The organism is Thalassovita litoralis, assembly GCF_900182725.1.
In the GTDB taxonomy this organism is placed as follows: Bacteria; Pseudomonadota; Alphaproteobacteria; order Rhodobacterales; family Rhodobacteraceae; genus Thalassobius; species Thalassobius litoralis.
This window is the reverse complement of sequence record NZ_FXTO01000017.1, coordinates 1-56,119: the sequence shown is the minus strand read 5'-3', so window position 1 is coordinate 56,119 and position 56,119 is coordinate 1. Positions and strand designations below refer to the sequence as shown.

The following is a 56,119-nucleotide window of genomic DNA, read 5'->3' as shown; positions in this document are numbered from 1 at the left end:
CTGCGGCAGGTCTATTTCCCGCTGATCCGTGGCTCTGTCGGGTCTGCTTTGCTGTTGGTTTTTGTGGATTGCGTCAAGGAGTTACCGGCCACGCTGCTGCTGCGTCCGTTCAATTTCAACACACTGGCCACGCGGGTTCACGATCAGGCCAGCCTTGAAAATCTGGGCGATGCCGCACCGGCGGCGGTGCTGGTGATTATGGTCGGACTGGCCGCCGTCGGCCTTTTGGCACGCGCCAGTCGCTAAACCCCCTTGCAGTGGCGGTCAGCATACCGTATCCACCGCCCGAGTGCCCCTATAGCTCAGCTGGTAGAGCAACTGATTTGTAATCAGTAGGTCCGCGGTTCGAGTCCGTGTGGGGGCACCATAACTACATGAAAATAAAAGATAAAATCTGGCTTCAGTTAGTGGGTCGTCCGAGCGTCCGAGCGCGTCCGATTCGGACGCTGTTTTCTACAGTTTTGGCCGCTTTTGACTGGCCGCCGTTGTTGCCGTTTCTTGTCGCAATTTGGCGGTGTCGGGTTGGGCTGTGGGGTATCGGGGTTTGCGGAAGTGGAGTGCGTCAGTTAGGGGGCAAGACTGCCATCGCGGTTCTTTCCTGCGCTGAAACCTTGGCATAATCCAGTTTTGACCGATTGTGTGCGCTTCACCAATCGTCTAAACCAGCCGCACGCCGCAGACCCCTTAGCTCAACTGGATAGAGCAGCTGACTTCTAATCAGCAGGTTGAGGGTTCGAGTCCTTCAGGGGTCGCGGCGTCAGTCAACGGATGTCATGCAGGACAGTTGCACATCCAGCAGGCGGGTGCCTTCGGTCACAAGGTCAAAGGTGCGGACGCCAAGGCTCCAGCGGATCGCCAATCCCTGAATAAGCGAGGTTAGAAAGACAGCCGCATCTTCGGGAGGCATATTCTCGGCTATTTCCCCGGCTTGCGCCATGTCTTTCAGCGTGTCGATCAGATGGGTTTGAAAACGCATCAACAGCCCCTGAACCGCGTTGCGCAGGGCAGGGTTATCCACATTCAGTTCCCGTGAATGCAGGATAGACGGCAGCGCCGGGCAGGCCGCGATTTGGCTGAACTGCGCGATGACCAGGGCGCGCAGACGTTCGCGCGGGGGCAGGGTGTCACCAAGGACCGCATCCCAGCTTTGGGTCAGCCGGTCTGTCAGCGTGTCGCCAACCGCGGCCCACAGATCGGCCTTGGTTGGGAAATGGCGAAAGATGGCGGCCTGTGTCAGCCCCACCTGTTGCGCGACATCATTGGTGGTCAGCCGATCCGGGCCGATCCGGTCGGCCAGAACCAACACGGCGGCAACAATTTCGGATTTCCGGTCAGCGGCGGGTTTGCGGGCTTTCATAATTCTCTCTTGTAAGTAAGTACTCACTAACATAATTTCCGACATCATCCAAGTCGAATCGTCATAGGCTTGGATTTTACCGCTTGAAGGAGAATGCGATGGCGCGCTGGTCTGTTTTGCTTGCAATCCCTCCGGTCTTGGCAGGGGCGGCCACGGCGGCGTGGCTGATTTCAACCGCCCCCGGCCCGGCACAGGAAGATCGCGCCGCTGATGGTCTGGCGGTCAGGGTGGCAGCGGTGGTGCCTCAGGATATTGCCCCGGTGGTGCGGGGCTGGGGCAGCGTGCGGGCGGCAACCACATGGGCCGCGATTGCCGAAGTGCGGGGGCAGGTGATTTGGCGGCATCCCGATCTGGAGGCGGGTAAGTTGATCGCCGCCGGGACAGAAGTGCTAAAGATCGACCCCACGGATTATGAACTGGCGATTGCCCAAGGGCAGGCGGACCTGAGTGCATTATCCGCCGAGGAAACCCAGCTTCGGGCGGAACAGGACAACACCCGCCGCATTCTGACGCTGGAAAGCGAACGCTTGCAGATTGCGCAGGCAGACCTGACGCGCACCCGGAATCTGGTAGCACAAGGCGTTGCCCCGCAAACCCGTGCGGACGAGGCGGAAAAGGCGGAGCTGCAAATTCGCCGCGTGGTGACGGAATTGCAAAACAGTCTGGACCTGATCCCGGCGCGGCTGGAACGCTTGGCGGCGCAACAGGCCCGCACCAAAGCCGCGATTGGCCGCGCCCGGCGCGATTTGGACCACAGCGTTTTAAAAGCGCCGTTCGATGTGCGGATCGGCGCCGTTGGGGCGGAACTGTATCAATCTGTATCTGTCGGGCAAATGCTGGTGCAGGCAAATGGCGTTGCCCGCGCCGAGGTGGTGGTGCAGGTGCCGCTGACCGCGTTCCGGCGGCTGTTGGTGCCGATGGACGGGGCAGGGGATGCGTTGACGGCAATCGGGGCGGGACCGTCCGGGCGGATGGCGGCGCAGTTGCATCCGTTGATTGATCCGGCCCAGTTCTGGCAGGCCACGGTCAGCCGTGTCGAAGGCGCATTGGACCCCAAGGCCCGGACCGTGCCGGTCGTGGTGACGGTGGATAACCCCTATGCCGATGCCGCGCCGCCGGTGCGGTTGCCCTTGGTGCCGAATATGCAGGTCGAAGTGGCGCTGACAGGCGCACCGCTGCACGATGTGATCACCATCCCCGAAGGCGCCTTGCATGGGGGCACTGTGTATGTGGTGTCGCCGGGGGATCAGTTGGAGCTACGGCCTGTGTCGGTGGCATTCCGGCAGGATGGCGTGGTGGTGTTGCGCGATGGGCTGGCCACGGGCGAACGCATTGTTCTGGATGATATTGCTCCGGCCTTGCCGGGCATGGCGCTGCATCCGGTTTCGGCGGCAGATACGCAAGAGGCCACAAAATGATCCGCTGGTTTACGGGCCATCCGACTGCGGCCAACCTGTTGCTGCTGGTGTTTATCGCGGCGGGGACGTTTGCCGCGCCCACATTGTTGCGTGAAACCTTTCCCGATTTTCGCCCGGTCGAGGCGGAAATCACCGTTCCCTATCGCGGGGCTGCGGCGGGGGATGTGGAAACCGCCATTTGCGCCCCGTTGTGGGATGCGGTGCAGGGGGTGGAAAACCTTGAGACGCTGAACTGTGTTGCGCGGGATAATATGGTGCGGGCGGTGGCGACGATGGAACCGGCGGGCGATGCACTGCGTTTTGTCAACAGCCTGCGCACCGAGGTATCCGCGATTGACACCTTTCCAGCCCGTGCCGATCCCGCAATCGTGCGCGAATTGCACCGGACGGATTTGGTGACATCGGTTGCCATTCATGGCGATGTGCCGCTGGAACAGTTGGACCTGTACGCGGATGGATTGGCGGATCGGCTGTCTGCCCTGCCGGATGTGGCCAAGGTGCTGCCATCGGGCGTGGGCGTGCGGACGCTTTCGGTGCTGCCGGATCGTGCGGTTTTGGCGCAGCATGGGCTGACGGCCGAAGGGCTGGCGCAGATCATCGGGGCGCAAAGCCTTGATTTGCCTGCGGGACGGATCGAAACCCCGGCCAGCGATCTGACCCTGCGCTTTACCGCCGAAGCCCGTGCAATCGAAACCTTGGGGGCTTTGCCGGTCCTGACGCTGGCGGATGGCGCGGTTTTGCGTCTAGCAGAAATGGCGCGGATCACTGAAACCTTTGAACCGGCCGAGGACCGGGCCTTGATCAATGGCCGCCCCGCGATCCTGTTGGATATTCATAAACCGCTGGAGGCCGACGCCCTGCGGGCCTTGGACAGTGTGCAGGGCCTAGTCACGACTGAAAATACTCGCTTACCCGATACCCTGCGGGTCGAGGTGGTGCAGGATGTGACCTCGATCATTCGGGACCGGCTGGCGATGCTGGTGAAAAACGGCGTCATGGGGCTGGTGCTGGTTGTCATCGTGATGAGCCTGTTTTTCCGCCCCGGTTATGCGATCTGGGCGGCGATGGGGCTGCCGGTGGCGTTTCTGGGGGCGTTCGTGTGGATGTCCTTAACGGGGCTGAGCCTGAACATGATCACGCTGGTGGCGTTGCTGATGGCGATCGGGATCGTGATGGACGATTCCATCGTGCTGTCAGATTCAATCGCCGTTCACGCGGGAAATGGGATCAGTCTGGAAAGCGTCACAGCCGGGGTTATGGCGGTTGCGCCCGGCGTGTTGTCGTCGTTTCTGACCACGGTTTCGGTGTTTTTGCCGCTGTCTTTCCTGTCCGGGGATCTGGGTGCGGTGCTGGAGGTACTGCCGCTGGTATTGCTGGCTGCGTTGGCTGCCAGTCTGGTCGAGGCCTTTTTGATCCTGCCGCACCACCTGAAAGACGGGTTGCATAAAATGACGGGCGCGCCGTCGCGGTTTCGGGTGGCATTTGATGCGGCGTTCGACGCTATGCGCGAACGTGGGATCGGGCGTCTGGCCGATACCGCAATCCGCCTGCGCTGGCTGGTGCTGGGGCTGGCCATTGGGGCGCTGATTGCCACCGTGGGCGCATTGCGCGGCGGGGTGGTGAAACGCGATGCCATGCCCGAAATTGATGGCGATGTGCTAGAGGCCCGCTTGATGCTGCCCGCTGGAACGCCGCTGGCGCGAACCGAAGCCGCCGTGGCGCAGGTCGAAGCGGCCTTGGCGCGGGTGAACGCGGCGCTGACCCCGGATCAGCCGGACGGGCAACCTTTGGTGCAGCGGACCATCACTAAAATGGGGCGCAACCTGTCGGCGGGGGAAACCGGGCCGCATGTGGCAACCGTGTCCACCGATCTGTTGTCGGCGGAAATCAGGGGGACAACGCTGGATGAACTGATCAGCGCGTGGCGTCAGGAAATCGGGCCGTTGCCCGGCGTGTCGTCGCTGATCCTGACGGAACCGGGGATGGGGCCGCAGGGGATCGCGGTGGAATTGCGCCTGTCGCATCCCGATCTGTCGGTTCTGGAAACCGCTGGCCGCTCCACGTTGGCCGAGGTGCAGCGCTATGTCGGTGTGCGCAACGCCATGCTGGACCTGCGACCGGGCAAGCCCGAACTGCAATTGCAACTGGCACCGGGGGCGCGGACCTTGGGGTTGACGGCGGCCACTGTCGCGGGGCAGTTGCGTGCGGCCTATCTGGGAACGCAACTGGCTGATGTGCGGCAGGGGGATTTGCCGTTTGAAATTCTGGTACAGCTTGCCGCCTCGGACCGGGATGCCCGCGCCGATCTGGCGGATTTCACGATCACCTTGCCCGATGGCACAGCCGTGCCGCTGGATACGGTCGTTGAAATCCACGAGGCCCGTGGCTGGGCCACCATCACCCGCCGCAACGGGCTGCGGACGTTGACGGTGCAGGCGGATGTGGACGGGCGGTTTGGCAATGCCGATGCCATCACCGCGCGGATGCGCGACGGGTTCCTGCCATTGCTTGTGGCGCAAACGCCGGGGCTGAGTTTTGAAATTGCCGGGCAGGCGGCCAATTCGGCGGAAACGGTCGGGTCTATTCTGCGTGGGTTCCTGATCGGGATCGTCGGGGTGTATTTGATCCTGTCGTTCCAATTCCGCAGCTATGTTCAGCCTGTGATCGTCATGATCACGATCCCGCTGGCATTTTTGGGGGTGATCTGGGGCCATGTGCTGATGGGCTATAACATTTCCATGCCGTCACTGGTGGGGGCGGCGTCACTGGCCGGGATCGTGGTGAATAACGCCATCCTGCTGGTCGAGGTGATCCGCCGCCAGCTCGGCGAGGGGGCGCAGGTTGCCCGCGCCGCCGGGGCCGCCGTGCGGGCGCGGTTCCGCCCGATTTTCGTATCCGTCTCGACCACGATTTTGGGCATGGCCCCGCTGTTGGCGGAAACGTCCACCCAATCGCAGACGTTGAAACCGCTGGTGATTTCGGTGGTGTTCGGGTTGCTGACCTCGACCGTTTTGGTGCTGCTGGTGCTGCCTGCGCTATATGTGATCCTGTCCGATCTGGGATTGGCGGGCAAAGAAAAGACCGCCAAGTGATCTTGGCGGCCTATTTCGTGGGGGCGCCTGGGATTTAGCCCTGTGGCGGGACGGATTTCACCAGCCAGTTGCGCAGCGTCAGCGCCGCCGCCGGGGCGTGTTTGCGGGTGGAAATATAAAACGCATGTGGTGCGTCAATCTTTTCGGGCAGCATTTGCACAAGCCTGCCGTCCTGAATTAGATGCTGGGTCAGGGTTTCCCACCCCAGCACCGCGCCCATACCATCCTGTGCGGCCTGAAGCGCGATCATGTAGTTGTTGACGTAATGCCCAAAGCCGACGCTGCCATCGTGTCCCAGTTCCTCGCAAAAGCTTTGCCAGCCGGTCCAGCGTTTGTCTGATGCGGTTTGGTGAATGACGGGGCATCGGTGCAGATCATCCAGCGTTGTAACGCCGTGACGGTCCGCGAAACCGGGGGCGGCCAAAACGGTGATCCGATCCCGAAACAGGATTTGGCAATCCCCTTGGGCGATGTCTGGGTCGCCGTAAAAGATATGCAAATCGCTGGGGGCCGATGTGCCGGGCTGATCCGTGACGTTCTGGGCAACCGGGATATCGACATGTTTCGCCCAAAATTTACTCAACCTTGGTGTCAGCCAGAAAGAGGACATGGCGGTGGTTGCTTCGATCGTTACCGCTTCTTGGTCGCTGCGCAGGCGAAGCTGTGACACCGCTTCGGCGATGTGATCAAAGCCGCGTTGAATGGCGACAAACAGCAACGCGCCCGGCTCTGTCAGTTCGACCCCCCGGTGATGGCGCGTGAATAGCGCGATATTCATCTCTGATTCCAAGGATTTGACCTGATGGCTGATGGCTGCGGGGGTAACATTCAGGTCATGCGCGGCCAATTTGAAGCTTTGATGCCGCGCCGCAGATTCAAAACTGGCCAAAGATGTCAAAGACGGCAGATTGCGTTTGTGAAGCGACATGGGGGCGATGTTCCAGCAATTTGACATTAATTCAGTTAATGCAAAGACATTTTTTTTGCGATTGCGCCAGAATGTCAATCTTTCTTAATCGAAGGCAATCGCGCCGGGGTGGTTCCCGGTCATGTTCATTTCCCTTTCTGTTACAGGATAAGCCCCATGACAGTTTCAGATCCGTTGTCGATCCTGCAATCCCGCCGCCCGTGGCATTCGCTGCCGCAGCAGTGCTACACCGATCCCGGCCTTTATCAGCAAGAGATCGAGGCGCTTTGGTCACGCGAATGGATCTTTGCCGCAGCGGGGCCGGAGCTGCCCAAGACCGGCAATTATGTGACCGTCACGATTGGGGCCGCGTCGGTGATCGTCGTGCGCGGGGCCGACGGCATTGCGCGGGCGTTCCACAATTCCTGTCGCCACCGGGGCAGCCGAATCTGTGCGGCGCGCAAGGGGGCTTCGGCCAAATTGGTTTGTCCCTACCACCAGTGGACCTATGATCTGGACGGTCGGCTGTTGTGGGCGCGGGAAATGGGGGCCGATTTCAATCCGGCGGATCACGGGCTGGGTGCGGTGCATTGCCGGGAAATTTCCGGCATGATCTTTATCTGCCTTGCTGAAACCGCGCCGGATACGGCTGCATTGGAACAGGCGGCGGCACGCTATCTGGCCCCGCATGACCTGCCCAATCTGAAGGTCGCGCATCAATCCACGATCGTCGAGCAGGCGAATTGGAAGCTGGTGCTGGAAAACAATCGCGAATGTTACCACTGCGGGTCCAACCACCCGTCGCTGTGCGTGACGTTCCCGGACGATCCGAACCTTGTGGGGGCGGATGATTCCACCACCTCGAACGCGGGTCTGGCCCATGTCGAACGGTGCGAGGCCGCAGGCCTGCCCGCGCGGTATCTGATTGACCCATCCGAACAATGGCGTTTTGTCCGCATTCCGTTTCTGGGCGATGCGGTCAGCTATACGATGGATGGCAAGGCGGCCGTGGCGAAACGGATCGGGACGGTGCCGTTTGCCGATGCCGGATCGTGCCTGTATTTCCATTACCCGAACACGTGGAACCATTTCCTGTCCGATCAGGTGCTGACCTTCCGCGTGCTGCCGATCAGCCCCACCGAAACCGAGGTGACAACGACGTGGCTGGTTCACAAGGATGCACAGGAAGGCGTGGATTACGACCTGACCCGCCTGACCGAGGTTTGGATTGCCACCAACAACGAAGACCGTCAGATCGTCGAGGAAAACCAAAAAGGCGTGGCGTCGCCCGGTTACATCCCCGGCCCCTACAGCCAAGTGCAAGAGGGTGGCGTAAATCAGTTCGTGGATTGGTATTGCAACGCTTTCGCCAAGCACCTGACCACCCCAATGGCGGCGGAGTAACCCATGATCCCAATGCCAACCGCAACCACCCCGGTCTGGACCGACGCAGAGCCATTGGAATGCGTGGCCGTCCTGCCCGAGGCACCGGATGTCAAAACCTTTGCCTTCCGTCCGCCATCGGGGGGAACCTTTGTCTATAAGGCGGGGCAATTCATCACGCTGGACCTGCCGGTGCCGGGCGGCAATGTGCAGCGGACCTATACGATTTCATCCTCGCCGGTGACGAATGCCTATCTGACGGTCACGGTAAAGGCACAGCCCGGTTCGGTGGGAACGCGCTGGATGCTGGACCATTTGACGCCGGGAATGCAGATACGCGCCTATGGTCCGGCTGGGCTGTTCCATCTGCCGCCCCGGCCCGAAGGCAAGTACCTGTTCATTTCCGCAGGGTCCGGCGTAACGCCGATGATGTCGATGGCGTCCACCCTGTTTGAACGTGGGGAATCGCCGGATATTTGCTTTGTCCAATGCGCCAAGCGTCCGCTGGACCTGATTTTCCGCCGCAAGCTGGAATTCATGGCCGGGCGGGCATCGGGGCTGAAGCTGCATTTCGTGGTCGAAGATTCCGATCCTTACGAGGTCTGGACGGGCTATCGCGGGCAGTTGAATCAGCTCATGCTGGGCCTGATGTGCAACGATTATCTGGAACGTGACGTTTATTGCTGCGGTCCCGAAGGCTTCATGACAGCCGTGCGGGAAATCCTGAACTCGCTGGGCTTTGACATGGACCGCTATCATCAGGAATCCTTTGCGGCCCCGGCGGAAACGCAGGCCGAAATGACCGAGTTTGACGACGTGGTTCCCGAGGATGACGCCAAGGCGGAAATCGTCTTTGCCAAGTCCGGGAAATCGGTCGTGTGCCGTGAAACCGATACGGTGCTGCAAATGGCACGGGCGCAGCATTTGCCGATCCCGTCGGGCTGTACCTTTGGCCTGTGTGGCACCTGTAAGGTGCGCAAACTATCCGGCGAGGTGGTGATGGTCCACAACGGCGGCATCACCGAGGAAGAGATCGAAGACGGCTATATTCTGGCCTGCTGTTCCAACCCGATTGGCCGGGTCGAGGTCGAATTGTAATGCGAAACCCCCGGCCCATATCAGGGCCGGGGGTTTTGATCAAAGCGACAGTCCCAGTTTTCGCCCCTCATATATGGCGGCGGCGGCTGATCTGGGGGCTTGTGCATCCCCGATCAACAGCGGGACCATCCCCATATCATGCAGCGCATCCGGCAGGGAATGATCCGCCCGCGGTGTGGTGGACAGCACCAGCGCATCGGCGGTGATCTGGAATGGCTCTTGCGTCAGCAGGGATACGCAATCCGCGCCGGTGCCGGTCCATTCGGTAATCGCGCTTTCGCAGACGAACCGCACCCCCAACCGCGCCAAGGCCTGCCGTGCCCCGAAATCGGACGCCATGCGGGCCAGATCGCGGCCTACCATCGCGTCGGGCGTCAGCACCGTCACCTGATGCCCGGCCTGTGCCAGATGCCAGGCGGTGCCGACCCCGCGCCAATGTCCGCCTTCGTCCAGCAACAGAACGTGTTGACCCAATCGCGCCGTGCGCTCCATCACGTCATGCACAGACCAGACATTGCCCCGGTTTATTCCCGGCAATTCGGGAACATGGGGCAGGGTCTTTTGGAACCCGGTTTCCGCAGGCAGGGCGCCAGTGGCCAGAACCACAGTATCGGCACCGATGGCGGCAATCTCGTCTGCTTCCAGATAGGTGTTGAACCGCAGATCGACGCCCAGTTTTTCCAACTGGCGGCTATACCACGCGATCAGGTCGGTGATCTGTCCGCGCCGGGGTTGCAGCCCGGCCAACCGGAATTGCCCACCCGGATCGGGGGCGGCCTCGGCCAATGTCACGCGATGGCCGCGTTCCGCCGCCACCCGCGCACATTCCAGCCCGGCAGGCCCCGCGCCGACGATCAGGACGGATTTGGGGTGTTCCGTTTGGGTGAACGTATCGCCGCCCCACAGATATTCATGCCCAACAGACGGGTTGATCAGGCAGGAAATGTGGTAATCCCGCCCGCGACGGCCCCAGCATTGTTGATTGCAGCTTAGACAACCGCGAATGTCGTCGGTCCGGTCCTGTTCGGCCTTGGATACCAAATAAGGGTCCGCAATCTGCCCGCGCACGATGGACACCAGATCGGCCTGTCCGGCCCCCAGCAGGATATTGGCATTTTCGGGAGTGCGAATGCCGGCCTCGGAAATAATGACGGCAGACAGGCTGGCGGCCTTCAGGCGCTCGGTCAGATCGGCGGTCAGGTTTTCGGGGTATTGAAAGCTGGGGATGATCTTTTGAAAATCCACATAGCTGCCTGCGCCGACGGTGATGTAATCCATCAAACCCGCATCATCATGCAGGCGCAGGATGGTCAGTAATTCGTCCTGCGTGGGGAAAACGCCGGTGTCCTGATCGTCGGACACGGACAGGCCGATGATGAAATCATCGCCACAGGCGGCGCGGATACGGCGCAAAACCTCGCGCGAAAAACGGGTGCGGTTTTCAAGGCTTCCGCCCCAGTCATCGCTGCGCTGATTGGAAAAGGGCGACCAGAACTGATCCAGCAAACAGTTGTAGGCAGCCCAGACCTCGACCCCGTCAAAGCCCGCTTTCTGGCAGCGGATCGCGGCATCCACAAAGGATTGAATGGTTTCCTCGATCTGGGCCGCGGTCATCGGGTGGCTGCCGTCATTGTCATGGTAGCTTGGCCCGCCCGAGGGCGACCAGGGCGCGTGCCAGCTATTGTCCCAATCACCATGCGCACCAACGTGGTAAAGCTGTTGGATCATCACCGTGTCATGGGCATGGCAGGCATCCGTGATGCGGCGAAAGCCGGGGATCACGTCATCAGACCCCACCCGGAAATTGCCACGCGTCAGCACGGCGGCGGGATGCACGGGCATGGGTTCCACCGTGATCATCGCCGCCCCGCCACGGGCGCGTTCCAGATAATAACCAAGATGCTGATCGCCCGGCAGCCCATCCTGCGCCATATTCGCCGTATGCGCCCCGAACACGATCCGGTTTTTCAGCGTCTTGTGCCGCAATTGCAGCGGGGCAAAGACATGCGGCAGGCTCACGCGTCACGCTCCAGCGTGTTCAGGCCTTCGGTCAGGGCCGCGCCTGTCCCTGCGGTTTCCATATGCTGACGCAGGCGCTGGTTATAGCCGCCTTCGGTGTTCAGTGCGGAAATCAGTTCAATCGCCGGGGTGTTGTGCAGGCTGGAGGTCACAAGAACACGCAGGAACGCTTCGCCCTGTGCGGGATCGTCTACCCGGTCCGCCAGCCATTGCGCGGCATCGTCCACCATTCGCGCCACGGGCGACAGCACGGCCTGCGCACATAGATAGGCCGACAGTTCTTCGGCGTTTTTCAGCGGATACAGGGTATTGCGGTCGCCAAACAATCGGCCCACAAGATCGGCATCGCCCTGCATCATCAGCGGGCTGCCGCCCTGCGCGATACCGGGAAAGGGCATCATCACGGCAGCCCCCTGCGCGGGGGCGACCAGCGTGGCGACCTCGTCCAGCGGGACACCGGCCATCACGGAAATCACCTGTTGATCCGGGCGGAACGTCAGGTCAGGCAGAACCGTGCGCCCCACATCGGCCATCAGCCCCACGATCACCACATCGCTTTGGTCCAGAACGCCCTGATTATCCGCGATCAGCACATTGGCAAAGGTTTCTGACAGCGCCCGCGCCCTGTTTGCGCTGCGGTTGGATACGGTGATCTGGTGGTCATCCTGCGCAATGCCACGCACGACGGCGCTGGTGATTGTGCCGGTTCCAAGGATACCAATTTTCATTTTACCCCCCAAGTGTCGCTGAGTTTATATCCGCCGGGCCACGGGTCATCCGGGTCCAGCATGTGTTGATGAATGCCCGTGATCCAGCCCCGCCCTGATATTTCAGGGATAATGGCCGGGGTTCCGTTCAGGTCGACAGTCCCCGCAATGCGCCCGTCAAATCGGCTGTCGATGATAGAGCGGCATTCCAGCCCATCGCCAACCGCCATTTGCCCCCGCGCCGCCATGACCGCCATCCGGGCGGAAACACAGGTTCCGGTGGGGGACCGGTCAATCTTGCCGGGCTGAATGGCAACGGCGTGGCGGGTCTGGCCGTTTTGCACCGGCGTCACGAACCCGCAAAAGCTGATATGCGTCCAATCGGGATTGGTGGGGTGGCTGAACCCCAGTTGTTCATTCGCGGCATTGGTGATTTTCACACCAAGGCGGGCCAGATCGGCGGCTTCGTCGGGGGTGATCGAAAATCCCAGCGCGGGGGCGTCGACCAGCACGAAACTATCGCCGCCAAATGCGGTGTCGATGGTAATCGTGCCCAGTCCCGCGACCTCTAACTTTGCATCCAGATGTTGCGCGAAAGAGGGCAGGTTTTGCACGGTGATCCGCTGCGCCTTACCGTTCGCACAATCGGCCCGCACCCGGACCAGCCCGCCGGGGGCTTCCAGCGTCAGTTCAGTGACGGGTTCCACCATTGGAATGATCCCGCCATCCAGCAACACGGTAGACACACAGATGGAATTGGACCCGGACATGGGCGGGGTGTCTTCGGGTTCCATGATGATAAAGGCGGCATCGGCGTCCGGGTGTTTGGGCGGCACCAGCAGATTTACATGCCGGAACACACCGCCCCGCGGTTCATTCAGAACGAAATTGCGCAGGGTTTCATCCTGCGCAATCCATTTGCGTTGGTCCCACAGGGTTGCACCGGGGGGCGGGGTAACGCCCCCCACGATCACGTCCCCAACTTCGCCCTCGGCATGGCAGGAAATGACGTGAACGGTTTTGGTGCTGCGCATGTCAGATGTCCTTCATCAGGCGCAGCGCGTCATAGATTGCCGCGTGGGTGTTGCGGGCGCTGACGGCATCGCCGATGCGGTACAGCTTGAACGCGCCGTCTGCATTGCGCACAACGTCCTGTGTCTGTCCGTCGATCAGGGCATCGTAATCCACCGCGCCCCCGTTTGATGACAGCGGTTTCAGATCGAAATACAGATCGTCCAAGGGCAGCGTGCCATAGTTCACCACTACCTGATCATAGGTCTTTTCGCTGGTGAAATCGCTGTAATCCGTGCCGATTTTCGCCTTTAGCTGATTGCCATCGCGGCTGACATCCAACAGGCGGCGGGTGACGGTGAATGTCACATCCTTGTCCTGAAGCGCGCGCATATAGGGCACAAGGTTCATCGCCATGATGTCCGGTGCAAATACGCGGTCTGGGGTCATGACCTCGACCTTGCTGCCTGCATTGGCGGCGGTTTCAGCGGCCATCAGGGCAGGGTGGTCGCCGCTTTCGTCATAGATCAGCACGTTCTGGCCGGGTTTCACATCGCCCGCGATGATGTCCCATGCGGTCGTGACCAGATCCTGATCCTTGCCGGTTTCATACAGTTCCACATTGGGCATCCCGCCGGTGGCGACCACCACCACATCGGGGTTCAGGGCGGTGATGTCATCCGCCTCGGCCCAAGTGTTGAAGCGGAATTCCACGTCACGGGCCGCGCATTGGGCCATGCGCCAGTCGATGATGCTGATCATTTCGCGGCGGCGCGGGTTTTGTGCTGTCAGGCGGATTTGCCCGCCGGGATCGGGCTGGGCTTCGAACACGGTGACGTCATGGCCACGTTCGGCGGCAACACGGGCGGCTTCCAGCCCTGCCGGGCCTGCGCCGACGATCACCACCTTTTTGCGGGTCTCTGCCGGGGTGATGTCATGCGGCATGGACAGTTCGCGGCCCGTGGCGGCGTTGTGGATGCACAGGGCCTCGCCCGCCTGATAAATCCGGTCCAGACAATAGGTGGCGCCAACGCAGGGGCGAATATCATCCTCGCGCCCTTCGATGATTTTGCGCACCACATGCGGATCGGCCATATGCGCCCGCGTCATCCCCACCATATCCAGCAGCCCCGAGGCAACGGCATGGCGCGCCGTGGCGACATCGGGGATTTTTGCCGCGTGGAAGGTGGGCATTCCCGTGGCAGCCCGCACCGCGCCAGCAAAATCCAGATGCGGCGCGTTTTTCATGCCCTGAACCGGGATCATATCCGTCATCGCCGGGTCCGTGTGAATGCGCCCGCGCACCACGTTCAGGAAATCCACCATGCCGCTGTCTTTTAGCCGCTTGGAAATTTCGATCCCTTCTTCGGGGGTGATGCCGCGATCCTGCATTTCATCGGCGGTATAGCGAACCCCCACGATGAAATCATCGCCCACGCGTTTGCGGATGCCGCCCAGCACATCCATCAGCATCTTCATTCGGCTGTCCAGCGTTTGCCCGCCATAGGGGCCATCCAGATCGTTGGTGATGGGCGACCAGAATTGATCCAGCAGGTGCCCGTAGATCTGCAATTCGATCCCGTCCATGCCCCCGGCCTTCATCCGTTCGGTGGCATCTGCGAAATCGGTGATGATGCGTTCGATATCCCAATCCTCGGCCAGTTTGGGAAAGGCGCGGTGCGCCGGTTCGCGGTGTTTGGACGACGAAACCGACGGCAGCCAGTTGCCCTTGTTCCATCCGGTGCGGCGGCCAAGGTGGGTGAGCTGGATCATCACCGCACAGCCATGATCGTGGCAGGCATCGGTCAGTTGTTTGATCCACGGCACCACCTCGTCCTTGTAGGCCAGGATGTTGTTGAACACCGGCGGGCTGTCCTTGGACACGGCGGCGCTGCCTGCGGTCATGGCCAGCGCCACACCGGCCTTGGCGCGTTCCGCGTGATAGGCGGCATAACGCGCCTTGGGCATCCCGTCTTCGGGATAGGCGGGTTCATGGCTGGTGGTCATGATCCGGTTGCGCAGGGTCAGGTGTTTCAACTGATAGGGCTGAAGTAGGGGATCGTTGGACATGGGATGCTCCGTCTTGTTGAAAAGAGGATTCCAGATAATGTACATATCTGTCAAGTTTTCATTCACTGCTGTCTATTTTATTGCGAAACCTAAAATAACCGCGTAAGTTCAAGGCCATGACACAGGCAAAAACAGATGCATCAGGCGAAAACGCAACCGGGTGGCGCGGATCAAAAGACCTGTGGCTGGACGCGGCGCAAAATGCGTTTGTTGATTCCGGTCTGGACGCGGTGAAAATCCAGCCACTTGCCAGCCAGTTGGACCTGTCCCGCACCAGTTTTTACTGGTTCTTCAAAGATCGCGCCGCGCTGCTGGATGCGCTGCTGGAACGCTGGGAAACCACCAACACCGGCAGCCTTGTCGCCGCGACCGAAGCCTATGCCGAAACCATATCCGAAGCGGTGCTGAACCTGATTGGCATCTTTCTGGATGATGGCCCGTTCCGGTCGCGGTTCGATCTGGCCGTGCGGGGCTGGGCGCATCAGGACGAAGCGGTTGCCGCGCGGGTCAATGCCGCTGACGCGGTGCGGCTGGATGCGATCCAACGCATGTTCATCCGCTTCGGGTTTGACCACAAAGAGGCCGATGTCCGCGCGCGAACGGTGTATCTGGTGCAGATCGGCTATATCTCGCTTCAGGTACAAGAGGATATGGCAACGCGGATGGAGCGGATGCCCGACTATGTCAAAACCTATACCGGGCAAAATCCGTCTGAACGGGAATTGGCCCGGTTCAGGGCAGCCCATCCTGATCCCCAGTGAGTTCTAAAGCGCGCTTTTTGCGGTGAAGGGGCCGCAATCACACCTGTGCGGGATGGCGCAGGAAATTGCGAAGCTGCGCCGGTTCAATCGGTTTATACATTAGGGGCAGGCCGCTTTGGGCGCAGTCCTGCACCAGTTCCGTTGAACGATTGGCCGATATGATACAGGCAGGCACCATGCCGCAGCGGTCGCGCAGGCGGCGAATGGCATCCAGCCCGTCTTCGCCATCGTCCAGTTGGTAATCCGCCACGATCACATCCGGGGCCATGTCGATTTCGTCCAGCAGGTCCAGCGCCTCTTGGCCGCTTTTGCAGGTCAGCACATCGACAGACCATTGTTCCATCGTGATCGTCAGCGCGTTGCGCAGCTCGTCATCATTTTCGATCAGCAACACCACCAGATTGCTGACGTCATAGGGCAGGGGGCGGCACCCGAACCCGGCCGGTTGCGGTTGGGTGGGCTGTGATCGCGCCAGCGGCAATTCCACGGAAAACACCGTGCCGCGCCCCAGTTCAGACCGCAGTATCAGCGGATGCTGAAGCAAGGCACAGGCCCGGTCCACAATCGCCAGCCCCAGCCCCATACCGTCGGCGGCGCTGGCGGTGGCGTTCAGGCGCTGGAATTCGCCAAATATGCGGTCCTGTTCATCTTCGGGGATGCCGGGGCCGGTATCCCACACCTCGACCCGGACCTTGCCGGGCAGGTGGCGCAACCCCACCAGCACCTTGCCCCGCGCGGTATAGCGCAGCGCGTTTGACATCAGGTTTTGCAGGATACGCCGCAAATAGGTGGCATCGCTGGATACTTCGGCGCGGGTATGGACCACGCGGAAATCCAGTCCCTTGGCCACGCCGGTCGGACGCATTTCATCGTCCAGTTGCCGCAGCATCATGCCCAGATTGACGTTGGAAATATGCGTATGAGCCAGCCCGGAATCCAGTTTGGAAATATCCAGCAATGCCCCCAGAATATTTTCCACGCTTTGCAAGGCGTTGCTGGCCTTGCTCAGCAGGGTTTTGGGTTCCGCGTCGGTGATGTCATTTTCCAGCGATGCGACATACAGCTTGGCCGCCGAAAGCGGTTGCAACAGGTCATGACTGGCCGCTGCCACAAACCGGGATTTGGACGCATTGGCGCGCTCTGCCTCGGCCAGCGCGTCTTCCAGTTCCAGCGTGCGTTCAAAAACCCGATGTTCCAGCGACTCTTTCGCTTCGGTCATGGCGCGGATGGCGGCGCGTTCGGCGGTGATGTCGGTGAAGCTGATCACGAACCCCTTGTCGGGCATTTCCTGCATGAACACCGCCAGCGTCACATCCAGCCCGCGCTGAATTTCAAAGGACAGCGGGATGCGCGGGGTGTCCTCTTCTTCGGACCATTGGACGATATAATCCGGGGTGATCCCGTCCGAAAACGTATAAGATTGGCGGAAATGATCCACGATGGTGGCAAATTTGCTGCCCAGTTGGAACCGCTTCACCTGCACCGATAGCAATTCGCTGACCCGGTGGTTCCAGCCCACCAGCCGCCCGAAACTGTCAAAGATGCACACGCCCTGGCGCAGATGTTCCAGCGTGGCCCGGATCAGCCGCGCCTGATCGTCAATCAGCCGTTCGCGTTCCTGCCGTTCCAGCCGCACAATATCTGTCACATCGGTTTGCAAGATCACCGTCCCACCCGAGGCGGTGCGATGTTCGCTGACCTGAATCCAACGCTTGCCGGTCAGGCGCACATTGAAAATCACGCTGCTGTCCTTGTGCCGCTCCATCCGGCGGGCTTCCCATGTGGCGGCGGTTTCACCGGGGGGCAGGGATAAATAGCGCGATTGGCTGATCTTGCGCACATAATCACGAAAACTCAGCCCCGGTTTCAGCGCCTCGCGGATGTCGCCCATGTGCATCCCGAAGCGGCTGTTACACATCACCATCTTTTCGCGGGCGTCAAACAGCGCGAAGCCTTCCTGAACCGTTTCAATCGCATTCGCCAGATCGGCGCGGGCGGCTTCGGTTTCCTGATTGGCAATCGCCAGCTTGGCGTTGGATTCATTCAACAGGTCCAGCGCCCGGCCCAAATCGCGGGTGCGGGCGCGAACTTCGTCCTCCAGCATCACGGCGCGTTGAAACTGGGTATAGGCCACGCCCGAAGAATCAATATCCTGTTCCACCCGCCGCATCAGGGTGGACACGATTCTCAGCAGTTTTTCGTTCTGCCGTTCCAGTGAATCGTTGCTGTCGATCAGGTCCGGGGTCATGGCAGTCAGGCCTTTGGGGGATAGATGGCAACGCCGGTCAGCGTTTGGTTCACATGGCGCGAATTGATCTGTTCGCCATAGGTGGACAGGCCCACCACATTATATTGCGCCAAAAGATTGGAAAGCTGCCCGGCCTGTTGGCGTTGCTCGGCCTCCATCCGGCGAAAAACGCAGTCAAAGGCGATGATCGAATCCGGTTTGCCACGTTCATTCAGCGCCGCTAGCTGGCCTTCCAGATGTTGTACCATATCGGTCGAGTCCGCCAGCGTCAGAACCACCCCTTCGTCAATGGCGGAAAAGAACACCAGATCGCCATTCGGTTCGACCCGCTGAATGGACCGCACATGATGTTTGCCGCCAATCCGCACCACAACCGGATGCGCGGCAAAGGTGAACGTGGTCAGTTGTTCGGGGTCTTTGCCCAGCATCCGCGCATATTCACGGGCGGCGGGTTCGGCGTTGATTTCATGCACGATCCGGCGGGCCGGGTCTGCGCCGGTCACGACCATGCGCTTTTCGGTGGGGCGCAGGTGGTCGGTGTTGAACACCTCGATTTCGCAATCGGTGCGCAATTGCACCACGATGGCCGCGTTACGATAAGCGACACCGTCATGCAGCACAAAGGTGCGTTCAAACCGATCCCCATCGCCCGCGCTGCCGCCAAACAGCGGCACCGGACCCACGCCCATCGACAGATGCGCGGTCAGCTCGTCCTCGTGCATGGTCAGCCCGTCCACCAGCAGCATCGCGCATTCCGACATCCAGTCAGGGGTTTCGCGGGCCATGTCGTTGCGGCCCCGGATCAGATCGCCGATCAGGTCTTGCTGGTCGTAATCGTCCAGATCGCGGATCAGCAGGGTGCGGGCGCAGAAATGTTCGCGCGGCAGGCCCACGGCGACGATCTGCCCCTCGGAATAGCCCTGACTGCACAATTCCCCGGCGGTGGTGCAGCCGATCACCCGCGCAGGGGCAAAGACGCGGGCGGCGTCTGCCGCCACCGCTGTAATATCCGCATGAGGGGACACGAACAGGATCACCAGTTCCAAATCCTTTGGCCGCAGATGCAGGGCAAGCTGCCGCAGCGCATCCGGCGCAGCAGCCTCTACACAGGCCGAGCGCACGATATCCGGTCCCCCGGTTTCGCACGCCCGAACCAGCGCCCCCGAAAGGTCGCTGCTTTGTTGCATCAGGTACTCCTCCCCTTGGTAACCTGACGGATGGTACGCGCCTCAGGCGCGGTCTTGCAACACGCTGGTGAAGCTCGCCTCTTTGGCGATCAGCACAGCTTGCGTGCGGCTTTGGACCCCCAGCTTCCGCATGATGGCGGTGACATGCGCCTTGACCGTGGTTTCGGCAATCGACAGGTCATAGGCGATTTGCTTGTTCAGCTTGCCTTCGCAGATCAGTTGCAGAATGCGGGCTTGCTGATTGGTCAGCGTGGCCAGCCGTTCCAGCGTGTCGGCCTGATTGGGGCTGGCGGCACGGTCCAGCAACACATAACCCGCCGGAATGAAAATCCCACCATTGCGCAACACGTCGAACGCGGCCTGAAACACCTCTCGCTGGCTGTGCTTGGGGACAAACCCGTTTGCCCCGGCATGGATCACGCCGCTGATCACCCGGTTGTCCGCCATTGACGACACCACCACGATCGGGCTGTCCGTTGCATTGCGAATGCGCACCAGCCCGTCCAGCCCGTTCACATCCGGCAGGTTCAGATCCAGCACCACCACATCGGGCGCCCCCTGCGCCGCGATATGATCAATCGCCTGTTCCAGCGTGGCCGCCGTGTCGATTTGGCCAATCCCCGCGCTGGATCGCAGCGTCATCGACAAGGCGTCGCAAAACAGGGGGTGATCGTCGACGATCAGGGCGGTTTCAAAGGTCCGGCCAATATATGTGTGCTGGGGTCTCATGGCTGTCATTCGCGCTGTCTGTGCTGCTGTCATGGAAAAGGGCTAACAAACGGTAACAAACGGGCCGCCACGGGCCTATATACCTAAAGGTCGTATAGCAAAACGCGCGCCCCGGATAGGGCGCGCGTGATCTGTTCAGGTTGTGCGGTGGTTTATTGCATCGCCAGTTGTTTCGGCAGCTTGAATGTCCAGACCATGCCGCCCTGGTTCAGGTAGTTCACCTTCTTGGCGACTTCGCCGCCCCACAGCGGCACCGCGCCACCCCAGCCGGACACGACCGAAACATATTGTTCGCCATCCATTTCCCAGGTCACGGGCTGTCCCACGATGCCGGACCCGGTCTGGAACGACCACAGCTTTTCGCCGGTTTCGTCATCCAGTGCGATAAACTCGCCCTCGGGGGTGCCAAAGAACACCAGACCGCCTGCGGTGGTCATCACGCCACCCCACAGCGGGGCATCGTTTTTATATTCCCACTTCCAATCGCCGGTGTCGGGGTCAATCGCTTTCAGCGACCCGATGTGATCCTCGTAGTTGGGCTTGATGGTGAACCCGGCCCCCAGATAGGCGGCGCCTTTCTTATAGGTGATCGGTTCATTCCAGATATCCATGCCCCATTCATTCGATGGCACATAGAAATTCCCGGTTTTCTGGCTGAACGCCATCGGCATCCAGTTCTTACCCCCCAGGAACGACGGAGAGGCAAAGATCACCTCGCCCTTTTTCCCATCGGCCGAGGCGGACGGATTTCCGGGGCGGTTGCCTTCGTTGAACATCGGGCGGCCGGTGTCATCAATCCCGCTGGCCCATGTGATGTCTTTGACAAACGGGGCGGCGCGGACGAATTTGCCGTCTTCGCGGTTCAGCACATAAAAGAACCCGTTGCGGTCTGCCGTGGCGAAACGCTTGTTCCCCGAACGGTCGGTATAGGCGACGACTTCGTTCACGCCGTCATAGTCCCAGCCTTCGCGTGGGGTGGTCTGATAGTGCCACTTGATTTCCCCGTTTGCCGGATTGATCCCAACGCGGCTGGCGGCATACAGGTTGTCGCCCTTGTTGCCCTCGGTCGGGGTGCCTGCATTGCGCAGGTGGCTGTTCCACGGGGCCGGGTTGCCCGCGCCAAACACCAGCGTATCGGTGTCCGCGTCATACGATCCGCCCAGCCATGTCGCGCCGCCGCCGGTTTTCCACATATCGCCCGGCCATGTTGCGTTCAGCGTGCCGGTCATTGTGGATTCTTTGCCGTTCAGCGTCCCCATGTGGCCTTCGATCATGGGGCGGGTCCAAACCAGATCGCCGTTCGCGGCGTCATAGGCGTAAACCGTGCCGACAATCCCGAATTCACCGCCAGAGTTGCCCACGATCACCTTGCCATCCACCACCAGCGGGGCGGCGGTATAGGAATACCCGGCCTTGTAATCGGCAATCTTCTTGCGCCATTTCACATCGCCGGTTTTCAGATCCAGCGCCACCAGACGCGCGTCCAGCGTGCCGAAATAGATGTTATCGCCAAAAATCGCAGCGCCCCGGTTGATCACGTCACAGCAGGGCAGGATACCTTCGGGCAGGCGGGCATCGTATTGCCACAGTTCCTTGCCGGTATGTACGTCAATCGCATACAGCCGCGAATACGACCCGGTGATATACATCACGCCGTCATAAATCAGCGGCTGGGTTTCCTGTCCGCGCTGTTTTTCGCCGCCCAGCGAAAACGCCCACGCGGGCATCAGGTTTTTCACGGTTTCCTTGTTCAGGGTTTCCAGCGGGCTGTAGCGCTGCAAATGCCGTCCCATCCCGTTTGTGACCACCTGTGTCGTGTTGGTCTGGTCGGTGTTCAGATCGTTCTCGGTCACGCCTGCAATGGCAGTGGTGGCTGCCAGAAAACTTGCGGCGACCGTCAGTATGAACCGGTTCATCGGTGTCCTCCCTTGGGTGTTATGCGCAGCCCAAGCGCCTTCCGATCGGACGCAGCTAAGGCTTGGAGGCATTATTTAAGCGCAAGGGGTGCGGCGAAATTGCACAAAGGTCGTAAGACCCTTGAATAGGGTAGGTTGAGCGCCGATGAACATTAGCCGTATTGTGTTATATCAGTTGGTTATTGATCAATCTTAAAGTATTGGATGCAGGTTTGTCCATGCTGTGATGGTGTTGAATTTGCGCGCAAAACCACCCCCGGACCGGAATGGCCGGGGGTGGTGCAGACTCAGTTGTCGATGGCCTTGCCGTCGCGGGTGGTGATGGATCGCAGATAGGCCAGAATGAAATCCTGCACGGTGGGATCGGTGATCCCGACATGGCGCATTTTCGTGCCGGGCATGAAGCCCTGATTGTCCGCCATCCACGCCCGCAGCGCGGGTTCCGTCCAGACAATGCCGGATGCTTCCAGCGCAACCGAATAATCGTAATCAGGGTAGCTGCCTGCTGCCCGTCCGATCACGTTTTCCAGTGGTGGACCATAGCTGTCATGCTGCGCATCCGTGGCGTGACAGCGGCGGCATTCGGCGGCGAATAGCTGTTCCCCGGCGCTGATTTTCACTGCCTCGAACGTGGCATCACTGGCAATCGCGGGCAGGGCGGACAGGCCCAGAAGGGCGGCGAACAGGGGATAAAGGGGGGCGTGTTTCATGGGTGTCTCCTGAATTGGGGTTGCCATGAAGATAGCTTCTGTGGTTCTGTCTGTTTGTTGATAAAGATCAATAAATCCAGTTGGTTAACTACGACTTTAGTCGTAAAAACATCTACGACTTTGGTCGTAGATGGGGCGTTTCAGCCAATCTGTTAAAACAGCGGCGCATATTTCCAGTTGTCGGCGTCCGGCGTTACCTCGTCCAGATCATACCCCGCGCCTTTTAGGCGTTGGGCGATGTCCAGCCCGTCGCGTGCGGCCTGATCCACATAGGCGCGGCCCCGTGCCGTATCCTGTGCCACGCCATGACCGCGCAGCAGGTCCAGACCGTAGTTGAATTTGCCCACCGGATCGCCCGCATTGGCGGCGCGGCGGTCCCAATCGGCGGCGGCGTCGGGGTCATATTCGCCGCCCAATCCGTTGTTATCCAACTGGCTCATCCATGTCATTGCGCCGGTATAGCCAGCGGCGGCGCAGGCCTCGAACAGTTTGCGCGCCAGCGCGTGCCGCCCGGATTTGGTGATGTAGTAGCCCGTGGCGCAGGTGGTCATGTCCAGCACGCCTTCGTCCACGTTGCGCATCACCCGGCCCAATCCGGTGTCCTGCGGGTTCAACACCCCGCCCGGATCGTCATCCTGTGCAAGGGCAGGCGTGGCAATGCCAAGCATGGCAATCAGGATCATGGGTTTCATGGCGCTCCTCCTTGCGGATAGCATAGCGCAAAACCCGGTTTCCCCGCAGCGTTGTATGGTCTTACGACTTTGGTCCTATCCCTTGCGCTGCAACAATCCCCGCGCCGGATCATAGCCCCACAGCGCCAGCCCCATCAGCACTGCCCCCGCCAGACAGGTCCATCCCGCCGCGGTCCAGTTCGTCTGGGCATAGAGCGCAAAGCGGATCACCTCGACCGCGTGGGTGAATGGGTTTAGCGCACAGATGTCATGCAGCAGGGCAGAGCTTTCGGCCATTTTCCACAGCGGATACAGGGCGGAGGACAGGAAAAACATCGGGAAGATCACGAAATTCATCACCCCGGCAAAATTTTCCAATTGCGATATGGTGGACGATAACGCCAGCCCCAGCGCCCCCAGCATCACCCCCGCCAACACCAGCGCAGGCAGCACCGCAATATAGCCCAGCAGCGGAAAGGTAATGCCATATAGCGCGGCAATGGCCAGAAAGGTGTAGACCTGAAAACAGGAAATCACGGTGGACGCAATCAGCCGACAGGTCAGCAGCCACCAGCGCGGCAAGGGGCTGGTCAGCAACAACCGCATAGATCCCATTTCCCGGTCATAGACCAGCGACAGCGAGCTTTGCATTCCGTTGAACAGCACGATCATGCCGCACAGCCCCGGCACGATGTAAATGTCATAGGTGATATAGGTCTGATAGGGCGGCGTAATCGACAGACCCAACGCGGCGCGAAACCCTGCGGCAAACACCACCAGCCACACCAGCGGGCGCACCAGTGCAGCGACAAAACGGCCCCGTTGACGGGTAAAGCGCAGCGCCTCGCGCAGGGTGATGGCGTATAGGGCGGTCAGATAGGCCGTCATGCGCTGGCTCCTGTCAGGGTCAGGAAATAATCGGGCAGAGGCGTTGGCCCGCGCAAGGCACCACAGTTTCCATCGGCCAGAATGCGCCCCTGATGCAAGACGATCAGCCGGTCGCTATCGCGCACCTCGTCGCTCAGGTGGGTGGCCCAAAGCACGGTCAGCCCTTCGGTGCTGGTCAGGTCGTGAACGTGATCGGTGATTGCCCGGCGGGCTGCGGCATCCAGCCCCACCGTGGGTTCATCCAGCAACAGCACCGAGGGGCGATGGATCAGGCACCGGGCGATTTCCGTCCTGCGCCTGTGCCCACCGTTCAGATCGCGGGCGCGTTCATGGGCGCGGTCCGCCATGTCCAGCCGTTCCAGCGCCGCCATGATCCGATCATGAGCCTCGCGCCCGGAAATACCGTGCAGCGCCGCGAAATAGGACAGGTTGCGATAGACCGATAAATCCAGATCCAGCGTGGTTTGCTGAAACACAACGCCGATCTGCGCCAAGGCCTTGCGCGGGGTGCGGGCCAGATCATGCCCCGCACCCCTGATACGCCCCTGTTGGGTGGTAAACAGCCGGGTCAATAGGGACATCAGCGTGGATTTACCCGCGCCATTCGGTCCCAGAAGCGCACAAAATTCCCCCGGAGCCACGTCAAAACTGACCCCGTCCAACGCCTGTTTGGCGCCGTAGGTAAAGCACAGGGACTGGACGGAAAGGCCGCTCACTGAATGGTAATCTCCAACCGCTGCGTGTCGCCGGTGCTGCCCGGCACCTTCAGGTAATAGCGCCCCGGTTTGATGGCGATAAACCCGATTTCCATTTCCCCGGCTTCATCGAATTCCACGCTGTCCAACCCAAGGGGGCGGATTTCCAATCCTTCGACCACGATTTCATCAATCCAGATCGCGCGAAAAAACTCCGGCCCGATCAGCGCCAGTTCCTGACTGCCGTCGCCCTGAATTTCAAATTCGTAATAGGTGCCGGATTGTAGAACCCAAGGCCCATCGGCCAGCGGCATTCCGGCGCTAAGCGTGATGGGGGGCAAGTCCTGTTTGTTTTTGGCAGACAACAACCCGGCCATGCCGAATTTTGGCCCTTCGCTTTCGGCCAATGCGGCAAAGGGCAGGGCGCAGGCGGCCAATATCATCAGGGCTTTCATAGGGTGTCCTTTCATGGATCAGGGGCGCAGCGCCGCGCCCCAGGGGAAGCGGCCAACTTTGATGGTTTTCATGGGTTTGCGGCTGGCTACGTCGATCACGGTGACATCGCCAGAGACGCCATTGGTGGTGAACAACAGGGATTTGTCGGCGTTGAACGCCATATGCCAGACCCGGCGACCGACAAGGATGTATTCCTCTACCTCAAAGGTTTCGGCGTTCACCACGGCCACATGGTTCGACGGTCCCAGCGCGACAAAGGCGGTTTTTTCATCGGCGGTGAATTCAAACCCAACGGGCTGCACCCGGTCGGGGTGAACGCCTTTGACCTTGAAATGAATCTTGGCCTTTTCGGCTTTGCTGGCCACGTCAAACACGCTGACCGTGCCACCGATTTCCGCGCTGACCCATAGCTGCGTGCCATGCGCGGCGAATTCGGCGTGACGCGGGCGGGCATCGACCAGCGTGTTCGCGACGATCTGGCGAGTTTCCGTGTCGATCCAATGCGCCATATTGGTAGTTTCTGATGTGGTGATGGCGATTGTTCCATCGGGGGATACGGCCATGCCTTCGGGTTCAATGCCCACGTCAATCTGGGCGATAACCTGTCTTGTTTCGGTATCCACAACGGTGGTGATCGCGTCATCTTCGTTGGCGATATACAGATGGCGGTCATTGGGGTGCAGCACGAATTGTTCCGGGTCTTCGCCCGAGGGCAGGTTATGCAGAACCGCCCCGGTGGTCGGGTCCATCACCTGCACCGTGTCACTGTCCGAGGCACAGATATACACCCGGCTGAAATCATGGCTAAAGGTGATCCCGCGCGGGCGTTCCCCGGTGGGGATGGTGCGCGTAACCGCCAGCGTTGCCACGTCAATCACGCTGATTGTGTTGTCTTTTTCATTGGTGATCCAGATTTCCTCGGCCCCGGCGGGGGCAGCGCAAAGCGCCAGAAAGAGGGGCAGTAAACAGTGTTTCATTGGAATGCCTTGCATGTGGTTTCGGGCGCGTCGCGGCCCAATGTGTCCAATTCCGAGCGTTGATGCAGAAAGCCGGGCAAGGGGGCCTGGACCACCATTGCATCGCCGCTGATCAGCGGAATGGGTTGGCGCAATTGTCCGTTCCACGGGCGGAACGACAGCGGGCGGCCCTTGAACGCGGCCAGTTGAAACGCATCGGACAGCAAATAGCTGCGCAGGGTCGCCGGGTCGGATTGCCCGGTCCGGGTGGCGGCTTCGGCCAGTGCGCGCAGGGCGGCCCATGCGGCGTAATCTTCGGGGTGCATGTCGCGGCCTGTCTGATCGTGGAAACGGTTTTGCATCTGCACCGCGCCCCATTGTTCCACCACCCGATCCCACGCCACGGGAACCAGTGCCGCCGATCCGGCCACGGGGCGGGGCAGCCATGTGTTATAGGGGATGTAGCGGGCAAAATCGCCTAATTCGTCCGCGACCAGCAACAGATCGTATTTTCCCAGATCTTGCGTGAACAGCGGCACCTCTTGGGCTGCGTTCCGCCGCATATCCGCGTCAAAGGTCCATGTTTTGCGGGGGCCGATTTTCAACCCGAACTTGGCGGCGCTGCGGTCCAGCGCGGCGGCAAAGGCCGCGTCTTCGGGGTGCGCCCCCTGAATCAGCGCCAGATCGGACCAGCGTTTTGACATGATGAATTGCATCAGCGCATCGGTGCGCATGGCGTGGCTGGGCAGGGTGTGAAACAGGTTGCCCCGGCAATCGGTATCGCGCAGCGCATCATCCGGGGCGGTGACGTTGAACAACAGTGCTGCCTGTGCCGCAGGCAGGTCCGCCACCGCCAGCACATCCGGGGCGGGCATATCCAGCAGCACCAGATCGCTGCCCGCCAGCACCCCCAACGCGGCGGGGATGACATTGCCTTCGGGGGGGACGCTGATCACCGATAATTCATAGCTGTGACCCAGAAATTTGCCTGTGGTCTGGCTGTCCTTCAGCGCCAGTTCCGCCCCGGCAATGCCCAGATCGTCGGGGATCGGGGACAGGTTGGACAGAACCGGCGGGTGGGTCCGTTCGTGCCGCAAATAGGCGATGCGCAAGGAAACGTCGCCAAACGCGGATTGCGCCCCCACACAGACCGATAGCGCCAGCACAGCGGCCCTGCATAACAGCCGTTTCATGTTCCGTCCTCCCTGTTGGGGAAAGCGTAGAACCAGCGGACAGCCCCCCGCCATTCGACCAAAGTCTTGCTTTTGCGGGGGATTGAACCAAGGTCGAATATCCCTGTCGGCAAGTTGCGGTTTAAGTGCCTTCAAAACCAAGCGACCGGGAGGATTTCACAAATGAAACGCATGACTGTCACCGCTCTGGGGCTGATCGCTGTGGCTGGCATGGCGCTGGCGCATGGGGATGTCGCGCCGCAGCCGGTGAACACCGATGCCCTGCCTGATGTGGGCGAAGAATGGCTGAGCGAAAACCCATACCGCAGTCAGGGGGATCAGGTTTGGCAGACGGCGGTGGACATTGGGTCCAGCGGCTATAACCAGAACTGCGCCCGCTGTCATGGGCTGGGTGCGGTGTCGGGCGGGTTGGCCCCCGATCTGCGGTATCTGGAGGCCGAAGAATACGGCGATGAATGGTTCGTGGAACGGTTCCAGACAGGATATACCCAGAACGGGATTACCAAGATGCCCGCTTTTGGGGAACTGCTGGGTCAGAAAGCCGCGTGGGCCATTCGCACCTATATTGAAACGCGCCCCGATGATGGCGAACTGGATGAATTCTCCACCCGTCTAAAGGAAATCCGCGATCAACTGGCGGACATGGCAAAAGGCGGTGCAGGGGATACCGCCGCGCTGCACAGCGAATTGCAATCCATTGCCGATCAGGTGGAAACCGGATCGGGGGCGCCGCTGGCTGACAGCGTGGCTTATCGCGCGGCCCATCTGATTTCTGGCGCAAACCCCGATTATCATGCCGCCGCCGAGGCGCTGACAATCGGCCTTTCCGCAGCGCATTAAGCGGAAAAAGGGGGGCACATGATCGCAAATTTCCTCTCCCTCGGACTTGTGACAAGTCTGGCACTTTTGGCAGGTTCCCCATCCCTTGCCCGGTGCGGTGATTATGTGCCCCAACCTAAACCCCAGAATGTCGCGCGCGATGTGGTTGGGGCTGATCTGGATGCAATACAGGCGCAGGGGTTCATGACCTTTGCCGCCTATGAAAACTTCCCGCCGTGGTCATTTGAACAAAACGGCGAAATCACTGGTGTGGATATCGACATCGCCCGCCTGATTGCGGCGGATATTGGTGTGGAACCGCGATTCAAACTGGTGACTGCGGGCGAAACGCTGGAGGCGGATTTGCGTAACTGGGTGTGGAAAGGCCCGGTTGTGGGCGGGGCCGTCGCCAATGTGATGTTGCACGTTCCCTATGACAGCGAATTTACCTGTCGGGTGGAACAGGTCGTGTTCACCGGCCAATATCATGTGGAACAGGTGGCAATCGCCTATCGCAAAGATGCCTATCCTGACGATCCGCCTGTTCCCGCGTATTTCCGGTTCGATAGTGTCGCGGTGGAAAATGACTCGATCGCGGATTTTTATCTGTCGGCTTTTCCGGGCGGTCAGTTGGGCCAGCATGTGCAACGCTATGCGGATTATACGCAGGCGATGGGCGCATTGGCGCGTGGGGACAGCATGGCCGCGATGGGACCGCAGGCCGAACTGGAATTTGCCCTGACCGATGCGCTGGACCTGCACACACCGCCCTTGCCCGGATTTGCCAAGGCCCGCTGGACCATCGGTGTTGCTTCTCATTTTGCTTATAAACCATTGGCTTATGCGGTGGATGACGCGATTTACGCCGCCATGCAGGATGGCCGGATTGCCGCGATTTTCGCCCGCTATGGCCTGACCTATTCGCCCCCTGCTTTGCGCTGACCCCCTGCTTTGGTCGAATAGCGCACGGCCCCTGAAACCTGCCTAAATCGGCAGACGGACATGGAGACCCCAAATGGAACTGAAGGATACCCGCGAAATCGCCGCCCCCCGCGCCGCTGTCTGGCAGGCGTTATTGTCTGCGGATGTGCTAAAGGAATGCGTTCCCGGCTGTCAGGAAATGACCGGCTCTGCCGAAGATGGGTTCGAGGCCACGGTGGTGCAGAAGGTCGGGCCGGTAAAGGCGACCTTCAAGGGGGCGGTCACGCTGTCCGATATTGTCGAAGGCAAAAGCCTGACGCTGAGCGGCGAAGGTAAGGGCGGCGCGGCTGGCTTTGCCAAAGGCGGCGCACGGGTCACATTGGCCGATAACGGCGCAGGCACCGCGCTGCATTACGAGGTGGACGCCAAAGTGGGCGGCAAGCTGGCGCAACTGGGCAGCCGGATCATCGACAGTTTCGCGAAAAAAATGGCCGATCAGTTTTTTGAATGCTTTCAGGCCGAGGTCGAGGGGAACGCAGCCCCCGCCGAAGCGCCCGAAGCTGACCCGGCAGAAAATGCCGAAACCACAGAGGCACCCGCCAAGAAAAGCCTGCTGAAACGTATGTTCGGCGGCTGATCCAAGCAATCGCATTAGGGAGGACCAAATGACCAAAATCACAATGACCGTGAACGGCAAGACCCGTTCGGGCGACGCCGAAGGGCGCACGCTGCTGGTGCAATTCCTGCGTGACACGCTGGGGCTGACTGGCACTCATGTGGGCTGTGACACCAGCCAATGCGGCGCTTGTGTCGTGCATGTGAACGGAAAAGCCGTGAAATCCTGTACCATGCTGGCCGCCGAGGCCGATGGGGCAGATGTTTCCACCATCGAAGGACAGGCTGCGCCGGATGGCACGCTGAATGCCATTCAACAGGCGTTTCAGGATCATCATGGGTTGCAATGCGGGTTCTGTACGCCGGGCATGGTGATGTCTGCGGCAGCGCTGTTGAAGGACAACCCCAAGCCGACGGAAACCGAAATCCGTCACTATCTGGAAGGCAATATTTGCCGCTGCACCGGGTATCATAACATCGTCAAGGCAATCATGGCGGCGTCCGGGCAGGACGTGGGCGCCATCGCAGCAGAATAACACAAGGACAGGGAGGACCAGACATGCCCAAAGACGGAGGCATCGGCGACAGCACCAAGCGCCGCGAGGATATCCGGTTTCTGACCGGGGTCGGCAACTACACCGACGACATCAATATTGCCGGGCAGACCTATGCCTGTTTTCTGCGCTCGGACGTGGCGCATGGCACAATCAACAGCATTGACACCAGCGCCGCCGAAGCGATGGACGGGGTGGTGAAAATTTTCACCGCTGCGGATTTTGCGCAGGCCGGTGGCATTCCCTGCGGATGGCAGGTGACAGACCGTTTCGGCCAGCCGATGCAGGAACCCAAACACCCCATTCTGGCCGAAGGTAAAGTCCGCCATGTGGGCGACCCGATTGCCGTTGTCGTGGCCGAAACCGCCGAACAGGCCCGCGATGCGGTCGAGGCGATCGAGGTCGACATCGAGGAGCTGGAGCCGGTCCTGAACATGAAGGACGCGCTGGCGGATGGTGCCACCAAGGTGCATGACGATCTGACCAGCAACCTGTGTTACGACTGGGGCTTTGTCGAAGAAAACCGCGAAGCCGTGGATCAGGCGATCAAATCGGCGCATCATGTCACCACGCTGGAGCTGACCAACAACCGTCTGGTGCCGAACCCGATGGAGCCGCGCGTGGCCGTGGGGCAATATTCCCGCGCCAATGATGAATATACGCTGTATACCACCAGCCAGAACCCGCATGTGATCCGACTGCTGATGGGGGCCTTCGTGCTGGGCATCCCCGAACATAAGCTGCGCGTTGTGGCCCCGGATGTGGGCGGCGGTTTCGGGTCGAAGATCTATCACTATGCCGAAGAAGCATTCGTGACCTATGCCGCCAAAGTGGTGAACCGTCCGGTGAAATGGACCTCCTCCCGGTCCGAGGCGTTCATTTCGGATGCGCATGGGCGCGACCATGTGACGAAAATCGAACTGGCGATGGATGAAAACCATAAGTTCACCGCCGTGCGTACCGACACCTATGCCAATATGGGCGCGTATCTGTCGACCTTTGCGCCGTCTATCCCAACGTGGCTGCATGGCACGCTGATGGCGGGGAACTACACCACGCCGCTGGTTTATGTGAACGTAAAGGCCGTGTTCACCAATACGGTTCCCGTCGATGCCTATCGCGGCGCTGGGCGACCCGAGGCGACGTATCAATTGGAACGCGTGATTGATAAAGCTGCGCGCGAGATTGGGATGGACCCGGCAGAGCTGCGGCGGCTGAATTTCATCAAGCCCGATCAGTTCCCGTATCAGACCCCGGTGGCGGTGATGTATGACACCGGCAACTATGATGCGACCTTGGATAAGGCGCTGGAAATGACCGACTACGCGAATTTTGAATCGCGGGCGGCGGAATCCAAGGCGCGGGGCAAGCTGCGTGGGTATGGGCTGGCCCATTTCATCGAGGCCTGCGGTATCGCGCCGTCGAACCTTGTGGGGCAGTTGGGCGCGCGGGCGGGCCTGTATGAATCCGCCACCGTGCGAGTGAATGCGACCGGGTCCATCAGCGTGTTTACCGGCAGCCACAGCCACGGGCAGGGGCATGAAACCACCTTTGCCCAAGTCGTGTCGGAAATGATCGGGATTGATGTCAGCCTGATCGACATCGTGCATGGCGACACCAGCAAGACCCCGATGGGGATGGGGACTTATGGATCGCGGTCTATCGCGGTGGGTGGCTCGGCTATGGTCCGGGCGACCGAAAAGATCATCAACAAGGCGAAAAAGATCGCATCGCATCTTCTGGAAGCGTCCGAGGCTGATATTGAACTGAAAGACGGACAATTCAGCGTGGCTGGCACCGACAAATCGGTGGCATGGGGCGATGTGACCCTGGCGGCCTATGTGCCGCATAACTATCCGCTGGAAAGTCTGGAACCGGGGCTGGAGGAAACGGCGTTCTATGACCCGTCGAATTTCACCTATCCGTCCGGGGCTTATGTGTGCGAGGTCGAAGTGGACCCCGACACCGGCAAAGTGGATATCCTTGGCTTCACCGCTGCGGATGATTTTGGCAACGTGATCAACCCGATGATCGTGGCCGGTCAGGTGCATGGCGGTGTGGCGCAGGGGATCGGACAGGCCTTGCTGGAAAATACCGTTTACGATGAAAACGGTCAGCTTTTGACCGGGTCGTTCATGGATTATGCGATGCCGCGGGCTTCTGACGTGCCATCCTTCAGCGTGGACCATTCGTGTCAGACGCCCTGTACCCACAACCCGCTGGGCGTCAAAGGCTGCGGCGAGGCCGGGGCGATTGGCAGCCCGCCTGCGGTGGTCAATGCCGTGATCGACGCGCTGCAACGCGGTGGTTACAACGTGGATCATATCGACATGCCCGTCAGCCCGTCCCGCGTGTGGGCGGCGATGCAGCAGGGTTAAGACCGGACAGGAAAGGAACAAAACCATGTATAATTTCGAGTTCGTGAAACCCGCCACCGTGGACGAGGCCATCGCGGCTCTGCGCGAAGAAGACGCGCAGGCGCTGGGTGGGGGGCAAACCCTGTTGCCGACGATGAAACAACGGCTGGCGATGCCATCAAAGCTGGTTTCGCTTGGCGGGATTGCCGATCTGGTCGGGGTGTCCTCTGATGGGGCGACGCTGACGTTGGGCGGGGCGACCCCCCACGCTGTCGTGGCGTCCAATGCCGGGGCTTATCCGGCGTTGGCAGCTTTGGCCGGGGGGATTGGCGATCCGGCTGTGCGCAACCGTGGCACCGTGGGCGGCAGTCTAGCCAATAACGATCCGGCCGCCTGTTACCCGTCAGCGGCGCTGGCATCAGGGGCGACCATCGTCACCAATGCGCGGGAAATTGCTGCGGATGATTATTTCCAAGGCCTGTTTTCAACGGCGCTGGACGAAGGCGAGATCATCACCGCAGTCCGGTTCCCCATTCCGCAACGGGCCAATTACCAGAAGTTTGAACAGCCTGCCTCGCGCTTTGCGCTGGTTGGGGTGTTCGTGGCGCAATACGCTGATGGGGTTCGCGTGGCCGTCACCGGCGCGGGCAATGATGGCGTGTTCCGCTGGTCCGAGGCCGAAGCGGCTTTGTCCGGCAGTTTCACGCCCGACGCTGTTGATGGGTTGTCATTATCCGGGGACGATATGATCGGTGACTTGCACGGCACCGGAGCCTATCGGGCGCATCTGGTGAAAGTCATGACAAAACGGGCAGTCGCGGCCTGTAACTAAGTGATGGACAAACAAATGGAGGGCGCACTGGCGACAGAGCGCCCTTTTTCGTTGTGAACGGTTCTGGGCCGCCGCGTATGGCGCGGGCTGCGGTCTTTGCTGCCGGTGCTGCAACGCAGAAGCGCCAAACAGGGCCAAATGCCCCGCTTTGACGCGGGATTCGCGCTTGCACCCTTGCCTTTCTGCCCCTAGAAGACGGCGAGATTTCGGCGCCTCAACGGGGGCCGCCACCGAATGTACCGAGAAGGAAGAGATAACATGCAGGTCACCGAGACCCTGAACGAAGGCCTGAAGCGCGGTTACGAGATCACCGTCACGGCGGCCGAACTGGATGCGAAAGTCACCGAAAAGCTGACCGAAGCCCAGCCCGAGATCGAGATGAAGGGCTTCCGCAAAGGCAAGGTGCCGATGGCGCTGCTGCGCAAGCAATTCGGCCAGCGTCTGTTGGGCGAAGCTATGCAGGAAACCATCGACGGTGCCATGAACGAGCATTTTGAAAGCTCGGGCGACCGTCCGGCGATGCAGCCGCAGGTCAACATGGTGGATGGCGAAAACTGGAAAGAGGGTGACGATGTCAAAGTCACCATGTCCTATGAAGCCCTGCCGGAAATCCCCGAAGTCGATTTTTCCGACGTCGAGCTGGAGCGCATGGTCGTGAAAGCGGACGATGCCGCGATCGACGAAGCCTTGGCCTCGCTGGCGGAAACCGTATCCGACTGGAAAAAACGCCGCAAAGGCACCAAGGCGAAAGAAGGCGATCAGGTCGTCATGGATTTCGTCGGCAAGGTGGACGGCGAAGCGTTCGACGGCGGTTCGGCCGAAGATTACCCGCTGGTTCTGGGTTCCAACAGCTTTATCCCCGGTTTCGAGGATCAGCTGATCGGTGAAGCCAAAGAAGGCGAAGAAATGGACGTGAACGTCACGTTCCCCGAAGAATACGGCGCGGCCAATCTGGCTGGCAAAGCGGCTGTATTCACCTGCACCATCAAAGCCGTGAACGAGCCGGTCGCGGCTGAAATCAACGACGAGCTGGCGCAGAAATTCGGTTCGGACGATCTGGCCGCGCTGAAAGGCCAAGTAGCCGAGCGTCTGGAAGCTGAATATGCCGGTGCATCGCGCGCTGTGCTGAAGCGCAAACTGCTGGACGTTCTGGATGGCAAAGTGTCCTTCGACCTGCCGCCGTCGCTGGTGGAAGCCGAAGCCAACCAGATCGCACATCAGCTGTGGCACGAAGATAACCCCGAGGTCCACGACCACAACCACGGGAACATCGAAACCACCGAGGAACACACCAAGCTGGCAGAACGCCGCGTGCGTCTGGGCCTGTTGCTGGCCGAGATTGGCCGCAAGGCCGAGGTGGAAGTCACCGATGCCGAGATGACTCAGGCGATCATGAACCAAGCCCGCCAGTATCCGGGCCAAGAACGCCAGTTCTTCGAGTTCATCCAGCAGAACCAGCAGATGCAGCAGCAACTGCGTGCGCCGATCTTTGAAGACAAGGTCGTGGATCACGTTGTTGAACAGGCCAAAGTGACCGAGAAAGAAGTGTCGAAAGACGATCTTCAAACTGCGGTCGAGGCACTGGACGACGAATAAGTCCTGCGTCATTTGATGACACTGAAGGCCACCCTTTGCGGTGGCCTTTTTTATGTGACTTGCATTCTCCACGCGGATGATCCATCCTGCATGTGCAGTCCGAAGGCTTGATGCCGGGATGAACTGCTTTTCCTGAAGATTAAACTTTTTGATGGCCCAGCAGGTTTTGTTTGGGACCATGCGGGCTGTCGGCAGAGGAGAATGCCATGACATTGATCGAACGCGCACGCGCTTTTGCGCAGGAACGCCATGCTGGCCAAATTCGCAAAGGTCTGGCCGAAGAACCCTATGAGGTTCATTTGCGGGAAGTGGCCGATTTGGTGGCGGGCTGGGGTGGTTCCGAAGACTGGATCGCGGCGGCTTGGTTGCATGATACGGTTGAAGATTGTCCGCCAACGAGCCAATCGGAATTGACTGATTTGTTCGGAGCGATTGTGGCCGGGTTGGTTATGGAAGTCACTGATGACAAGTCCCTGCCCAAGGCAGAGCGTAAACGCCAGCAAGTCAAACATGCGGCTGGCAAATCGCCGGGGGCAGCCCTGATCAAGATCGCTGATAAAACCAGTAACGTGCGGGCCTTGCGGATGTCGCCTCCGGCGTCTTGGTCTGTGGAGTGGAAAAATGCCTATCTTGATTGGGCCGAAGAGGTGATTGGCGCCTTGCCTGCTGGACACGATGGCCCCAAAGCAGTGTTTCAGGCGGAATTGGCTGCCAGTCGCGCGATGGTATGCGACGTGGCGTAATGTCTGTGACGCTTGACGAAGCCCTGTGGCGTGGCCCAGCCTGCGCCCAAGGGTTTGATCAGGGGAGGCGTATTATGACCTATACCAGCTTTAGCAAGGACGATTTCGCGGCGTTTCGGGCCAATGACCGGCCCGGTCCGATCCATATGCTGAACCTTGTGAAATTGCGGGATAAGGCGGAATACCCGGACGGGCGTGACGCCACAGGGGCCGAAGCCTATGCCGCTTATGGTACGGGTAGTCAGAAGGTACTGGAACGGCTGGGCGGGCGGATCGTGTGGCGCGGCGCAATGGAACAGATGTTGATTGGCCCGCAGGACGAAGACTGGGATCTGTGCTTTATCGCGGAATACCCCGGTCCGGGGACATTCGCGGAAATGATCAAAGACCCGGAATACCGCGAGGCGATGGTGCATCGTCAGGCCGGGGTGAGTGATTCCCGACTGATCCGTATGGCGCCGCTACCCACCGGCGAAAATTTCGGTGGATAGCGGCTGACTGTCCGTGAGTGGTCAGTATTCTTAGATTACGCCTGACAGCGGCGGACGGGCGCATCATCAATCAGCGGCGATAGTTCCAGCCGCAAAGCCTCGGCTGCGGCGCGTTCTTCGGGGGTGTCGGCACTGTCATATTGTTCCTGACAATATTGCAGCAGCGCTGTCCGGGGATTGGTAATGGCGCGTTTGGCCGTTTGGGGGCGGCGATTACGATAGAAACAGTCCAGCGCCGCTTCGGGCGTGGCGAATACATCGCCCGAAATCCCGGCAAAATCGCGGATGGCGTTAACCCGTTCCGGGGTGCAGTCCATCAGGGCGGCCATCGCAACGACCTTGCCCATCGGCTTGGCGCTGCCCAGATAATCGTAGGGCGCGTTATTGGACCGCTGCAAGACGCGGTTCATCACAGGGTCAATCACCGCCACGGCATCCGTGACGCCTGCCTTCATAGCATATTCAAACGCGCCAGCCATGACTTCGCTGGTGACGTAGGAAATCGAGTTACGGGATTTGCCGCCCGATAGCTTCTTGGTGTCGACACAAAAACGGGTGGCTTCCCATACGCTGCTGCTGCGCAGGGGCGGTTCGCCGTCCAGAATGCTGTGGAATACATCGGCCAACATATGCGGCCCGGTGGTTTGCAGCAGGCGCATACAGCCCACAACATCGCCATCATCATCCAAACAAATCACATGCGCGGGGTTCAGGGCATCAAACGAGTCGATTTCCATCCCATCGCGAACCGTTACTTCCCAGCCCAGACGATCCTGAAAAACGCGGGCCCGCAAGCGGTACATTTCGGTTAAAACATCTTGGAACAAATGTTTGTTCAGCGCATCCACAACGATGATCATATTGGTTTCCCCTACCAGTATCAGTGCTGGTAAAGTCTACTCGGGGTAGAAGGGGGGGCTATTAGGGGTTTCCCGTAGACCTGCGGATCACGCGGCAGAAAATGACGCTTTCCCGAAGATGTCGCAGGGGAAATTACACTAATTAATTATGTATTTCAAAAGCTTCTTTTTGTTGGTACGGATCAGCCGGGGTGTATCATGCCAAGACCGATGGCGCGACCGATAGCTTGCGCCGTGGTTAATGCCCCCAGTTTTTCACGGCTGGAGCGCAGGTGAACCTCGACCGTGCGGTGCGAGATTGACAGGATGTCGCCCACGTCCTGCTGGGATTTTCCAACAGCAACCCATTGCAGAATTTCCAATTCGCGTTGGGACAAAATCGGGGTGGCCAGCGCCTTGTGAAGGATGCCGGAATGCATCACGCGATCATGTATGTGGACCGCCGCCACTTGCAATTCCCCAACGACGTGGCGGATCTGGCTGTACCATTCCGCATCCGAGCATTTCCGGGTCACGTTCAGCAAACCGCAATCGCCATAGGGGCCACGTACCGGCACCGTCAGGCCGCGCGGGGTGATGCCAAAATCGCCTGCATCGGAAAAGACCGTGTTAAACCGCTTGTCTTGGGTAAAGCGGCTCCAATCGACGGGGGCGATGCTGAGCGCGGATTTATGCAGGGTAGGGTCGATCCGGTGCAACCCGCGCTGCATATAATGCAGCTTCCAGCTATCGGGATAGTTGGCATAGCCCTGCACATCGCCGGAAATCGGCGAGCTGGTGGCGTAAGACGCGTAGTCGAACCCCAGACTGTCGCAAAGTTCGTTCAGGAACTGCACGAAATCCACGTCGCGGTTTCTCAGCGTGCTGAGATCAACGATATTCATGTTTCGGCCCTTTCTCGTCAGGCCGCGCGTTAATTGTCGCGCCGTTGATCCCCCGGTTTGGGGCAATTGGTCCGTATTATGATACGGAAAATCAGATTCTATACAAAAGTGTAACCATACTAACGAAAGTTGGAAAACGGAAAAAACGCGAAAATATACGCGTGTGTATGGTGTATGTCCCGAAAACAGAAAAAGGCCGCGCGAAAGTGTTCCTTTCGCGCGGCCTGTCGGTCGGAAAAATCCGATCTTAGTTTTCGTCGTCCGCAGCCGGAGCTTCGTCGTCGTCCGAGGTGGCGGCGCCGATTTCGTCGAACAGTTCGGAGATTTCGAATTCGGCAGCAGCTTCTTCTTCTGCGGCCAGTTCTTGAATCGACTTGCCCGAGGCTTGCAGTTCGGCTTCTTCGGTCGAACGGGCCACGTTCACCTGAACGCCACAGGACACTTCGGGGTGCAGCGTGACAGCAACGTCATGCAGGCCCAGCGTCTTGATCGGCAGGATGATGACGACCTGTTTCTTGTCAACCGAGAACCCTTCGGCAGTGGCGACTTCGGCCACGTCACGCGGAGTAACCGAGCCGTACAGGTTGCCGCCGTCCGAAGCGGAACGAATCACCACGAATTGCTGGCCACCCAGCTTTTCGGCCAGTGCTTCGGCTTCTTTCTTGGTTTCCAGGTTGCGGGCTTCCAGTTGGGCTTTTTGTGCTTCGAACGAAGCAACATTGGCGTCCGACGCGGTCAGCGCCTTGCCTTGCGGCAACAGGAAGTTACGGGCGTAGCCGGGTTTCACATCAACCACATCGCCCATTTGGCCCAGTTTGGCCACACGTTCCAGAAGGATAACTTGCATATCAGTCTCTCCTTACTTCACGGCGTAGGGCAGCAGGGCAAGGAAGCGGGCGCGCTTGATAGCACGGGCCAGTTCACGCTGCTTCTTGGCCGAAACGGCAGTGATGCGCGAGGGCACGATTTTGCCGCGCTCAGAGATGTAGCGCTGCAACAGTTTGGTGTCTTTGTAGTCAATCGCCGGAGCGTTGTCGCCCGAGAAGGGGCAAACCTTGCGGCGGCGGAAAAACGGTTTGGCTGCCATGATTTAGCGTCCTTTATTCAAGCTGATCACGAACGGCGTTCGCGGCGTTCGCCACGTTCGTCGCGTTTCTGCATCTGGACCGAGGGGCCATCTTCGTGAGCGTCGACCTTGATGGTCAGTACGCGCATCACGTCGTCATGCAGGCGCATCAGGCGTTCCATTTCCTGCACAGCCGTCGCCGGGGCGTCGGTTTTCAGCAGGGCATAGTGGCCTTTGCGGTTTTTGTTGATCTTGTAGGCCATCGTCTTGACGCCCCAGTACTCGCTATCAACGACTTTACCGCCGTTGTCAGCCAGAACGGTGCCGAAATGTTCGATGAGGCTTTCAGCTTGCGCGTTGGACAGATCCTGGCGCGAGATGAAGACATGCTCGTAAAGCGGCATGTTTACTCCTGTTCATTTTCAAGCGCATTTCATAGGAGGGCTACCCTTCCGCGCCCCATCCACGAGAGACTGCGCGGTTCATCCAAAATTGCGGAAGGAAGCGTGCCTATACGATGGAACCGCCCATTTCACAACCCTGCATATCGGTTCGGGGGGCAGTTTTCCTGTGGGGGCGGGGGGAACCGGAATATACCCGCATCTTTGCCCAATTGTTGCCGTTTTAGCAATGCAGGTTTGGGTTGAACAGGACACACTGGATGACAAGCAGGAAGGATTCTGCATGAAGAACTTCACCCAATACGGCATGAACCAACCCGGTGCAGCGATGCACGGCGCGCAATCGGTGACACAGGCGACGATGAAATTTTTCGGCATGGTGCTGGGATTGGCTGCGGTCGGGCTGTGGTTGGTGCCGGGGGCCACACTGGACGGGGCGGAAATGCTGGTGCGGCTGGTCATGTCCTTCTTGTTTTTCGGAATAGCGGTGGGCTTGTGGGGTGCAGGTCGCGCAGACTTTGCCGAGGAGTTCCATCTGGATGTCAGCAACCATCGCCTGAACCATGTGTTGCGGGGCCGGGATGGGATTGCGCGGCTTCAGGGCCAGTACGGGTTTGATGAAATGGAAGAAATCAGCCTGACCGGCGGTATCCTGAAGGCGCGCCTGACTGGCGGCCAAGAGGTGCTGCGCGTCGCGGTGGGAACGCATCTAGACCCCAGCGTGCTGCAATCGCTGCAAGGCCTGCGCAAGCGCCCGGCGATGTAAACACGCAACGAGTGTTTATTTTCCAACAGGGTTTGTGAATTGGTGCGGAATTGCCGCGTCGCGGCAAAGCGGTGATCTTTCGGGCATCCTTTACAGGCAATTCACAGGAGTGCCCGAAATGAAAACCACCGTATTCGCCGCAGCACTGGCCGCTGCAACATTTGGCGCTGGCATGGCGTCGGCAGAAGCTGAAAAATACGTTCTGGATGCCAGCCACAGCCAAATTCTGTTTTCCTATAATCACCTTGGCTTTTCCACGACTTACGGTCTGTTTTCCGGGTTTGATGGCGAGATCATGTTCGATCAGGCCGCCCCGGCAGATTCGTCCGTGACCGTGTCCTTCCCTGTCAAAACCATGCTGACCGGCTGGGAAGAGCGGTTCGCTCATTTCATGTCCCCCGATTTCTTTGATGCGGCGGATGATGAAATGGTCAGCTTTACCTCGACCGGGATCGAAGTGACTGGCGATAAAACCGCGCTGATCACTGGCGATCTGTCGCTGAACGGTGTGACCAAATCGGTGGTGCTGGATGCAGTGATGACACAGGCAGGCGATCACCCGATGGCGGGCAAGCCTTGGGCCGGGTTTAATGCGACCACCACGCTGGTGCGTTCGGAATTCGGGCTGGGCCTGTACGCGCCTTATATCAGTGACGAAGTGACAGTTTCGATTTCGATCGAGGCGATGAAAGCCGAATGATCCGGGCCTAAGCCGGGAATAGAAAAAGCCGCCGGGAAACCGGCGGCTTTTTTGATGTGGGGCAGATGATTACCGCGTGGCGGTCAGTTTGAACAGAATATCGACAGTGAACCCCAATGTGCCTTCGGCTGTGACGGACTGCCCCATGCCATAATCGCGCCGGTCGGTTTGGGTTTGGCCTTCGGCGGTGGCGGTCTGGCCGTCCTGAACCAAGGTAAAGGGCAGGGTCAGCGGCAGGCTGTGATCCTTGATCGTCAACGTGCCTTTGGCGATAAACCCATCAGCGCTGCGCAGGATGTCGGCGGTGAACCGCGCTGTGGGGTGGGTGCTGGCATCGAAATAGTCCGGTCCCATCGCCTGATCCGTCACCGATCCCAATGTCAGCGACGGGATGGAGATTGTGACATCGACCGATCCGTTCTTTTCGGTGCTTGGATCGTCGGCAAAGCTGATTTGTGCCGTCCAGTCGGAAAATGTGCCTTCGACGCGATTGCCCATCTGGGTGATGGCGATGCCCAGCGTGCCGTCATGTACCTGCCAATCGCTGACGACCTGTGCCAGCTCTGGGGTTTTGTCTGTGCCGGTGGCAAACAACCCGGCGGAAAATGCCCCGACCGGCACCAGCGCCCACAGGGCAATGGCCGCGACCAGTGGCAGGGTAGGGGCGTTGGTGTGCGCAATGCCGCCGCTTGTGCCGCGCGTCATGCGGGACAGGGTGGTGTCCTTGTCAATCAGGTGATGTTTCAACGCCCCGGCAATATGCAGCGCCAAGGCCCCGATCAGCACCCAGACAGATAGCCCGTGCAGCGCGGAAAAGACATGCGACAGCGCCGCGTCTTTGGGAACAAAGGGCAGGGATTGACCGAAGGGCCACCAGATCGGGGCGAAACCCGTGGCGGCGGCATGGTGCAGCCAGCCTGACAGCGGCACCAGCACCAGCGCCCCATAGAGGGCGAAATGCACGGTTTCCGCCAGAAATGTCTCGGTCCGGCGATCCGGGTGCAGGGGGGCAGGTTTGGGTTGAAGGATCATCCAGATCAGCCGGGACAGGGCCAGAAAAAACACCAGAACACCCAACGTTTTATGGAGCGAAAACAAAAAGATGACCCGCGCAATCGCCGCGTCTGACGGGGTGGCGCCGGGGGCGTTTGCGGAGTCCGCCAGCGTTTCGGCGGCAAAGCCCAGCGGGATCATCAGCACGATCAGCACGGCGGTGGCCCAATGCAGCCCCCGCGCGACCGGGCCGTAAGACAAAGATGTGTTGTGAAGGGACATGGGGAACCTCGGGAACCTTTGGGATAGATCGTCCGATCCTATCTTTGCTGCGTGGCAGCGAAAATCCGCATCCCCGCACATTGGCCCTGCATCCACGGACATATGGCGAAAAATGGCTGTTTTACTTGTGGTCAACCGTTCGGCTGGTTACATCACGAAAAAAGCAAATGGGACGAGGATGACCATGACAACTGCATTCGTTTTTCCCGGTCAGGGCGCGCAGACGATCGGCATGGGCAAGGCGCTGGCCGATGCCTACCCCGCAGCCAAGGCGGTATTCGACGAGGTGGACAATGCCTTGGGCGAAAAACTCAGCGCGCTGATCTGGGACGGCGAACAGGATCAGTTGACGCTGACGCAGAACGCCCAGCCTGCGCTGATGGCGACCTCTTTGGCGGCGCTGCGGGCGCTGGAGGCCGAAGGGCTGGTGCTGGCGGAAACCGCATCTTTCGTGGCGGGGCATTCGCTGGGTGAATATTCCGCGCTGGCCGCTGCCGGAGCATTGAGCATTTCCGACGCCGCCCGCCTGCTGCGGACCCGTGGGCAGGCCATGCAACAGGCCGTGCCAGTGGGCGAAGGCGCGATGGCCGCGCTGCTGGGGCTGGATTTCGCAACCGCCCGCGATGTGGCCGCCGCCGCCGCCGAAGGCGAGGTGTGTCAGGCTGCCAACGATAACGACCCGGCGCAGGTTGTGGTTTCGGGACATAAGGCCGCCGTGGAACGCGCGGTGGAACTGGCCAAGGAAAAAGGCGCGAAACGCGCGGTTCTGTTGCCGGTCAGCGCCCCGTTCCATTGCGAGCTGATGGCCCCCGCCGCCCGCGTCATGGCCGAAGCACTGGATGATGTGGACATCAAAACCCCTGTCGTGCCGGTTGTCGCCAATGTGGTGGCCAAGGCGGTGGACGATCCGATGACCATCCGGTCCTTGCTGGTGGAACAGGTCACGGGGTCTGTGCGCTGGCGGGAAAGCGTGATGTGGATGGCGGAGCAGGGTGTGACCGATATTTGGGAAATCGGCGCGGGCAAGGCGCTGTCCGGCATGATCCGCCGGATTGAAAAATCCATTGCCTGCAAGGCAATCGGCACCCCCGAAGACGTAAAATCGGCGCTGAACGGCTGAGCCGGGGCCAGAATTTTTGGAAAATTCTGGTCAAATTTCTTTGGACAGAAATTTGGCTGGGAAGAAAGGATAGGACATGTTTGACCTGACTGGAAAATGCGCTTTGATCACCGGGGCGTCCGGGGGGATTGGCGGGGCTATCGCCAAGGCGCTGCATGGGGCTGGCGCGACCGTGGGGCTAAGCGGCACACGGGTTGAACCGCTGGAAGCCTTGGCGGCAGAACTGGGAGAGCGGGCGCATGTGCTGCCGTGCAACCTGTCTGATCCGGCGGCGGTAGATGCGTTGCCGAAACAAGCGCTGGAAGCAATGGGCGCGGTGGATATTCTGGTGAACAATGCCGGGATCACCCGTGACCAGATTTTCATGCGCATGTCGGACGATGAATGGCAGTCCGTGATTGACGTGAACCTGACCGCCACCATGCGCCTGTGCCGGGGCGTCATGCGCCCGATGATGAAGGCGCGTTGGGGGCGGATCGTGAATATCAGCTCGATCGTGGGGGCCACGGGCAACCCCGGTCAGGTGAACTATGCCGCGTCCAAGGCCGGGATGGTGGGTTTGACCAAATCCATCGCCTACGAGGTGGCCAGTCGCGGAATCACCGCCAATGCCGTAGCGCCGGGTTTCATTGCCACCGCGATGACCGATAAGCTGAACGACGAGCAGAAAGCCGCCATCAACAGCAAGATCCCGGCCGCCCGTATGGGCACCCCCGAGGAGATCGCGGCGGCTGTGCTGTATCTATCCAGCCCCGAGGCGGGCTATGTGACCGGGGCCACGCTGCATGTGAATGGCGGTATGGCGATGCTGTAAGGGCTAAGGGCGTGGCGTTCCCTGTCGGGCGCTGCGCTGGCCTGTGCTGTTGCGTGATGAGTATTTGAGGCAAGATGAAAGCAGGGCAATCGTAGCCACCTATGATTCCCTGCGCCATCCGGGTGCGAAACCATTTGCCTCATGCGTCCCATGTGCTATAGGGCGCGCAGATTTTCCGGGGGGGCTGGATGCGCTGCCGGACATCCCGCTTGCGGGAAGACGAGCCGCCCGCTAAACCGGGCACTACCAGAGAAGCCATCCCCGCGGGCGAGGGCGGAGAACCGGGCCAAAAGCCCAACGAAGTTATAAGGACTTGGACATGAGCGATATCGCAGACCGCGTGAAGAAGATCGTTGTAGAGCACCTGGGTGTGGAAGAAGACAAGGTGACCGAGAACGCGTCGTTCATCGACGATCTGGGCGCAGACAGCCTGGACACCGTGGAACTGGTCATGGCTTTCGAAGAAGAATTCGGCATCGAAATCCCCGATGACGCCGCCGAAACCATCCAGACCTTTGGCGATGCTGTGAAATTCATCACCGAAGCGTCCTAAGTTTCGTAGCAATGCTGCAAATGGCCCCTGCCGGAAACGGCGGGGGCTTTTTTCATGCCTGCATATGGGGTTAACTGCGGACAGGTGGCCGTGGTGGCGCAATGCAAGGGGATGAAAATGGCCGATCTGGCAAAGATGTTCGGGGCGCATGGGGCCGGTGGGTTTCTGGGGTTTCCTGTGCGAAGCTCTGCCAAAGGGGCGCAGATTGCGGTGATCGGGGCCGGGTCTGCCACGCCATATGACAGTGTCGGGGCCTATTGCATGGATGGGCCTGCGGCGATCCGGGCGGGGGTGGCGGATTACACCGCAAACGCGCATCACATGAATTTCGATCTGATGGGGCCGGTCCTGCCGCCGGATGTGGCGGCGGTCGATCTGGGGGATTTGCCCGTGCGGGCCGATGATTCCGCCGCCGCCCGGCGGCTGATCCGGGACACCGTGGTCGATGTGCTGGATGCCGGTGCGGTGCCGGTTTTGCTGGGGGGCGATGATTCTTTGCCCACCCCGATGCTGGAGGCGTTCGAGGGGCGCGGCCCGTTGGTCATCCTGCAAATTGACGCGCATATTGATTGGCGCGACGAGGTGGATGGCGAAAGGCTTGGGCTTTCGTCCACCATGCGGCGGGCCAGCGAAATGGCGCATGTTCAGCGGATCGTGCAGGTTGGGGCGCGGGGGATCGGATCGGCCCGTGTCAGCGATTATGAGGACGCAAAACATTGGGGCGCTCAGTTCGTGACCGGGGTCGAGGTGTCGCGGAATGGGGTGCAGAGGGCGATTGATCTGATCCCCGAAGGCAGCGATGTGGTGATCTGTTTCGATTGTGACGCGCTGGACCCGTCTGTGATGCCTGCGGTGATTGCACCGACAGCGGGTGGGCTGACCTATGCGCAGGCGTTGGAACTGATCGAAGCGGTGGCCGCCAAGGCGCGGATTGCGGCCTTTGATCTGGTCGAGTTCATGCCTGCGGCGGATATCAACGGATTGGGGGCGCGAACCGCCGGGCAACTGGCGGCGGCGGTGGTCGGCCTGATTGCGCGTCAGGCCAGATAGAGGCGTGAATCCGCGCCCGGACGGGATGCCTGTCGCCTCGCACTCTTGCCCATAGGGTAGGATGCAGGGTAAGAGCGGAGAAAGACTGCTGAGGAAGGGCATAAACATGCGTCGTGTCGTTGTTACTGGGCTTGGACTGGTCACTCCGCTGGCTTGTGGGGTCGAAGAAACCTGGAAGCGCCTGCTGGCCGGGGAATCCGGGGCGGGGACTATTACCCGTTTCGATGCCAGCCATCTGGCAACTGATTACGCCTGCGAATTGCCGCTGGGCGATGGCACCAACGGCACGTTCAATGCCGATGACTGGATGGAACCCAAAGAGCGCCGCAAGGTGGATGATTTCATCTTGTACGGGGTGGCTGCGGCCACGCAGGCCGTGCGTGATGCCAATTGGATGCCCGAGGACGAAGAAAGCCGCCTGCGCACCGGCGTGATGATCGGGTCCGGGATTGGTGGGCTGAATTCGATCGCCGATACTGCGATCCTGATCAAGGAAAAAGGCCCGCGCCGGGTGTCGCCGTTCTTTATTCCGGGGGCGTTGATCAACCTGATTTCGGGACAGGTCAGCATTCGCTACGGGTTCAAGGGGCCGAACCATGCGGTTGTCACGGCCTGTTCGACCGGGGCGCACGCGATTGGTGATGCCGCGCGGCTGATCCAGTGGGGTGATGCCGATGTGATGCTGGCCGGGGGCGCGGAATCTGCGATTTCGGAAATCGGGATTGCCGGGTTCAATGCCTGCAAGGCGCTGTCCACGAAGCGCAAAGACAACCCTCAGGCGGCCAGCCGCCCCTATGACGCGGACCGGGACGGGTTTGTTATGGGCGAAGGCGCGGGCGTTGTCGTGCTGGAAGAATACGAACACGCCAAGGCGCGCGGCGCGAAAATCTATGCCGAAGTTCTGGGCTATGGCCTGTCCGGCGATGCCTATCACATCACGGCCCCGTCCGAAGATGGCGATGGCGGGTTCCGGTCGATGACGGCCGCGCTGAACCGGGCCGGGATTACCGCCGATCAGGTGGATTACATCAACGCGCATGGCACCTCGACCATGGCGGATGTGATCGAACTGGCGGCCGTGGAACGGCTGCTGGGCGATGCGGCGGGCAAGGCCACCATGTCATCCACCAAGTCGGCCACAGGGCATTTGCTGGGCGCCGCTGGCGCGATCGAGGCGATCTTCTCGATCCTTGCGATCCGGGATCAGGTGGCCCCGCCGACGATCAATCTGGACACCCCGGCGGTGGACAGCCCGATTGATCTGGCGCCGAACCAGAAACGCGAACGCGAAATCAATGTGGCGCTGTCCAACAGCTTTGGCTTTGGCGGCACCAATGCCAGTGTTCTGTTCGGCAAAGTGAGCTGACCCTATGTGGCGAGCCATCGCGTCTAACGCGCTGACGATCCTGATTGTGGCGTTGTTCCTGCTGGGGGGATTGATCCTGTGGGGACAACAGCAATATCGTGAAGCCGGACCTTTGGACGAGGCGATTTGCCTGCGGGTTGAAGGTGGTTCCAGCTTTAAGTCTGTATCGCAACGTCTTGAAAAAGATGGCGCTGTGACCAGCGGCGCGATTTTGCGGCTGGGGGCGGATTACACCCAGAAAGCCGATAAGCTGAAGGCCGGGAGCTTCCTTGTCCCGCAGGGGTCTTCGATGGAAGAAATCGTTGACATCGTGACGCGTGGCGGGGCCAGCACCTGTGGCGTTGAAGTGGTGTACCGTCTGGGCGTGACCAAATCTGCCGTCGTGGTGCGCGAACTGGACCCGGCCACGAACCGTTACGAGGAAAAAGCCGAATTCGATCCCAGCAACGCCGCCGAAGTACCTGAAAAGTTTACACAAGTGCGCGGGCAGGCCGATACGCGGTATCGCGTTGCCGTGGCCGAAGGTGTGACAAGCTGGCAGGTGGTGGACGCGTTGAACCATATCGACGTGCTGGACGGCGAAGTGGCTACGCTGCCCGCCGAAGGGACGCTTGCACCCGACAGCTACGAGGTGCGTGTGGGCGATACGCGGGCGTCTGTCATCGAAAGAATGACGGAAGCGCAGGCGTTGACGCTGGAAGAGGCGTGGAAAAACCGGGTGGATGGGTTGCCCTATCAATCGAAGGAAGAGGCGCTGATCATGGCCTCGATCATCGAAAAGGAAACCGGCATCCCCGAGGAACGCCGCACCGTGGCCAGCGTGTTCATCAACCGTCTGGAAAAAGGGATGCGCCTGCAAACGGACCCGACCGTGATCTATGGTATCACCAAGGGCGAAGGTGTGTTGGGCCGGGGGCTGCGGCAAAGTGAACTGCGCCGCGAAACGCCTTGGAATACCTATACAATTGACGGATTGCCACCGACCCCAATCGCCAACCCCGGCAAGGCCAGCATTCAGGCTGCGATGGACCCGGCGGATACGAATTTCGTGTTCTTCGTGGCAGATGGTTCGGGCGGTCATGCCTTTGCGGAAACGCTGGATGAACATAACCGCAACGTCGCCAAATGGCGGCGGATCGAGGCGGAACGCGCGAACCAGTAAGGTCGGTCACTGATCTGTAGCAACAATGCCCTCCGGTCTTTCGGGGGGCGTTTTTTTTACAATGGCTTCTGAAGCAGGGCGACCAATGCGCCCAAGGCCAGAATTGCGCCGCCCGCAGCAAGGCTTTGGCCGATGTCGCCAGTGATGTCCCCCAGTGCACCGGCGGCGATGGGACCGATGGTTTGTCCCACGGCAAAGACCACGGTGAACAGGCTGACAGCGCGCCCCCAGCGTTCGGGGGGCAGGTTCAGGCGGCAAAAGCTGGTGACGGCGGACGGGGCCATGAAGACCGACGCGCCAAACAGGGCGGCGGACAGGATCAACCCCAGAACGGATGGCAGCACCAGCGGCAACAAGCCCCCGGCGGCCATTGTGATCAGGATCGCGGCCAGCGGGATGCCGGACCGGAACCGCGCCAGCAGCGGACGCCAGATAAAGGGCGACAGCATGATGCCCAGCCCCATTGTGATCCAGACCGCCGAAATCAGCGTTGCGGTGTCAAAGCCGCGTTTCATCCACGCCACAAGGAAGGTGACATAGACGATATAGCCCAGCCCAAACCCGAAATAGCCCAGAATCTGAAAGATCATGCGCCCCAGCGGCAGGTGGCCTTGGGGTGGGGTGGCGGGTTTCACGGGTGGGTGAAGTTGTTGTGCGGCCCACAGACACAGCGGCAGGAAGATCGCGCTGACCAGCCCCATCAGACCCCAGCTATAGGGCCAGATAGCGGGCGGGTAATGGTGAAACAGCCACGGCAGGCCCGCGCCGGACAGGACCATGCCTAACCCACCGCCCACACCGTAATAGATGGCAATGGCCAGCGCGTTGCGGCTTTGTTTGTCGGGGTGCAGGGCTGCGGCCAAGGCCCCACCAGCGATAAAGGCCATTGCGCCGCCGATGCCCGTCAGCAGCCGCCACAGGGTCAGCAGGCTGTAATCGTGGGTGAAGGCCGTGGCGATCAGGAACACAACGGTCAGACCCATGCCCCATTGAAAAATGCGGGCGGCGGGGATGCGCTGGACGATCAGCAGCGTCAGCATCGCGCCGATGATATAGCCCAAGGCGTTGGCGGTATTGATCCACCCGGCCTGTGTATAGCTCCAATCCAGATCGGCGCGCATGGCGGGCAGGATCAGCCCATAGGCAAACCGGGCAAAGCCGTTGGTGATGCAGACGCCCAGCGTCAGGCCCAGAAGGATGGCGCCGGTATTCAGGCCAGTTGATTTCATGGTGTTCTCCCTGTGCGCCGACAGTATCGGGCTTTGCTGCCGCGTCAATCCGGGGTTGCGGGGGTGGGGAATGTCCTGCGGTGTTGGATGTGGTAAACTCAAAAAGTGTAGCGCGTGAAAGCGAGGATCAAATGCGGTTTGATAAGCTGGCAGAGCGGCAAATCCTGAAGGCGCAGGCCGAAGGGCAGTTTGAGGATCTGAAAGGGGCAGGCAAACCATTGTCGCCGCAACTACCGGGGGATGCGGCCGTGGCGGCGGGGTTTCGGATCATGGCCGAAGCGGGGGTATTGCCGCGCGAAATGGCGCTGAAAAAACAGGCGGCAGAGTTGCGGGCGCGGTTGGCAGGACTGACCGATGCGGCAGAGCGCACGGCTGTTTTGGCAGAGCTGGCTGACATTGAAATGCGCCGGGCAATCGAAGAAGAGGCGCGGCGGAAATATATGCAGCAGGGATAAGGCTCGCGAAAGAAAAAGCCCGGCGCGAGGCCGGGCTTTGATCGTGTCAGGCGTCTGTCCAGGGCTTGTCTGCGCCGCCCAGACCGCCGATCTGTACGCGGGTGGGCAGGCCGATCCGGTCCAGAATGCTAAAGAACGGCTTGGGGTCCAGTTCTTCGACGTTTTTCATGGTTTTGGCGTCCCATTCGCCGCTGGCAACCAGCATCGCGGCGGCAACGGGGGGCACGCCTGCGGTGTAGGAAATGCCTTGGCTGCCGACCTCGTTATAGGCTTCTTTGTGGTCTGCGACGTTGTACACGAACACTTCGAACGGCTGGCCGTCTTTGGTGCCTTTGACCAGATCACCGATACAGGTTTTGCCGGTGTAGTTCGGCGCCAGCGACGACGGATCGGGCAGCACGGCCTTGATGACCTTGAGCGGCACGACCTCTTGACCCTCGGCGGTTTTGACGGGCTGTTCGGACAGCAGGCCAAGGTTTTGCAGCACGGTAAAGACGTTGATGTAATGCTCGCCAAAGCCCATCCAGAACCGCACATCGGCCTGCGGGTAGTTGGTGGCAAGGCTGTGAACCTCGTCATGGCCGGACTGATAGGCGCGGCAGGTGCCGACGACGGGCAGATCCCAATCGTGGCCAGATTCGAACATCTTTTTTTCTTTCCACTGCTGGTCTTCCCAGTAGTAGACGACGCCGGTGAATTCGCGGAAGTTGATTTCCGGGTCAAAGTTCGTGGCGAAATATTTGCCGTGCGACCCGGCGTTGATGTCCACGATGTCGATGGATTTCACGTCATCCATCATGTCGATGGCAAAGCGGGCAAAGGCGTTTACCACACCCGGATCAAAGCCCGCGCCCAGAATGGCGGTGACACCCTTTTTCGCGCACAGGTCACGTTTTTTCCATTCATAATTCGCGTACCACGGCGGGGTTTCGCAAATCTTGGTGGGGTCTTCGTGAATCGCGGTGTCGATATAGGCGGCCCCGGTTTCAATGCAGGCGTCCAGCACATACATGTTCACAAAGGCGGAGCCGACGTTGATCACAATCTGAGCGCTGGTCTGCCGGATCAGGGCGGCGACGGCGACGGTGTCCATCGCGTCAACCTGATGCGCCTGAAGAACGCCCTCGGATTTCATTGCGCCCTTTTCGCGGACGGACTCAAGGATCGCTTCGCATTTGGAAAGCGTCCGGCTGGCGATGTGAATATCGCCAAGCACATCGTTATTTTGCGCGCATTTATGCGCCACGACCTGAGCGACGCCACCGGCGCCGATGATGAGAACGTTCTTTTTCAACTGTAGGGACCCCCTTTGGGTTTCTTCGGGTGAATGAGGCGCTTAGGAAAGCGCGGCGGCGAAATCGTCGTAACCGAAGTCACGTTGCAGGCGGATGGTGCCGTCTAGTTCGCGGATGGCGATGGCGGGCATTTTCACGCCATTAAACCAGTTCTTTTTAACCATTGTGTAACCAGCGGCGTCGTCGATGCTGATATGATCGCCGATTTCCAGCGGTTTTTCAAATCGGGCATCCCCGAAGATGTCCCCGGCCAGACAGGTTTTCCCGGCAATCTGATATTCGTGATCGCCCTGTTGCGGCAGTTTGGCGGTTTCGCGGTAGATCAGCAGGTCCAGCATGTGAGCCTCGATGCTGCTGTCAACGATGGCGACTTTTTTGCCGTTGTCGATGATGTCCAGAACCGACACTTCGAGCGTGGTGGATTTGGTAATGCTGGCTTCGCCTGGTTCCAGATAGACCTGTACGCCCAGCGTATCGGCAAAGGATTTCAGGCGGTCGGCGAGTTTGTCCAGCGGGTAGCCCGGCCCGGTGAAATGAATGCCGCCGCCAAGGCTGATCCAGTTCAGTTTCTTCAGGAAGGGGCCAAATTCGGTTTCGATGCGGGTCAGTTGTTGCGAAAACAGATCGAAATCGCTGTTTTCACAGTTGTAATGGATCATCACGCCGGAAATGCGATCCAGCGCCTGTTCCAGACGAGGCAAATCCCATTCGCCCAGACGCGAAAACGGGCGGGCTGGATCGGCCAGATCAAAGCCCGAGGTGGAAAAGCGTGGGTTCAGACGCAGACCCATCGGGATCGAGGCCGCGCGGGGGGCGAAGCGATCCAACTGGCCCAGCGAATTGAAGATGATCTTGTCGGCGTAGGACACGGCTTCGTCTATTTCATGATCGGCCCAGCCGACGGAATAGGCGTGGGTTTCCTTGCCGAATTTTTCCCGCCCCAGACGCAGTTCATACAGCGAGGACGATGTGGTGCCGTCCATGTAATCGCGCATGAAATCGAACACGCCCCAAGTGGAGAAGCATTTCAGCGCCAGCAGCGCCTTGGCACCCGAGGCTTCGCGCAGCCACGCGATTTTTTCCATGTTCGCCAGCAGGTGCGATTTGTCGATCAGGTAGTAGGGAGTTTGAAGCATCGGGCGGTCTTTCTGTGGGCCAAAGGGCAAAATGGACACGGAAAACGGCAGAGCCTGTGAAATTGCGCCCCCCATAAGGCCGGGGGCTGGGGGACGCAAACATTTTATTGGAAAATGGGGGCGTTTTTTTGGCGTGGTCGCTGGGATTGAAGTGTGATTGTTAGGGATTTGTTAATGATAACGGACGGTTAGCTTTTGTTCTGGCTTGACTTTGCGAACGGTCCTGTGTAGGTTTTGTGTCATGCTAGAAGAAGTGGGCAAGCGGCGCGGGGGCAACCCCGGAGCCGCTTTTTCTGTTTCTCTCGTGCGGGGACCACTCCGAGCATGAGGCAGAGCGAGCAAAGATGACTTTGATCACGACCGACGACAGCGCCTTTCCGCTGGGCGAAAGCCTGACTGAAATCAGGAACCAGCTAGAGGCGTTGAGGGCCGATATGGCCAACATGCAGGCAAAACTACGGGATGGAAACATGGAGGTCGTCAAGGACGGCACGAAGGCGATACAGGACATCCGCCATTGGTTGCGGATTGCCATAGAAGTGGAGAGGGAATTTGCAAAACGACAGCAAGAGCAAGCTGGCATTGTCAACGGATATGCCATCGACTTTGACGGGGCGCGGGATCGTATCAGGTGCCGATTGGATCGCCTCCGCTCCTGCCGCGGTGCAGGGCGCGTTTCTGGATAGCCTGACCGAGGGAGAGCTTCTTGCTCTCCCTTTTTTGTTCGAGTTCTGGGCGATGCCGCATCAGTTGCCGCCCGAAGGTGACTGGCGGAATTGGGTGATCATGGGGGGACGTGGAGCAGGGAAAACCCGTGCCGGGGCGGAATGGGTGCGGTCCATGGTGGAAGGCGCGAAACCGCTGGACCCCGGACGGGCGCGGCGGCTGGCCATCGTGGGGGAAACCGTGGATCAAACGCGCGAGGTGATGATTTTCGGGGAAAGCGGGATATTGGCCTGCTCCCCGCCGGATCGCCGCCCCGAATGGCATGCAGGGCGGAAGATGCTGATCTGGCCGAACGGGGCCACGGCGCAGGTGTTTTCCGCCCATAGCCCCGAGGCCTTGCGCGGGCCGCAATTCGATGCGGCATGGGTGGACGAGTTGGCGAAATGGCCCAAGGCGCAGGACACATGGGACATGTTGCAATTCGGGCTGCGGCTGGGCGAGGCACCACGGGTCTGTGTGACGACCACGCCGCGTAACGTGCCGGTGCTGAAGGGGGTGTTGAAGCAATCCTCGACCGTGGTGACACATGCTGCGACCGAGGCGAACCGGGCCAATCTGGCGGCAAGTTTCCTGAAAGAAGTGCAGGAACGCTATGCCGGGACGCGGCTGGGGCGGCAGGAATTGGACGGTGTGCTGATGGAAGAGGCCGAAGGGGCGCTGTGGTCATTGGGCATGATCGAAAGCGGCCGTGTGGATGACGTGCCGCCGCTGGACCGCGTGGTGGTGGCGGTGGACCCGCCGGTGACGGGCCATGCCGGTTCAGATGAATGCGGGATCGTGGTGGCCGGGATCGCGGGGGTGGATGCCTATGTGCTGGCCGATCTGTCGGTGCAGGGCGTTGGCCCGACAGAATGGGCGCGGGTGGCAGCCGGGGCGGTGCAGGATTGGGGCGCGGACCGTTTGGTGGCAGAGGTCAACCAAGGCGGTGATCTGGTGGAAGCGGTGATCCGGCAGGTTGCGCCGGATGTGCCGTTCCGCAAGCTGCACGCCACGCGTGGAAAAACCGTGCGGGCCGAGCCGGTGGCGGCGCTGTATGAACAAGGACGGGTGCATCATGTTCGTGGCCTGGGCGTGTTAGAGGATCAGCTATGTGCCATGACCCGCGCCGGATATGTGGGCGGTGGCAGTCCTGACCGGGCCGATGCGCTGGTCTGGGCCTTGCACGAGCTGATTTTGAACCAGCGTCCGGTGGCGCGGCCAAGGCTGCGCACGCTCTAGTTCAGTTTTCTTAAACTTTTCAGATCAGGGTGTCTTTCAACGCCGATGAGCGGGGCAGCCTGCGGGTTGATTGGGAAAAGGAGTGTGGACGGTATGATTATGGACTTCTTCAGACGCGGGACGCCTGAGACCGCGCCGGAAACCAAGGCCAGCGCCACCGGCCCGGTGGTGGCGTTTCAGGGCGCGGGGCGGGTGGCCTGGAGCCCGCGCGATACCGTGTCTTTGACGCGCACGGGGTTCACCGGAAACCCGGTGGGGTTCCGCTGTGTGAAGCTGATCAGCGAGGCGGCGGCCTCGGTTCCGCTGAGTTTGCAGGATCGGTTGCAGCGCTACGATGTGCATCCGGTGACAGAGTTGCTGCGCCATCCAAATCCGGCGCAGGGACGGGCCGAAATGCTGGAGGCCCTGTACGCGCAGATTTTGCTGACCGGGAACGGCTATGTCGAAGCGGTGGGCAGCGATGGGGCCGTACCGATGGAGTTGCATATTTTGCGGTCTGATCGGATGGCGCTGGTGCCGGGGACGGATGGTTGGCCGGTGGCGTATGAGTACGCGGTGAATGGGCGCAAGCATCGGTTTGACATGACGGGGGCCATGCCACCGATCTGCCATATCCGTAACTTTCACCCGCAGGATGACCATTACGGGTTTTCGCCCATGCAGGCGGCGGCACAGGCGTTGGATGTGCATAACAGTGCCTCGCGCTGGTCAAAGGCACTGCTGGATAATGCGGCGCGGCCTTCGGGGGCGATTGTGTATCGCGGCGGCGACGGTCAGGGCAGTCTGGCACCGGATCAGTATGAGCGGCTGGTGGAGGAAATGGAAAGCCACCATCAGGGCGCACGGAATGCGGGGCGGCCAATGCTGCTGGAAGGGGGGCTGGACTGGAAACCGATGGGATTTTCGCCCAGCGATATGGAGTTCCAGAAAACCAAGGAAAGTGCGGCGCGGGAAATCGCGCTGGCCTTTGGGGTGCCGCCGATGATGCTGGGCCTGCCAGGGGACGCAACCTATGCCAATTACCAAGAGGCGAACCGGGCGTTTTACCGTCTGACGGTATTGCCGCTGGTGCAGAAGGTGACGGCGCGGCTGGGCGAATGGCTGTCTGGGTTTACCGGGGACGGGGCGCGGCTGGATCTGCGGCCCGATCTGGATCAGGTCCCGGCATTGGCGAGCGAGCGGGACTCGATCTGGCGGCGGGTATCCGAGGCCGCGTTCCTGAGCGAAACGGAAAAGCGCCGGATGCTGGGGCTGCCGGTTCTGGCCACGGAAGGGGACGGTCATGCGGGATGAACGTATGGGGTTCGAGGCTTTCGATTGCGCACCTGCGTTGCGGCTGGAGGCGCATGAAAGAGTGAGCAAGTTGCATAACGACGCGCTGAACCGGCGGATCGAAAAGCAGGAAGAAATGATGGAACGGTTGGAAAAACGGCTGTGGCTGACAGTCTACGGGGTGGTGGGGACCATTCTGGCGCAGGCGTTTCAGCAGCTTTTGCAGGCAGGACACTAGGCTCAGGACCCATTAATCGGCTTGAGATCGCATTGGTTGCATGCTTCAAATCCCCAAACTTTCAGGGGGTATCATGAGCAATCTATTTTGGCTGACCGACGAACAGATGGCGCGGCTGCGACCGTTCTTTCCC

The 56,119-nt window shown here is 60.1% G+C and carries 54 protein-coding genes and 2 tRNA genes (1 of these 56 cut by a window edge); 30 read left to right on the top strand and 26 right to left on the bottom strand.

Going from position 1 to position 56,119, the window contains the following annotated elements; all coding sequences use genetic code 11:
* The 3 genes from FN828_RS13090 to FN828_RS13080 all read left to right on the top strand — a co-directional run.
* Window positions 1–246, top strand: the end of a protein-coding gene (locus FN828_RS13090) for an ABC transporter permease (RefSeq protein ID WP_142493922.1). The gene continues 1,410 nt to the left of window position 1, outside the view; the window shows 246 of its 1,656 coding nt (coding positions 1,411–1,656); the start codon falls outside the window, past its left edge; the stop codon is at window positions 244–246.
* A gap of 45 nt (window positions 247–291) precedes the next feature.
* A tRNA-Thr gene (locus FN828_RS13085) sits at window positions 292–367 on the top strand.
* Between the two features lie 311 nt (window positions 368–678).
* Window positions 679–752, top strand: a tRNA-Arg gene (locus FN828_RS13080).
* 5 nt (window positions 753–757) lie between these two features.
* On the opposite strand, the gene FN828_RS13075 is transcribed toward FN828_RS13080, so the two are convergent.
* Window positions 758–1,357, bottom strand: coding sequence for a TetR/AcrR family transcriptional regulator (locus tag FN828_RS13075; RefSeq protein WP_142493921.1), 600 nt, complete (start codon window positions 1,355–1,357; stop codon window positions 758–760).
* A gap of 98 nt (window positions 1,358–1,455) precedes the next feature.
* Here FN828_RS13075 and FN828_RS13070 point away from each other — a divergent pair, with 98 nt between their 5' ends.
* Together FN828_RS13070 and FN828_RS13065 are read left to right on the top strand one after the other, a co-directional pair.
* On the top strand, window positions 1,456–2,775 hold the full coding sequence (locus FN828_RS13070) for an efflux RND transporter periplasmic adaptor subunit (RefSeq protein WP_142493920.1): 1,320 nt from the start codon (window positions 1,456–1,458) through the stop codon (window positions 2,773–2,775).
* Window positions 2,772–5,867 carry an efflux RND transporter permease subunit gene (locus FN828_RS13065; RefSeq protein ID WP_142493919.1) on the top strand — a complete coding sequence of 1,032 codons (3,096 nt, stop codon included), beginning with the start codon at window positions 2,772–2,774 and terminating at the stop codon, window positions 5,865–5,867. The genes FN828_RS13070 and FN828_RS13065 overlap by 4 nt, the downstream gene beginning before the upstream one ends.
* 34 nt (window positions 5,868–5,901) lie before the next feature.
* Here the strand turns inward: FN828_RS13065 and FN828_RS13060 are convergent, their stop codons facing one another.
* Window positions 5,902–6,795, bottom strand: a complete 894-nt coding sequence (locus tag FN828_RS13060; protein WP_142493918.1) for a LysR substrate-binding domain-containing protein — start codon at window positions 6,793–6,795, stop codon at window positions 5,902–5,904.
* Between the two features lie 156 nt (window positions 6,796–6,951).
* Between FN828_RS13060 and FN828_RS13055 the strand changes: the two genes are divergently transcribed.
* Window positions 6,952–8,178, top strand: a complete 1,227-nt coding sequence (locus tag FN828_RS13055) for an aromatic ring-hydroxylating oxygenase subunit alpha (protein ID WP_142493917.1) — start codon at window positions 6,952–6,954, stop codon at window positions 8,176–8,178.
* Between the two features lie 3 nt (window positions 8,179–8,181).
* Window positions 8,182–9,255: a hybrid-cluster NAD(P)-dependent oxidoreductase gene (locus FN828_RS13050; RefSeq protein WP_142493916.1), complete on the top strand. Its 1,074-nt coding sequence runs from the start codon at window positions 8,182–8,184 to the stop codon at window positions 9,253–9,255.
* 39 nt (window positions 9,256–9,294) lie between these two features.
* On the opposite strand, the gene FN828_RS13045 is transcribed toward FN828_RS13050, so the two are convergent.
* Genes FN828_RS13045 through FN828_RS13030 form a run of 4 tightly spaced genes read right to left on the bottom strand, consistent with a single transcriptional unit; the run spans window position 9,295 to window position 15,062 of the window.
* The gene (locus FN828_RS13045; RefSeq protein ID WP_142493915.1) at window positions 9,295–11,274 is read right to left on the bottom strand and encodes an oxidoreductase; all 1,980 of its coding nucleotides are present in this window, start codon (window positions 11,272–11,274) and stop codon (window positions 9,295–9,297) included.
* A complete protein-coding gene (locus FN828_RS13040) occupies window positions 11,271–12,002 on the bottom strand; it encodes an NAD(P)-binding domain-containing protein (protein ID WP_142493914.1) in 732 nt (243 codons plus the stop codon). The genes FN828_RS13045 and FN828_RS13040 overlap by 4 nt, the downstream gene beginning before the upstream one ends.
* Window positions 11,999–13,015, bottom strand: a complete 1,017-nt coding sequence (locus tag FN828_RS13035) for a trans-3-hydroxy-L-proline dehydratase (RefSeq protein ID WP_142493913.1) — start codon at window positions 13,013–13,015, stop codon at window positions 11,999–12,001. The genes FN828_RS13040 and FN828_RS13035 overlap by 4 nt, the downstream gene beginning before the upstream one ends.
* A gap of 1 nt (window position 13,016) precedes the next feature.
* A complete protein-coding gene (locus FN828_RS13030) occupies window positions 13,017–15,062 on the bottom strand; it encodes an NADH:flavin oxidoreductase (protein WP_142493912.1) in 2,046 nt (681 codons plus the stop codon).
* Window positions 15,063–15,178: 116 nt separating this feature from the next.
* Here FN828_RS13030 and FN828_RS13025 point away from each other — a divergent pair, with 116 nt between their 5' ends.
* On the top strand, window positions 15,179–15,823 hold the full coding sequence (locus tag FN828_RS13025) for a TetR/AcrR family transcriptional regulator (RefSeq protein ID WP_142493911.1): 645 nt from the start codon (window positions 15,179–15,181) through the stop codon (window positions 15,821–15,823).
* 37 nt (window positions 15,824–15,860) lie between these two features.
* Here FN828_RS13025 and FN828_RS13020 read toward each other — a convergent pair whose 3' ends face one another.
* The 11 genes from FN828_RS13020 to FN828_RS12970 form a co-directional block, all read right to left on the bottom strand.
* Window positions 15,861–18,071: a hybrid sensor histidine kinase/response regulator gene (locus tag FN828_RS13020; RefSeq protein WP_142493910.1), complete on the bottom strand. Its 2,211-nt coding sequence runs from the start codon at window positions 18,069–18,071 to the stop codon at window positions 15,861–15,863.
* A 5-nt stretch (window positions 18,072–18,076) separates the two neighbouring features.
* Window positions 18,077–19,258: an FIST N-terminal domain-containing protein gene (locus tag FN828_RS13015; protein WP_142493909.1), complete on the bottom strand. Its 1,182-nt coding sequence runs from the start codon at window positions 19,256–19,258 to the stop codon at window positions 18,077–18,079.
* Window positions 19,259–19,300: 42 nt separating this feature from the next.
* On the bottom strand, window positions 19,301–19,996 hold the full coding sequence (locus FN828_RS13010) for a response regulator (protein WP_408033805.1): 696 nt from the start codon (window positions 19,994–19,996) through the stop codon (window positions 19,301–19,303).
* Between the two features lie 143 nt (window positions 19,997–20,139).
* Window positions 20,140–21,903 (bottom strand): PQQ-dependent methanol/ethanol family dehydrogenase, encoded by a 1,764-nt coding sequence (locus FN828_RS13005; RefSeq protein WP_142493908.1) that lies wholly within the window; start codon window positions 21,901–21,903, stop codon window positions 20,140–20,142.
* A gap of 287 nt (window positions 21,904–22,190) precedes the next feature.
* Complete coding sequence (locus FN828_RS13000; protein ID WP_142493907.1) at window positions 22,191–22,613, bottom strand: c-type cytochrome; 423 nt, start codon at window positions 22,611–22,613, stop codon at window positions 22,191–22,193.
* A gap of 152 nt (window positions 22,614–22,765) precedes the next feature.
* Entirely contained in the window at window positions 22,766–23,305 is a 540-nt protein-coding gene (locus tag FN828_RS12995) for an SEL1-like repeat protein (protein ID WP_142493906.1), read from the bottom strand.
* Between the two features lie 75 nt (window positions 23,306–23,380).
* A complete protein-coding gene (locus FN828_RS12990; protein ID WP_142493905.1) occupies window positions 23,381–24,172 on the bottom strand; it encodes an ABC transporter permease in 792 nt (263 codons plus the stop codon).
* On the bottom strand, window positions 24,169–24,888 hold the full coding sequence (locus FN828_RS12985; RefSeq protein WP_142493904.1) for an ABC transporter ATP-binding protein: 720 nt from the start codon (window positions 24,886–24,888) through the stop codon (window positions 24,169–24,171). The genes FN828_RS12990 and FN828_RS12985 overlap by 4 nt, the downstream gene beginning before the upstream one ends.
* Window positions 24,885–25,322 (bottom strand): hypothetical protein, encoded by a 438-nt coding sequence (locus tag FN828_RS12980; RefSeq protein ID WP_142493903.1) that lies wholly within the window; start codon window positions 25,320–25,322, stop codon window positions 24,885–24,887. Before FN828_RS12980 ends, FN828_RS12985 begins: the two co-directional genes overlap by 4 nt.
* Window positions 25,323–25,340: 18 nt before the next feature.
* Entirely contained in the window at window positions 25,341–26,300 is a 960-nt protein-coding gene (locus FN828_RS12975) for a YVTN family beta-propeller repeat protein (protein WP_142493902.1), read from the bottom strand.
* Window positions 26,297–27,472 (bottom strand): ABC transporter substrate-binding protein, encoded by a 1,176-nt coding sequence (locus tag FN828_RS12970; protein ID WP_142493901.1) that lies wholly within the window; start codon window positions 27,470–27,472, stop codon window positions 26,297–26,299. Before FN828_RS12970 ends, FN828_RS12975 begins: the two co-directional genes overlap by 4 nt.
* A 162-nt stretch (window positions 27,473–27,634) precedes the next feature.
* Here FN828_RS12970 and pedF point away from each other — a divergent pair, with 162 nt between their 5' ends.
* From pedF to FN828_RS12925, 9 genes are all read left to right on the top strand, one after another.
* Window positions 27,635–28,312, top strand: coding sequence for a cytochrome c-550 PedF (gene pedF, locus FN828_RS12965; RefSeq protein WP_142493900.1), 678 nt, complete (start codon window positions 27,635–27,637; stop codon window positions 28,310–28,312).
* An 18-nt stretch (window positions 28,313–28,330) separates the two neighbouring features.
* Complete coding sequence (locus tag FN828_RS12960) at window positions 28,331–29,233, top strand: substrate-binding periplasmic protein (protein ID WP_142493899.1); 903 nt, start codon at window positions 28,331–28,333, stop codon at window positions 29,231–29,233.
* A gap of 73 nt (window positions 29,234–29,306) precedes the next feature.
* Window positions 29,307–29,849 (top strand): CoxG family protein, encoded by a 543-nt coding sequence (locus tag FN828_RS12955; protein WP_142493898.1) that lies wholly within the window; start codon window positions 29,307–29,309, stop codon window positions 29,847–29,849.
* 28 nt (window positions 29,850–29,877) lie between these two features.
* Window positions 29,878–30,363, top strand: coding sequence for a (2Fe-2S)-binding protein (locus tag FN828_RS12950; protein WP_142493897.1), 486 nt, complete (start codon window positions 29,878–29,880; stop codon window positions 30,361–30,363).
* 23 nt (window positions 30,364–30,386) lie between these two features.
* Window positions 30,387–32,759: a xanthine dehydrogenase family protein molybdopterin-binding subunit gene (locus FN828_RS12945; RefSeq protein ID WP_142493896.1), complete on the top strand. Its 2,373-nt coding sequence runs from the start codon at window positions 30,387–30,389 to the stop codon at window positions 32,757–32,759.
* A gap of 25 nt (window positions 32,760–32,784) precedes the next feature.
* The gene (locus FN828_RS12940; protein WP_142493895.1) at window positions 32,785–33,570 is read left to right on the top strand and encodes an FAD binding domain-containing protein; all 786 of its coding nucleotides are present in this window, start codon (window positions 32,785–32,787) and stop codon (window positions 33,568–33,570) included.
* A gap of 258 nt (window positions 33,571–33,828) precedes the next feature.
* The gene (gene tig / locus FN828_RS12935; RefSeq protein ID WP_142493894.1) at window positions 33,829–35,166 is read left to right on the top strand and encodes a trigger factor; all 1,338 of its coding nucleotides are present in this window, start codon (window positions 33,829–33,831) and stop codon (window positions 35,164–35,166) included.
* A gap of 206 nt (window positions 35,167–35,372) precedes the next feature.
* A complete protein-coding gene (locus FN828_RS12930) occupies window positions 35,373–35,909 on the top strand; it encodes an HD domain-containing protein (protein WP_142493893.1) in 537 nt (178 codons plus the stop codon).
* A gap of 74 nt (window positions 35,910–35,983) precedes the next feature.
* Window positions 35,984–36,400 carry a DUF1330 domain-containing protein gene (locus FN828_RS12925; protein ID WP_142493892.1) on the top strand — a complete coding sequence of 139 codons (417 nt, stop codon included), beginning with the start codon at window positions 35,984–35,986 and terminating at the stop codon, window positions 36,398–36,400.
* 35 nt (window positions 36,401–36,435) lie between these two features.
* On the opposite strand, the gene FN828_RS12920 is transcribed toward FN828_RS12925, so the two are convergent.
* The 5 genes from FN828_RS12920 to rpsF all read right to left on the bottom strand — a co-directional run bounded on the left by FN828_RS12920 (window position 36,436) and on the right by rpsF (window position 39,614).
* Window positions 36,436–37,260, bottom strand: coding sequence for an acyl-homoserine-lactone synthase (locus FN828_RS12920; protein ID WP_142493891.1), 825 nt, complete (start codon window positions 37,258–37,260; stop codon window positions 36,436–36,438).
* Between the two features lie 182 nt (window positions 37,261–37,442).
* The gene (locus FN828_RS12915; RefSeq protein ID WP_142493890.1) at window positions 37,443–38,144 is read right to left on the bottom strand and encodes an autoinducer binding domain-containing protein; all 702 of its coding nucleotides are present in this window, start codon (window positions 38,142–38,144) and stop codon (window positions 37,443–37,445) included.
* A gap of 247 nt (window positions 38,145–38,391) precedes the next feature.
* Window positions 38,392–38,991, bottom strand: a complete 600-nt coding sequence (gene rplI / locus FN828_RS12910; protein WP_142493889.1) for a 50S ribosomal protein L9 — start codon at window positions 38,989–38,991, stop codon at window positions 38,392–38,394.
* Window positions 38,992–39,003: 12 nt separating this feature from the next.
* Entirely contained in the window at window positions 39,004–39,231 is a 228-nt protein-coding gene (gene rpsR, locus FN828_RS12905) for a 30S ribosomal protein S18 (protein ID WP_073249614.1), read from the bottom strand.
* A gap of 26 nt (window positions 39,232–39,257) precedes the next feature.
* Window positions 39,258–39,614, bottom strand: coding sequence for a 30S ribosomal protein S6 (gene rpsF / locus FN828_RS12900; protein ID WP_142493888.1), 357 nt, complete (start codon window positions 39,612–39,614; stop codon window positions 39,258–39,260).
* Between the two features lie 280 nt (window positions 39,615–39,894).
* Here rpsF and FN828_RS12895 point away from each other — a divergent pair, with 280 nt between their 5' ends.
* Complete coding sequence (locus tag FN828_RS12895) at window positions 39,895–40,377, top strand: hypothetical protein (protein ID WP_142493887.1); 483 nt, start codon at window positions 39,895–39,897, stop codon at window positions 40,375–40,377.
* Between the two features lie 118 nt (window positions 40,378–40,495).
* Window positions 40,496–41,077, top strand: a complete 582-nt coding sequence (locus FN828_RS12890) for a YceI family protein (RefSeq protein ID WP_142493886.1) — start codon at window positions 40,496–40,498, stop codon at window positions 41,075–41,077.
* Window positions 41,078–41,146: 69 nt separating this feature from the next.
* On the opposite strand, the gene FN828_RS12885 is transcribed toward FN828_RS12890, so the two are convergent.
* Window positions 41,147–42,352 (bottom strand): cytochrome b/b6 domain-containing protein, encoded by a 1,206-nt coding sequence (locus FN828_RS12885; RefSeq protein WP_142493885.1) that lies wholly within the window; start codon window positions 42,350–42,352, stop codon window positions 41,147–41,149.
* A gap of 184 nt (window positions 42,353–42,536) precedes the next feature.
* Between FN828_RS12885 and fabD the strand changes: the two genes are divergently transcribed.
* The 6 genes from fabD to mltG all read left to right on the top strand — a co-directional run bounded on the left by fabD (window position 42,537) and on the right by mltG (window position 48,417).
* On the top strand, window positions 42,537–43,472 hold the full coding sequence (gene fabD / locus FN828_RS12880) for an ACP S-malonyltransferase (RefSeq protein WP_142493884.1): 936 nt from the start codon (window positions 42,537–42,539) through the stop codon (window positions 43,470–43,472).
* 76 nt (window positions 43,473–43,548) lie between these two features.
* Entirely contained in the window at window positions 43,549–44,286 is a 738-nt protein-coding gene (gene fabG / locus FN828_RS12875) for a 3-oxoacyl-[acyl-carrier-protein] reductase (protein WP_142493883.1), read from the top strand.
* Window positions 44,287–44,605: 319 nt separating this feature from the next.
* The gene (locus tag FN828_RS12870; RefSeq protein ID WP_066009325.1) at window positions 44,606–44,839 is read left to right on the top strand and encodes an acyl carrier protein; all 234 of its coding nucleotides are present in this window, start codon (window positions 44,606–44,608) and stop codon (window positions 44,837–44,839) included.
* A gap of 54 nt (window positions 44,840–44,893) precedes the next feature.
* Window positions 44,894–45,889 carry an arginase family protein gene (locus FN828_RS12865; protein ID WP_235891482.1) on the top strand — a complete coding sequence of 332 codons (996 nt, stop codon included), beginning with the start codon at window positions 44,894–44,896 and terminating at the stop codon, window positions 45,887–45,889.
* A gap of 106 nt (window positions 45,890–45,995) precedes the next feature.
* Window positions 45,996–47,255, top strand: coding sequence for a beta-ketoacyl-ACP synthase II (gene fabF / locus FN828_RS12860; RefSeq protein ID WP_142493882.1), 1,260 nt, complete (start codon window positions 45,996–45,998; stop codon window positions 47,253–47,255).
* Window positions 47,256–47,259: 4 nt separating this feature from the next.
* Window positions 47,260–48,417: an endolytic transglycosylase MltG gene (gene mltG, locus FN828_RS12855; protein WP_142493881.1), complete on the top strand. Its 1,158-nt coding sequence runs from the start codon at window positions 47,260–47,262 to the stop codon at window positions 48,415–48,417.
* Between the two features lie 56 nt (window positions 48,418–48,473).
* Here the strand turns inward: mltG and FN828_RS12850 are convergent, their stop codons facing one another.
* Entirely contained in the window at window positions 48,474–49,646 is a 1,173-nt protein-coding gene (locus tag FN828_RS12850; RefSeq protein ID WP_235891481.1) for a YbfB/YjiJ family MFS transporter, read from the bottom strand.
* Window positions 49,647–49,777: 131 nt separating this feature from the next.
* Between FN828_RS12850 and FN828_RS12845 the strand changes: the two genes are divergently transcribed.
* Window positions 49,778–50,101, top strand: coding sequence for a DnaJ family domain-containing protein (locus FN828_RS12845; RefSeq protein WP_142493879.1), 324 nt, complete (start codon window positions 49,778–49,780; stop codon window positions 50,099–50,101).
* 46 nt (window positions 50,102–50,147) lie between these two features.
* Here the strand turns inward: FN828_RS12845 and FN828_RS12840 are convergent, their stop codons facing one another.
* Both FN828_RS12840 and FN828_RS12835 read right to left on the bottom strand, forming a co-directional pair.
* Window positions 50,148–51,395: a saccharopine dehydrogenase family protein gene (locus tag FN828_RS12840; protein ID WP_142493878.1), complete on the bottom strand. Its 1,248-nt coding sequence runs from the start codon at window positions 51,393–51,395 to the stop codon at window positions 50,148–50,150.
* A gap of 42 nt (window positions 51,396–51,437) precedes the next feature.
* Entirely contained in the window at window positions 51,438–52,532 is a 1,095-nt protein-coding gene (locus FN828_RS12835; RefSeq protein WP_142493877.1) for a carboxynorspermidine decarboxylase, read from the bottom strand.
* A 344-nt stretch (window positions 52,533–52,876) separates the two neighbouring features.
* On the opposite strand from FN828_RS12835, the gene FN828_RS20550 reads away from it, so the two are divergent.
* From FN828_RS20550 to FN828_RS12820, 4 genes are all read left to right on the top strand, one after another.
* The gene (locus FN828_RS20550; protein ID WP_185959016.1) at window positions 52,877–53,218 is read left to right on the top strand and encodes a hypothetical protein; all 342 of its coding nucleotides are present in this window, start codon (window positions 52,877–52,879) and stop codon (window positions 53,216–53,218) included.
* A complete protein-coding gene (locus tag FN828_RS12830) occupies window positions 53,127–54,476 on the top strand; it encodes a DNA-packaging protein (RefSeq protein WP_142493944.1) in 1,350 nt (449 codons plus the stop codon). Before FN828_RS20550 ends, FN828_RS12830 begins: the two co-directional genes overlap by 92 nt.
* 93 nt (window positions 54,477–54,569) lie before the next feature.
* Window positions 54,570–55,769, top strand: coding sequence for a phage portal protein (locus FN828_RS12825; RefSeq protein ID WP_142493876.1), 1,200 nt, complete (start codon window positions 54,570–54,572; stop codon window positions 55,767–55,769).
* Window positions 55,759–55,986, top strand: a complete 228-nt coding sequence (locus FN828_RS12820) for a GTA head formation protein, RCAP_rcc01685 family (protein WP_185959015.1) — start codon at window positions 55,759–55,761, stop codon at window positions 55,984–55,986. The genes FN828_RS12825 and FN828_RS12820 overlap by 11 nt, the downstream gene beginning before the upstream one ends.
* Window positions 55,987–56,119: the final 133 nt, after the last annotated feature.

What these genes read in the sequence shown, in the direction of transcription:
- FN828_RS13075 (WP_142493921.1), bottom strand. Translation starts at nt 1,357, where the DNA reads ATGAAAGCCCGCAAACCCGCCGCTGACCGGAAATCCGAAATTGTTGCC.
- FN828_RS13070 (WP_142493920.1), top strand. Translation starts at nt 1,456, where the DNA reads ATGGCGCGCTGGTCTGTTTTGCTTGCAATCCCTCCGGTCTTGGCAGGG.
- FN828_RS13065 (WP_142493919.1), top strand. Translation starts at nt 2,772, where the DNA reads ATGATCCGCTGGTTTACGGGCCATCCGACTGCGGCCAACCTGTTGCTG.
- FN828_RS13060 (WP_142493918.1), bottom strand. Translation starts at nt 6,795, where the DNA reads ATGTCGCTTCACAAACGCAATCTGCCGTCTTTGACATCTTTGGCCAGT.
- FN828_RS13055 (WP_142493917.1), top strand. Translation starts at nt 6,952, where the DNA reads ATGACAGTTTCAGATCCGTTGTCGATCCTGCAATCCCGCCGCCCGTGG.
- FN828_RS13050 (WP_142493916.1), top strand. Translation starts at nt 8,182, where the DNA reads ATGATCCCAATGCCAACCGCAACCACCCCGGTCTGGACCGACGCAGAG.
- FN828_RS13040 (WP_142493914.1), bottom strand. Translation starts at nt 12,002, where the DNA reads ATGAAAATTGGTATCCTTGGAACCGGCACAATCACCAGCGCCGTCGTG.
- FN828_RS13035 (WP_142493913.1), bottom strand. Translation starts at nt 13,015, where the DNA reads ATGCGCAGCACCAAAACCGTTCACGTCATTTCCTGCCATGCCGAGGGC.
- FN828_RS13030 (WP_142493912.1), bottom strand. Translation starts at nt 15,062, where the DNA reads ATGTCCAACGATCCCCTACTTCAGCCCTATCAGTTGAAACACCTGACC.
- FN828_RS13025 (WP_142493911.1), top strand. Translation starts at nt 15,179, where the DNA reads ATGACACAGGCAAAAACAGATGCATCAGGCGAAAACGCAACCGGGTGG.
- FN828_RS13020 (WP_142493910.1), bottom strand. Translation starts at nt 18,071, where the DNA reads ATGACCCCGGACCTGATCGACAGCAACGATTCACTGGAACGGCAGAAC.
- FN828_RS13015 (WP_142493909.1), bottom strand. Translation starts at nt 19,258, where the DNA reads ATGCAACAAAGCAGCGACCTTTCGGGGGCGCTGGTTCGGGCGTGCGAA.
- FN828_RS13010 (WP_408033805.1), bottom strand. Translation starts at nt 19,996, where the DNA reads ATGACAGCCATGAGACCCCAGCACACATATATTGGCCGGACCTTTGAA.
- FN828_RS13005 (WP_142493908.1), bottom strand. Translation starts at nt 21,903, where the DNA reads ATGAACCGGTTCATACTGACGGTCGCCGCAAGTTTTCTGGCAGCCACC.
- FN828_RS13000 (WP_142493907.1), bottom strand. Translation starts at nt 22,613, where the DNA reads ATGAAACACGCCCCCCTTTATCCCCTGTTCGCCGCCCTTCTGGGCCTG.
- FN828_RS12995 (WP_142493906.1), bottom strand. Translation starts at nt 23,305, where the DNA reads ATGAAACCCATGATCCTGATTGCCATGCTTGGCATTGCCACGCCTGCC.
- FN828_RS12990 (WP_142493905.1), bottom strand. Translation starts at nt 24,172, where the DNA reads ATGACGGCCTATCTGACCGCCCTATACGCCATCACCCTGCGCGAGGCG.
- FN828_RS12980 (WP_142493903.1), bottom strand. Translation starts at nt 25,322, where the DNA reads ATGAAAGCCCTGATGATATTGGCCGCCTGCGCCCTGCCCTTTGCCGCA.
- FN828_RS12975 (WP_142493902.1), bottom strand. Translation starts at nt 26,300, where the DNA reads ATGAAACACTGTTTACTGCCCCTCTTTCTGGCGCTTTGCGCTGCCCCC.
- FN828_RS12970 (WP_142493901.1), bottom strand. Translation starts at nt 27,472, where the DNA reads ATGAAACGGCTGTTATGCAGGGCCGCTGTGCTGGCGCTATCGGTCTGT.
- pedF (WP_142493900.1), top strand. Translation starts at nt 27,635, where the DNA reads ATGAAACGCATGACTGTCACCGCTCTGGGGCTGATCGCTGTGGCTGGC.
- FN828_RS12960 (WP_142493899.1), top strand. Translation starts at nt 28,331, where the DNA reads ATGATCGCAAATTTCCTCTCCCTCGGACTTGTGACAAGTCTGGCACTT.
- FN828_RS12955 (WP_142493898.1), top strand. Translation starts at nt 29,307, where the DNA reads ATGGAACTGAAGGATACCCGCGAAATCGCCGCCCCCCGCGCCGCTGTC.
- FN828_RS12950 (WP_142493897.1), top strand. Translation starts at nt 29,878, where the DNA reads ATGACCAAAATCACAATGACCGTGAACGGCAAGACCCGTTCGGGCGAC.
- FN828_RS12945 (WP_142493896.1), top strand. Translation starts at nt 30,387, where the DNA reads ATGCCCAAAGACGGAGGCATCGGCGACAGCACCAAGCGCCGCGAGGAT.
- FN828_RS12940 (WP_142493895.1), top strand. Translation starts at nt 32,785, where the DNA reads ATGTATAATTTCGAGTTCGTGAAACCCGCCACCGTGGACGAGGCCATC.
- tig (WP_142493894.1), top strand. Translation starts at nt 33,829, where the DNA reads ATGCAGGTCACCGAGACCCTGAACGAAGGCCTGAAGCGCGGTTACGAG.
- FN828_RS12930 (WP_142493893.1), top strand. Translation starts at nt 35,373, where the DNA reads ATGACATTGATCGAACGCGCACGCGCTTTTGCGCAGGAACGCCATGCT.
- FN828_RS12925 (WP_142493892.1), top strand. Translation starts at nt 35,984, where the DNA reads ATGACCTATACCAGCTTTAGCAAGGACGATTTCGCGGCGTTTCGGGCC.
- FN828_RS12920 (WP_142493891.1), bottom strand. Translation starts at nt 37,260, where the DNA reads ATGATCATCGTTGTGGATGCGCTGAACAAACATTTGTTCCAAGATGTT.
- FN828_RS12915 (WP_142493890.1), bottom strand. Translation starts at nt 38,144, where the DNA reads ATGAATATCGTTGATCTCAGCACGCTGAGAAACCGCGACGTGGATTTC.
- rplI (WP_142493889.1), bottom strand. Translation starts at nt 38,991, where the DNA reads ATGCAAGTTATCCTTCTGGAACGTGTGGCCAAACTGGGCCAAATGGGC.
- rpsR (WP_073249614.1), bottom strand. Translation starts at nt 39,231, where the DNA reads ATGGCAGCCAAACCGTTTTTCCGCCGCCGCAAGGTTTGCCCCTTCTCG.
- rpsF (WP_142493888.1), bottom strand. Translation starts at nt 39,614, where the DNA reads ATGCCGCTTTACGAGCATGTCTTCATCTCGCGCCAGGATCTGTCCAAC.
- FN828_RS12895 (WP_142493887.1), top strand. Translation starts at nt 39,895, where the DNA reads ATGAAGAACTTCACCCAATACGGCATGAACCAACCCGGTGCAGCGATG.
- FN828_RS12890 (WP_142493886.1), top strand. Translation starts at nt 40,496, where the DNA reads ATGAAAACCACCGTATTCGCCGCAGCACTGGCCGCTGCAACATTTGGC.
- FN828_RS12885 (WP_142493885.1), bottom strand. Translation starts at nt 42,352, where the DNA reads ATGTCCCTTCACAACACATCTTTGTCTTACGGCCCGGTCGCGCGGGGG.
- fabD (WP_142493884.1), top strand. Translation starts at nt 42,537, where the DNA reads ATGACAACTGCATTCGTTTTTCCCGGTCAGGGCGCGCAGACGATCGGC.
- fabG (WP_142493883.1), top strand. Translation starts at nt 43,549, where the DNA reads ATGTTTGACCTGACTGGAAAATGCGCTTTGATCACCGGGGCGTCCGGG.
- FN828_RS12870 (WP_066009325.1), top strand. Translation starts at nt 44,606, where the DNA reads ATGAGCGATATCGCAGACCGCGTGAAGAAGATCGTTGTAGAGCACCTG.
- FN828_RS12865 (WP_235891482.1), top strand. Translation starts at nt 44,894, where the DNA reads ATGCCTGCATATGGGGTTAACTGCGGACAGGTGGCCGTGGTGGCGCAA.
- fabF (WP_142493882.1), top strand. Translation starts at nt 45,996, where the DNA reads ATGCGTCGTGTCGTTGTTACTGGGCTTGGACTGGTCACTCCGCTGGCT.
- mltG (WP_142493881.1), top strand. Translation starts at nt 47,260, where the DNA reads ATGTGGCGAGCCATCGCGTCTAACGCGCTGACGATCCTGATTGTGGCG.
- FN828_RS12850 (WP_235891481.1), bottom strand. Translation starts at nt 49,646, where the DNA reads ATGAAATCAACTGGCCTGAATACCGGCGCCATCCTTCTGGGCCTGACG.
- FN828_RS12845 (WP_142493879.1), top strand. Translation starts at nt 49,778, where the DNA reads ATGCGGTTTGATAAGCTGGCAGAGCGGCAAATCCTGAAGGCGCAGGCC.
- FN828_RS12835 (WP_142493877.1), bottom strand. Translation starts at nt 52,532, where the DNA reads ATGCTTCAAACTCCCTACTACCTGATCGACAAATCGCACCTGCTGGCG.
- FN828_RS20550 (WP_185959016.1), top strand. Translation starts at nt 52,877, where the DNA reads ATGACTTTGATCACGACCGACGACAGCGCCTTTCCGCTGGGCGAAAGC.
- FN828_RS12830 (WP_142493944.1), top strand. Translation starts at nt 53,127, where the DNA reads ATGCCATCGACTTTGACGGGGCGCGGGATCGTATCAGGTGCCGATTGG.
- FN828_RS12825 (WP_142493876.1), top strand. Translation starts at nt 54,570, where the DNA reads ATGATTATGGACTTCTTCAGACGCGGGACGCCTGAGACCGCGCCGGAA.
- FN828_RS12820 (WP_185959015.1), top strand. Translation starts at nt 55,759, where the DNA reads ATGCGGGATGAACGTATGGGGTTCGAGGCTTTCGATTGCGCACCTGCG.